Genomic DNA, 47,326 nt, shown 5'->3' with positions numbered 1-47,326 from the left:
TGATCAACGCCGCCACCGAGGACGACGCTGTTGAGGTCGGGCGTTCCATCGCCCGTAACAACCTCCTCAAGTGCGCTCTCCACGGTGAGGATCCCAACTGGGGCCGGGTGCTCTCCGCGATCGGTACCACGTCCGCCGCCTTCGACCCCGACAAGCTCAACGTCGCCATCAACGACGTCTGGGTCTGCCGGAACGGCTCCGTCGGCGACGACCGCGACCTCGTCGACATGCGCTACCGGGAGGTCCGCATCACCGCCGATCTGGCCGAGGGCGGCGAGTCCGCCGTCATCTGGGCCAACGACCTCACCGCCGACTACGTCCACGAGAACAGCGCGTACTCCTCATGACGACCACGGACAGCGCGGGCACGACCCGCAAGCACACCGCCCTCCCCAAGGCGCGCATCCTCGTCGAGGCGCTGCCCTGGCTGACGCGGCATCACGGCAAGACCGTCGTCATCAAGTTCGGCGGCAACGCCATGGTCGACGAGGACCTGAAGGCAGCCTTCGCCCAGGACGTCGTCTTCCTCCACCACGCCGGGCTGCGCCCGGTCGTCGTGCACGGCGGCGGCCCGCAGATCAGTGCGCAGCTCGACCGGCTCGGCCTGGAGTCGGAGTTCAAGGCCGGCCTGCGGGTGACCACCCCGGAGGCCATGGACGTCGTCCGCATGGTGCTCGCCGGCCAGGTGCAGCGCGAACTCGTCGGCCTGCTCAACGAGCACGGCCCGCTCGCCGTGGGCCTGACGGGCGAGGACGCCCACACCATGACCGCCACCAAGCACTACGCCGACATCGACGGCGAACGCGTCGACATCGGCCGCGTGGGCGAGATCACCGCCATGGACACCGGCGCCGTCCAGGCCCTGCTCGACAACGGGCGCATCCCCGTAGTCTCCTCCATCGCCCGCAGCGCCGACGACGGCCACGTCTACAACGTCAACGCCGACACCGCGGCGGCGGCGCTCGCCGCGGCCCTCGGCGCGGAGACGCTGATGGTCCTCACCGACGTCGAGGGCCTCTACGAGGACTGGCCGCACAGCGACGAGGTCATCAGCCGGCTCACGGCGAGCGAGCTGGAGGCCCTGCTGCCCGAGCTGGCCAGCGGGATGGTCCCCAAGATGGAGGGGTGCCTGCACGCCGTGCGCAACGGCGTCACCACGGCCCGCGTCATAGACGGCCGGGTCCAGCACTCGATCCTGCTGGAGATCTTCACGGACGAGGGCATCGGCACGATGGTCGTGCCCGACGAAGCGGCGAACGAGGGGAAGCAGCAGTGAGCAACGCCGGACTCACCCAGCGCTGGCAGGGCGCCCTGATGGACAACTACGGCACCCCGCGCATCCCCCTCGTCCGCGGGGAGGGCAGCACCGTCTGGGACGCCGACGGCAAGCCGTACCTCGACCTCGTCGGCGGGATCGCCGTCAACGCCCTCGGCCACGCCCACCCGGCGGTCGTCCGGGCGGTCTCGGACCAGATCGCCACGCTCGGCCACGTCTCCAACCTCTTCACCGCCGAGCCGACGGTCGCCCTGGCCGAGCGGCTGCTCGCCCTCGCGGGCCGGCCGGGCCGCGTGTACTTCGCCAACTCGGGGGCGGAGGCGGTCGAGGCCGCGTTCAAGATCGGGCGCCGGACGGGCCGGACGCACATGGTCGCCGCCACCGGCGGCTTCCACGGCCGCACGATGGGAGCCCTGGCGCTCACCGGCCAGCCCGCCAAGCAGGACCCGTTCCTGCCGCTGCCCGCGGGCGTCACCCACGTCCCGTACGGCGACGCCGAGGCGCTGCGCGCCGCCGTGACCACCGACACCGCGCTCGTGGTGCTGGAGCCGGTCCAGGGCGAGGCCGGCGTCGTCGTGCCGCCCCCCGGCTACCTCGCCGCCGCCCGGGAGATCACCCGCGCCACCGGCACCCTCCTCGTCCTGGACGAGATTCAGACAGGTATCGGCCGCACCGGCCACTGGTTCGAGCACCGGGCGCAGGGCGTCGAGCCCGACATCGTCACGCTCGCCAAGGGCCTCGGCGGCGGCCTGCCGATCGGGGCGACGCTCGCCTTCGGCGCGGCCGCCGATCTGCTGACGCCCGGTCAGCACGGCTCCACCTTCGGCGGGAACCCCGTCGCATGTGCCGCCGCCCTGGCGGTCCTCGACACGCTGGAGGACGAAGGAATTCTCCCCCGCGTGGCGGTGACGGGGCAGCGGCTGCGTGACGGGATCGCTGCGCTCGGCCACCCGCTGGTCGACCGCGTCCGTGGCGCGGGCCTGCTGCTGGGTATTGTCCTTTCCGAGCCCCTTGCACCGAAGGTGCAGCAGGCAGCACAGGACGCCGGCCTCCTGGTGAACGCGGTCGCACCCGACGTGGTGCGGCTGGCCCCGCCGCTGATCATCACCGAAGATGAGGTGGAAACGTTCCTCCAGACGCTGCCGGGTGTCCTGGACGCTGCTGCTGCCGCCGTCGGCCCGGGGGTGTGAGCGGCCGGAGCGGCCGACGAGGCGGACGGGGCCGGCGGGGCGACACGGCCCCTGCGGACCCCCGGGGAACGACGAAGCGGAGACTGACGAGACGATGACCCAGGCGCAGGAGCCGGAGCCGTTCCACGGCGGACAGGCCGTACCGCAGACCCGTACCGCCCGCCACCGCCGGATCGTGGACATCCTCGGCCGGCAGGCGGTCCGGTCGCAGAGCCAGCTCGCCAAGCTGCTCGCCGACGACGGCCTGTCCGTCACCCAGGCGACGCTCTCCCGCGACCTCGACGAACTGGGCGCGGTCAAGATCCGCAACACCGGTGGCGAGCTGATCTACGCGGTCCCGTCGGAGGGCGGCGACCGCACCCCCCGGGCCCCGCTCGGCGAATCCGCGACCGAGGCCCGCATGGGCCGCCTGGCGGGCGAACTGCTGATCTCGGCGGAGGCCTCCGCCAACCTGGTCGTCCTGCGCACGCCGCCGGGCGCCGCGCAGTTCTTCGCCTCCGCGATCGACCAGGCGGGGGTGCACGAGATCATCGGCACCATCGCCGGCGACGACACGGTGATGCTCATCAGCCGCGACCCCAAGGGCGGCCAGGCCCTCGCGGACCACCTGCTCAGACTGGCCCAGAAGGAGCGCTGAAAGCGCGGGCGCACCCGGGGGATCCCGGCCGCGCCCCCGCCCGGACCGAACGTGCCGATGGCGTCCCGCACTTGCGGGGCGCCATCGGTCGTACCGGCCGCGCTCCCCCGCTCCGCCCCGTCCCCCTCCCGCCCGGGAAATCATGCCGGGGAGCGGCCTCCCGCGGCGCCGGAGTGGGCAGGATGAGAAGGGCCCAGGGCGTCGGCGCCGTGAACACCGGCCCAACAGCAGCCATTGGGCAAGGGAGGACACATGCTCGCGATCCGCGCGGCGAAGCTCTTCGACGGGATAGGACCGGGGCTCGTCGAACGGCCCGTGGTGCTGGCCGAGGGCGGGCGGGTCGTCGCCGTGCACCCCTGCGGGAGCGTGCCCGCGGGCGCCGAACTGCTGGACCTGGGGGACGTGACGCTGCTCCCCGGCTTCGTGGACACCCACGTCCACCTCGCCTTCGACGCGAGCGACGACGCCGTGGGACGCCTGCGGCGCGCGGACGACGAGGAACTGCTGGACCGGATGCGCGAAGCGGGCCGGGCGGCGCTCGCCGCGGGCGTGACGACCGTACGGGACCTGGGGGACCGGGGGTACCTCGCGCTGCGGGTGCGCGAGGAGACCGCCGAGGACCCCACGGCCGGTCCCACCGTGCTCGCCTCCGGGCCGCCGATCACCACCGCGCGGGGCCACTGCTGGTTCCTCGGCGGGCAGGCCGAGGGCGCCGACGCGATCCGGGCGGCCGTGCGCGAGCGTGCCGGGCGGGGCGTCGACGTGGTGAAGGTGATGGTGACCGGCGGCGACCTGACCCCCGGCTCGGACCCGTTCCACCTGCAGTACAGCCACGCCGAGCTGCTCGCCGCCGTGCGCGAGGCCCACCGGCACGGGCTGCCGGTCACCGCGCACGCGCACTCGGCGGCCGGCATCGCCGCCGCCGTGGCCGCCGGGTTCGACATGGTCGAGCACTGCTTCTTCGTCACCGAGGTCACCGACGGGAGCGACGGGACCGGCACCGGCGTGGACTACGACCGGCGCATCCTCGACGACATGGTCCGCCTCGGCGTGGTCGCCTCCCTCACCCTGGGGGCCCTGCCCGGCGGTCCGCCGCCCCCGCCGCGGATCGCCCGCCGCCTGCCCGGGATGGTCGCCGGGATGGCCGCGATGCGGGAGGCCGGCGTGGGCGTGGTCTGCGGCAGCGACTCGGGGATCTTCCCGGTCAAGGCCCACGGCAGCCATCCGTACAGCGTCGTCGCCATGGCGGAGATGGGCTTCGGCCCGCTGGAGGCGCTGCGCGCGGCGACCTCGGCCGCGGCCCGCGCGTGCGGCGTCGCCTGCCGCAAGGGGTGCATCGCGCCGGGCTTCGACGCGGACATCGTGGCGGTGGCGGGGGACCCCCTCGCCGACATCACGGCCGTCCACGCGGTGACGGCGGTCCTGCGGGAGGGGCGGCGGGCCGGCCAGGAGAAGCCGCTGTAGGGCCCGGTCGGCAGCGGGGCCGGAAAACGGAGAAGGCCGCTTCCTCTTACGAGGAAACGGCCTCCGACCTGCGATGTTCGCTGGTCGGGACGGCGGGATTTGAACCCACGACCCCTTGACCCCCAGTCAAGTGCGCTACCAAGCTGCGCCACGTCCCGGTGCCCGTCCCTCCCGGGTTTCTTCCCGGTCGGGCGTGCAGAAAGAAAATATCCTGTTTGGCTGCGTGATCCAAATTCGGGGTCCGGGGCTCCGTCTGCGTCATGATCCGATCACGTACCGCTACCGGTGTCGCCCATTGACGAAACATACGGTGCAGTGCATACTTATACCCATCAGCGTATGCATCGTAAGGAGAAACCCGTGACCGAGCGCGTCGTACTCGCCTACTCCGGCGGCCTGGACACCTCCGTCGCCATCGGCTGGATCGCCGAGGAGACGGGCGCCGAGGTCATCGCCGTTGCCGTGGACGTCGGCCAGGGCGGCGAGGACCTGGACGTCATCCGCAAGCGCGCGCTCGCCTGCGGTGCGGTGGAGGCGGAGGTCGCCGACGCCAAGGACGAGTTCGCCGAGGAGTACTGCCTCCCGGCGATCAAGGCCAACGCCCTCTACATGGACCGGTACCCGCTGGTCTCCGCCCTCTCCCGGCCCACGATCGTCAAGCACCTCGTCGCCGCCGCGAAGAAGCACGGCGCGACCACCGTCGCCCACGGCTGCACCGGCAAGGGCAACGACCAGGTGCGGTTCGAGGCCGGCATCTCCTCCCTCGCCCCCGAGCTCAAGTGCATCGCCCCCGTCCGGGACTACGCGATGACGCGGGACAAGGCCATCGCCTTCTGCGAGGCCAAGGGCCTGCCGATCGCCACGACCAAGAAGTCCCCGTACTCCATCGACCAGAACGTCTTCGGCCGGGCCGTCGAGACGGGCTTCCTCGAGGACATCTGGAACGCCCCGATCGAGGACGTCTACGACTACACCGCCAACCCGGCCACCCCCCGGGAGGCCGACGAGGTGATCATCACCTTCGAGCAGGGCGTCCCGGTCGCGATCGACGGCAAGCCCGTCAGCGTCCTGCAGGCCATCCAGCAGCTCAACGAGCGGGCCGGTGCCCAGGGCGTCGGCCGGCTGGACATGGTCGAGGACCGGCTGGTCGGCATCAAGTCCCGGGAGATCTACGAGGCGCCCGGCGCCATCGCGCTGATCACCGCCCACCAGGAGCTGGAGGCCGTCACGGTCGAGCGCGAGCTCGCCCGGTACAAGCGGCAGGTCGAGCAGCGGTGGACCGAGCTCGTCTACGACGGCCTGTGGTTCTCCCCGCTCAAGCGGGCCCTGGACGGCTTCATCGCCGAGGCCAACGAGCACGTCTCCGGCGACATCCGGATGACGCTGCACGGCGGCCGGGCCGTCGTCACGGGCCGGAAGTCCGAGAAGTCCCTCTACGACTTCAACCTCGCCACGTACGACACGGGCGACACGTTCGACCAGTCCATGTCGAAGGGCTTCATCGAGATCTTCGGCCTGTCCTCGAAGATCGCCGCGAAGCGCGACCTGGCCTGACCGGCCGGCTGCCGCTGCGGCCACCCGTGCCGTAAGGGCACGGGTGGCCGCAGCGGCGCCCGCCCACGGCGACGGCCGCCTCCCCTCCCCACCACCCACGAGGAGCACGCAAGTGAGCAACGGCACCACCGACGACGTCCGGCTCTGGGGCGGCCGTTTCGCCGACGGCCCGGCCGAAGCGCTGGCCAAGCTGTCCGCCTCGGTCCACTTCGACTGGCGGCTCGCCCCCTACGACATCGCCGGTTCCCGTGCCCACGCCCGCGTGCTCCACACGGCCGGCCTGCTGACGGCCGACGAGCTGGAGCGGATGCTCGACGGCCTCGACCGGCTGGAGAAGGACGTCGCCGCAGGTACCTTCACCGGCACCGTCGCCGACGAGGACGTGCACACCGCGCTGGAGCGGGGCCTGCTGGAGCGGCTCGGCCCGGACCTCGGCGGCAAGCTGCGCGCCGGGCGGTCCCGCAACGACCAGGTCGCCACGCTCTTCCGGATGTACCTGCGCGACCACGCCCGGATCATCGGCGGGCTCGTCACCGATCTGCAGGAGGCGCTCGTGGGCCTCGCCGAGGCCCATGCCGACGTCGCCATGCCGGGGCGGACGCACCTGCAGCACGCCCAGCCCGTCCTGTTCGCCCACCACGTGCTCGCGCACGTCCAGTCGCTCTCCCGGGACGCCGAGCGGCTGCGGCAGTGGGACGAGCGCACGGCGGTCTCGCCCTACGGGTCGGGGGCCCTCGCCGGGTCCTCCCTCGGGCTCGACCCGGAGGCGGTCGCGGCCGACCTCGGCTTCGAGCGCGGCTCGGCGGGCAACTCCATCGACGGCACGGCCTCGCGCGACTTCGTCGCCGAGTTCGCCTTCATCACGGCGATGATCGGCATCGACCTCTCGCGGATCGCCGAGGAGGTCATCATCTGGAACACGAAGGAGTTCTCCTTCGTGACCCTCCACGACGCCTTCTCCACCGGCTCGTCGATCATGCCGCAGAAGAAGAACCCGGACATCGCCGAGCTCGCGCGCGGCAAGTCCGGGCGGCTCATCGGCAACCTCACCGGCCTGCTCGCCACCCTCAAGGCCCTGCCGCTCGCCTACAACCGGGACCTGCAGGAGGACAAGGAGCCCGTCTTCGACTCCTGCGACCAGCTGGAGGTCCTCCTGCCGGCCTTCACCGGGATGATGGCCACCCTCACCGTCAACCGCGCCCGGATGGAGGAGCTGGCCCCCGCCGGATTCTCCCTGGCCACCGACATCGCCGAGTGGCTCGTCAAGCAGGGCGTGCCGTTCCGCGTGGCGCATGAGGTGGCGGGGGAGTGCGTCAAGGAGTGCGAGGCGCGCGGCATCGAGCTGGACGGCCTGACCGACGAGCAGTTCGCCGCCATCTCGCCGCACCTGACGCCCGAGGTCCGGTCGGTCCTGAGCGTCCCCGGCGCGCTCGCCTCGCGCAGCGGGCGGGGCGGCACCGCGCCGTCCGCGGTCGCGGTCCAGCTCGGCGAGGTCAAGGCGGACCTGGCGGTCCAGCGGGAGTGGGCGGACGCCAAGCGCGGCTGAGACGGCCACGCCCTTCCTGAGACGGCCACGCCTTCTCTGAGACGATGGAAACCCGGATGAGACATTCGCGTCTCATCCGGGTTATCGTCGTCTCATGAGTGTTGACCGAGACCATGTGCTGAAGGAGGCCGCCGCCCTGCTCACCCGCAGGGCGACCGCCTCCATGGACGAGATCGCCAAGGCCGCCGGGATCGGTCGCGCCACCCTCCACCGCCACTTCGCCGGGCGCGACGCGCTCGTCCGCGCCCTGGAGGACCTGGGCATCCAGCAGTTCGGGCAGGCCCTGGACGCGGCCCGGATCGAGGAGGGCGACGCGGCCGGCGCCGTGCGCCGCCTGATCGACGAGGCCGAGCCCGTCGCCGGCATGCTCGCCTTCCTCTTCGCCGAGAACCAGCTCTACGAGAACGGCACCAACGAGGGCTGGAACCGCCTCGACGCCCGCGTCCAGGAGCTCTTCCGCCGCGGGCAGGAGGAGGGCGCCTTCCGGCTCGACCTGACGCCCGCGTGGCTCACCGAGGCCCTCTACGGCCTGATCGGCACCGGCGCCTGGGCCGTCCAGGACCGGCGCGTGGCCGCCAAGGACATGCCCCGGATGGTCGCCGAGCTGCTGCTCGGCGGCGCCGAGCGAAGGACGGACACCGAGCGGAGGATGAAACGGTGACCGGAACCGCCGGCGGCCCGCAGACCCTCGCGGCCCCCGCCGAGACCCCCCGCCCCGGGCGCTGGCTCGCCCTCGCCGTCCTCGCCCTGGCCGTGCTCCTCGTCGCCGTCGACGCCACCGTCCTCGGCCTGGCCACGCCCTTCCTCAGCGAGGACCTGCAGCCGTCGGGCACCCAGCTGCTGTGGATCGGCGACGTCTACTCGTTCGTCATCGCCGGACTCCTGGTCTCCATGGGCAGCCTCGGCGACCGCATCGGCCGCAAGAAGCTCCTGCTGTGCGGCGCCGTGGCCTTCGGCGCGGTGTCGGTGCTGAACGCCTACGCCACCACGCCCGAGATGATGATCGCCGCCCGGGCCCTGCTGGGCGTCGCGGGCGCGACGCTGATGCCGTCCACGCTGGCGCTCATCCGCAACATCTTCCACGACCCCAAGGAACGCAGCCTGGCCATCGGCATCTGGGGTGCCATGGCCTCCGCGGGCGCCGCCGTCGGGCCCGTGGTGGGCGGATTCCTGCTGGGGCACTTCTGGTGGGGCTCGGTCTTCCTGATCAACCTGCCGGTGATGGCCGTGCTGGTGCTCGTCGGCGCCAAGCTGCTGCCCGAGTCGCGCGACCCCTCGCCCGGCCCGTGGGACCTGCTCAGCGTCGCGCTGTCGATGACCGGCGTCATCGCCGTCGTCTACGCGATCAAGGAGGGCGCGACGCACGGCCTGGGCTGGGACGTCGCCGCGGCTGCGGCCGTGGGTGCGGCGGCGCTCGTGTGGTTCGTCCGCCGGCAGCTCACGCTGCCCTCGCCGCTGCTGAACATGCGGCTGTTCCACAACCGGGGCTTCTCGGGCGCGGTGCTGGCCGACCTGCTGACCGTCCTCGGCCTGTCCGGCATGGTCTTCTTCCTGTCGCAGTTCCTCCAGCTCGTCCAGGGGCGCAGCCCGCTGGAGGCGGGCCTGGCCGAGCTGCCGGCCGCGATCGGCGCGGTCACCGCGGGTCTGCTCGCGGGACGGGCCGCCCGGCGGTTCTCGGTGCGGTCGGTGGTGACGGGCGGGCTCGCGGCCATCGGCGTGGCCCTCGCGGTGCTCGTCTGGCTGGAGTCCGACACCGCCTACCCGGTGCTCGGCGCGACGCTGCTGGTCGTGGGGGTCGGTGCGGGCTTCTCCTTCACCGTCACGGCCGACGTCATCCTCTCCAGCGTGCCCAAGGAGCAGGCGGGTGCCGCCTCGGCGGTCTCGGAGACGGCCTACGAGCTGGGCGCCGCGCTCGGCATCGCGCTGCTCGGCTCGATCGTCACCGGCGTCTACCGGGACTTCACCGTTCCCGCGGGCGTGCCGGAGGCGACCGCCGCGCAGTCCCGCGAGTCCCTCGGCGGCGCCGTGGAGGCGACCTCCGCCCTGCCGGCCGACCAGGCCACGGGCCTGCTCACCTCCGCGCAGGACGCCTTCGTCGACGGACTGCAGATCGCCTCGGGCGTCGGCGCGGTGGTGCTGCTGGCCACGGCCGTTGCGGCCTGGTTCCTGCTGCGCGGGCAGAAGCTGGAGGAGGGGTACGGCGGCTGAACCGCCGCGCGGGTACGGCAAACGGAACCGCATTCACCGGTTTGAGCCGGGTAAGGCTCACATGAGCAAAGCGCACCACGGGCCGGGGCGGCAAGCCCCGGCCCGTGTGACATATGCCGGAAACAATTCCTCTTGACGCGATGCTTACGCGCGGGCAACGATCACGACCACTGGTCGACATTGTCGAACACGGTTCGGTTCCGACGGTGGTCCCCCACCGTCCCGTTGCCAAAGGAAACCCCCTCCCTCATGCGTCTCCGCAGAACGGTCAGACTGCTGCTCGCCGCCGCGGCCACCGCGGCCCTGGGCCTCACGGGCCTGGCCGCGTCCCCGGCCTCCGCGTCCGTCCTCGACATCCCGCCGCGCGGGGCCAACGACTGGTCCTGCAAGCCGGATTCGGCCCACCCCGAGCCCGTCGTGCTCGTCAACGGCACCTTCAAGCTCATGGGCGAGAACTGGTCCGCGCTCTCCCCGAAGCTGAAGGAGGCGGGCTACTGCGTCTTCGCCTTCAACTACGGCAACATGGAGACCGCCCCGATCCCGCAGGCGGCCGAGGAGCTGCGCGACTTCGTGGAGGCCGTGCGCGGCGCCACGGGCGCCAAGAAGGTCGACCTCGTCGGCCACAGCCAGGGCGGCATGATGCCGCGCTACTACGTGAAGTTCCTGGGCGGCGCGGACAAGGTCGACGACCTCGTCGGCATCGTCCCGTCCAACCACGGCACGAAGAACCCCCTGGCCATCCCGGCCGGCTGGACGTTCTGCCCGTCCTGCGCCGACCAGCGCTGGGGCTCGCCCTTCATGCAGAAGCTCAACGAGGGCGAGGAGACGCCGGCCGGTCCCGACTACACCGTCGTCGCCACGCGCTACGACGAGGTCGTCATCCCCTACACCAGCTCCCTGCTCAACGGCCCGGCCGAGCGCGTCACCAACGTCGTGCTGCAGGACAAGTGCAAGCTCGACTTCTTCATGCACGACCAGTCCACCAAGGACCCGGTCGTCGCCCAGTGGGTCCTCAACGCGCTGGGGCGCAAGGGTCCGGCCGACCCGTCCTTCCACCCCCAGTGCATCGGTCTGGGCTAGTCGCCGTCAGGTGACGTGGCGTCAGGCGGCCTTCGAGGCCCTGGCCTTGGTCGCGTAGACGTCCACGTACTCCTGGCCCGACAGGCTCATGACCTCGCTCATCACCTCGTCGGTGACGGCGCGCAGGATGTAGCGGTCGCGGTCCATGCCCTCGTAGCGCGAGAAGTCCAGCGGCTCGCCGAAGCGCACCGTCACCGGGGCGAGGTGCAGCATGCCCTTGCCGCCCGGCTGGACCTTGTCCATGCCGATCATCGCGAACGGCACCACCGGCGCGCCCGTCATCAGCGCGAGGCGGGCGATGCCGGTGCGGCCGCGGTAGAGGCGGCCGTCGGGGGAGCGGGTGCCCTCGGGGTAGATGCCGAAGACCTTGCCCTCGTCGAGGATGCGGCGGCCGGTCATCAGCGCCGCGACGCCGCCGCGCCCGCCGTCGCGGTCCACCGGGATCATGCCGGAGCTGCGGAAGAACCAGGCCATGAGCCGGCCCTTGATCCCCTTGCCCGTGACGTACTCGTCCTTGCCGATGAAGAAGACCTGCCGCTTGACCACCAGCGCGAGGAACAGCGAGTCGACGAACGTCACGTGGCTGCCCGCCAGGATGACCGGCCCGCTGCCGGGGATGTGCTCCGTGCCCTCCACCTTGGGGCGGTACAGGACGCGCATGAGCAATCCGAGGAACGCCTTGAGCAAGATGCGGGACAACGGAGGCCCTCCGGTCGTGATGGTCGGTGCGGCGCACGTCTGCGCAGGGGAGTGACCATACTCGCCGGTATGGGCCTTGCGCACCCCGGGTAGGGGGACGCGATACGGAGTGTTGACAGGAGTTTGCACGTCGTTTGACCTTCGTCTTCACAGACGGAAGTCGTACATGTTTACGATCGGCGCGTCCGACGGGTGCCGGAACGGTGCCGGGACGCGCAAGCAAGGAGCGTTCATGGATCAGGAGCAGCGGCCGGGCAGGCGCACCCTTCTGGGGGCCGCGGCGGCCCTCGGCGCGGGAGCGGTCGTCCTCGGCGGCGGAGCGGGCACGGCCTCGGCCGCGCAGCGCGGGCAGGCCGCGGAGCGCGCCCACGGCGGCGGCACCGGCGGTTCGTACAAGGACCTGCCCAGGCCGACCGTCATCGGCCACCGCGGCGGCAGCGGCTACCGCCCCGAGCACACCCTCGGCTCCTACCAGTTCGCCCTCGACAACGGCGCGGACGTCATCGAGCAGGACCTCGTCCCCACCAAGGACGGGCACCTCGTGTGCCGGCACGAGAACGACATCACGGGCACCACCGACGTCGCCTCCCGCCCGGAGTTCGCCTCCCGCAGGACGACGAAGACCGTCGACGGCGAGGCCCACACCGGCTGGTTCACCGAGGACTTCACGCTCGCCGAGCTGAAGACGCTGCACGCCAAGGAGCGCATCCCCGGCACCCGGCAGCACAACACTCTCTACGACGGCGTCTGGCAGGTGCCCACCTTCGAAGAGGTCCTGAAGTGGGCCGACGAGCAGGGCCGCAAGCGCGGCCGGCGCATCTGGCTGCACATCGAGACCAAGCACCCCACCTACTTCCGCAAGGCCGGCCTCGGCCTGGAGGAGCGGCTCGCCAAGCTGCTGCGCCGCTACAACCGCTCGGGCCGCAACGCCCACACCTTCCTGCAGTCCTTCGAGCCGAGCAGCCTCCAGCGGCTGAACCGGCTCGGCGTCGACTGCCCCAAGGTGCTCCTGCTGGACGACCTCACGACGCAGCCGTGGGACTTCGTCGAGGCCAAGGACCCGCGCACGGTCGCCGACCTGATCACGCCCAAGGGCCTGAAGTGGGTCTCCGGCTTCGCCCAGGGCATCGGCCCGTGGCTGAACCTGATCATCCCGCGGGACAAGAACGAGAAGCTGACCAAGCCCACCACGCTGGTGCGCGACGCGCACGCGGCCGGGCTGCTCCTGCACCCGTACACCATGCGCAACGAGAACAGCTTCCTGCCGGCGGACTTCCGGCGGGGCACCGACCCCAACGGGTACGGCGACGCGCTCGCGGCGTTCAAGACGTACTTCGCGACCGGGATCGACGGCATCTTCTCGGACAACTGCGACACCGCGGCGATCGCTCGGGACGCGTTTCTGAAGGGGTAACCCGCAAGGGTGATCGTCCGGCGGTCCGGAACCGCCGGAGCCGGGTCCCACGTCACGCCTCGCATGACGCAGAGCGATCTCCTGACCCGGCTGAGCCCCCTGCTCAAAGCGGAGTGCGCCGCCGAGGCGGCCGCGGTCGCCGGGACCGACGCCGCCGACCTCGAACAGGGCGTCTGGGTGCGGCTGCTCAGTGACAGCCGCACCATCGTCTCGGCGGCCCGGCTGCGGGCGACCGTCCGGGCCGAGGCCCGCGCCGCGCGCCGCCGCGCCCGGCGCGAGGTGCTCTACGACCCCACCCACTCCGAGCCGCCGGGCGGCCACGACGCGGGCGTCGAACAGCAGGTGCTCGCCGCCGAGGAGCGCCGGGCGCTGCGCGCCGCGGTGCGCCGGCTGCCCGGCCGGTGCCCGCGGCTGCTGGCCGCCCTCCTCTCCCGGAAGGACCCGACCTACCGAGAAATCGCAGGCGAGTTGGGAATGTCACAAGGATCTTTGGGGCCGGTACGTTCCCGTTGCCTGGGATGCCTGCGCAGAATGCTGACGGCGGAGGTTGCCGCTCCTGAACCCTGGGGAAAGGAGCGATAGACAACCGGCGCCACGGAGGCGACGTGCACCCACGACGGCTCCTGTCAGGGCGGACCGAACCGGAAAGGGGAGGCGCGGGCACATGGGCATGAGCGTGACCATCTCTGCGGCGACCGATCTCGACGCCGAACAGATCCTCAAACTCCAGTACCTCTGCTATCAGGGCGAGGCCGAGCTCTACGGCGACTACTCCATCGCGCCGCTCACCCAGACCCTCGCCGAGCTGCGCGCCGAACTGGGCGCAGGCTGCGTCCTGGTGGCCCGGCTCGGCGACGAGGTCGTGGGCTCGGTGCGCGGCGCGGCCGGCCCCGGCGGCGCGGCGGTGATCTCCGGGATGATCGTCCATCCCCGGATGCAGCGGCACGGCCTGGGCGGGCGGCTGCTCGCCGCGGTCGAGGCCCGGCTGGCGGCGGAGGGGGCCACCCGCTACCGCCTGGCCACCGGCCACCGCAACGAGGGGAACCTGCGGCTGTACCGCAAGTGGGGGTACGTACAGGTGGCCAGCGAGCAGGTCACGCGCAAGCTCACGCTGGTGACGATGGAGAAGGAACGCCGGGAGCAGGACGCGGAGTCCGCGCAGGGCGCCGCCGGGGCGGCGCTCGCGACGACGAGCCGCTAGCCGGCCTGTGGCTGTGCCGCCCGGCGCAGCCACACCATCGCGGTGACGGGCAGGATCACCGGGATGAAGAGATAGCCCATGCCGTAGTCCGACCAGACCGTGGCGTCGGGGAAGGCGGACGGCTCGGCGAGCGTCCACGTCCCGACGACGAGGACGCCGGCCAGCTCGGCGGCGCAGCACACGAGCGCCGCCCGGCGGGCCGCGGGGCCGCCGCGGACGAGGGAGTACGTGATGAAGGCGTACACCACGGCGGCGATCGCCGACAGGACGTAGGCCAGCGGGGCCCGCCCGAAGTCCAGGATCATCTGGACGATCGAGCGGGAGGCCGCGGCGACGGTGAAGACGCCGTAGAGCCACACCAGCAGCCGGCCCGGCCCCTCGCCGAGGTTGAAGCCCGGCTTGGCGGGGGTGGTCGGTTCGGTCACGGTCAGCCTCCCCAGATGTCGTAGAGCCGCACTTCGAGCACGGCCAGGATCACGGCGCCCGCCGACACGGTGGCCGAACCCCATCGGGTGCGCTCCGCGAGCGACATGAAGCCCGCGGCGGGAACGGCCGCGGCCGAGCCGATCAGATAGGCCAGGAAGATGGCGGTGCCCTGCTCGGGCTTGTCCCCTCCCGCCAGCCGCACGACGCCGACCACGAGCTGGGCGACCGCCAGGACGGTCACCACGGCCATGCCGATGAAGTGCCAGTCCTTGGTGGACTGGTCGCGGGAGAAGGCGATGCCGCACCAGGCGGCCAGCGCGAGGGCGGTCAGTCCGACCGCGAGCGTCAGCGCGCCGATCACCGTGGCCACCGGGCTGCGGGCGCGTGCGGAGGGGGCTGGACAAGCATGGGACGACTTTAATGGCCTGCCCGGAATGCGCCGCGCCCGGCCCCGCACCGGGCCCCGTCGGCCCGTGGCCTTGACCACAGGGCGCCCCCGGCTGCCCCGGCCGAGCGGCGCGGGCGCAGGGTTCGCAGCCCGCGTCCCCGCAGGTCAAGCGGCGGGGGCCGATGGCTTGAAGATCGCTTAGGGGGAGCGGGGTGTGTCCACGAACCGGCCATGCGCGTCCGCTATTCGGACAGCCTTGGCCGACTCGCACATCCGTCTGTTTTACTTTCCCGCATGACCACGACGAGCAGCCGCACCTGTGCGACCGAGGCGATGACGACGCCCGGCGCTGCTCGTTGCATGTGTCGAATGTGTGACCGCTGAGGGCCCCCGTTCCGTGCCTCGCGCCCCGAAGCGAGACCCGTAGAGCCCGCGTCCCGCGTCCCACCCGGACCGGACCGGAAAAGCTCCGCCCCGCGTCACCAGGACCCCCCGAAGCCGCGACCCTCGTTCGCGCCCGCCGGGGCACCTAGGCCGCGCTCCGCAATGAATGCCCGTGCCCGGCGCCCTCACCGCCGCGCACTCGACAGTGACGGAAACCCCTGTGATCACCACTACGGGCCTGACAAAGGTCTACCGCTCACGCGGCCGCGAGGTCACCGCCCTCGACGGCGTCGACCTCCACGTGCGGGAGGGCGAGGTGTACGGCGTCGTCGGTCAGAGCGGCGCCGGCAAGTCGACCCTCATCCGCTGCGTGAACCTCCTGGAGCGCCCCAGCTCCGGAACGGTCACCGTCGCGGGCCAGGACCTCACCGCCCTCGCCGGGCGCGGCAACCGCGCCGGAGCCGAGCTGCGCAAGGCGCGCAGCCGCATCGGGATGGTCTTCCAGCACTTCAACCTGCTGTCCTCGCGGACCGTGCAGTCCAACATCGAGCTGCCGCTGGAGATCCTCGGCGTCTCCGGCAAGGAGCGCGAGCGCAAGGCCCTCGAACTCCTCGACCTCGTCGGCCTCGCCGACAAGGCCAAGGCCTACCCCGGCCAGCTCTCCGGCGGCCAGAAGCAGCGCGTCGGCATCGCGCGCGCCCTGGCCGGCGACCCCAAGGTGCTGCTCTCCGACGAGTCGACCTCCGCGCTCGACCCGGAGACCACCCGCTCCATCCTGCAGCTGCTGCGCGACCTCAACCAGCAGCTCGGCCTGACCGTCCTCCTCATCACCCACGAGATGGAGGTCGTCAAGACCATCTGCGACTCCGCGGCCCTGATGAAGGGCGGGCGCGTGGTGGAGTCCGGCACCGTCTCCGAGCTCCTCGCCACCCCCGGCTCGGAGCTCGCGGCCGAGCTCTTCCCGGTCGGCGGCGAGCCGTCCGGCCCGGACCGCACCGTCGTGGACGTCACCTTCCACGGCGACGCCGCGACCCAGCCGGTCATCTCCCAGCTCTCCCGTACGTACAACATCGACATCTCGATCCTGGGCGCCGCGATGGACACCGTCTGCGGCAAGCAGGTCGGCCGGATGCGCATCGAGCTGCCCGGCCGCTTCGAGGAGAACGTCGTACCCATCGGCTTCCTGCGCGAGCAGGGGCTCCAGGTCGACGTCGCCGACGTGCGGAACGCCCACGACGCAGCCCCGGCCGACGCGCTCCTGAAGGATGGTGCCAAGTGACCTGGACCGAGATGCAGCCCCTGCTGCAGAACGCGTGTCTGGACACCCTCTTCATGGTGTGGTGGTCCACCGTCTACACCATCCTCGGCGGCCTGCCGCTGGGCATCCTGCTGGTCCTCACCGACCGCGGCGGCCTCCTGCAGAACGTCGTGGTCAACAAGGTCGTCGGGGTGGTCGTCAACCTCGGCCGCTCGCTGCCCTTCATCGTCCTCATGGTGTGGCTGATCCCCTTCAGCCGCTTCGTGGTCGGCACCTCCATCGGGCCCAGCGCGGCCGTCGTGGCCCTGGCCATCGGCGCGATCCCGTTCTTCGCCCGGCTGGTGGAGACCGCGCTCCGCGAGGTCGACCACGGCCTCGTCGAAGCCGTCCAGTCCATGGGCGGCGGCACCTGGACCGTGATCTTCAAGGTGCTGCTCCCGCAGGCCCTGCCCTCGGTCATCGCGGGCCTGACCACGACCGTCATCGCCCTCATCGGCTACTCCGCGATGGCCGGCGCGGTCGGCGGCGGCGGCCTCGGAAACCTGGCCATCGTCTACGGCTACCAGCGCTCCGAGACCGGCCTGATGAACATCACCATCGTGCTGCTCATCGTCATCGTCACCATCGTCCAGCTCGCAGGAGACCTCGCCGTACGGGCCCTCGCCCGGCGCGGCGGGCGGCAGGCGGCCCCCGTGGGCCTGCGCCGCCTGTGGGCCCCCGCCCGCGTGGCCCCCAAGCCCGTGGCGACCGTCCCGGCCCAGGCCGAGGCGCCGGAGGCCTCCAAGGCCTCCTGACCGCAAAAACTTCCTGATCGGAGCTGATCAGGCCTGGCACGAGGGGCATTTCGCCCCTCACCGCAGATCCACGAGCCCGGACCCTTTGCCGGGCGGCAACACCTCGTGAACCCAGGAAATCCAGAAAGAGGGGCACTCTTCGTGCGTACCACCGTCAAGCTCACCGCCGCCGTCGCGGCCGCCGCCGCACTCACCCTCGGCCTGAGCGCGTGCAGCGCTCCGTCCGACACCTCCTCGTCCGGCAGCTCGAAGAAGGGCAAGGACGCCGACCCGGCCGCCAAGCTCGTCGTCGCCGCCAGCCCGACCCCGCACGGCGACATCCTCAACTTCGTCCGCGACAACCTCGCGGAGAAGGCCGGCCTGAAGCTGGAGGTGAAGGAGTTCAACGACTACGTGCTCCCGAACACCGCCACGCAGAACGGCGAGGTCGACGCCAACTTCTTCCAGCACAAGCCGTACCTCGACGACTTCAACAAGAAGCAGAAGACCGACATCGTCCCGGTCGTCAACGTCGAGCTCGAGCCGCTCGGCCTGTACTCCGAAAAGGTAAAGAAGGCCGGCGACCTCGGCAGCGGCGCGACCATCGCCGTGCCCAACGACGCCACCAACGAGGGCCGCGCCCTGAAGCTGCTGGCCGACAACGGCGTCATCGTCCTGAAGGACGGCGTCGGCTCCGCGGCGAAGCTCTCGGACATCAAGGACGACAAGGGCATCAAGTTCACCGAGCTCGAGGCCGCCCAGATCCCCTCCCGCCTCGCCGACGTCGACGCCGCCGTCATCAACGGCAACTTCGCCATCGGCCACAAGCTCAACCCGGCCAAGGACGCCATCGCCCTGGAGAAGGCCGACGGCAACCCCTACGCCAACTTCCTCGCCGTGAAGAAGGGCAACGAGTCCGACCCGCGCGTCCAGAAGCTCGCCAAGCTCCTCAACTCCGACGAGGTGAAGAAGTTCATCGAGCAGAAGTTCAGCAACGGTGCCGTCCTCCCCGCCTTCGGCGCGGTGAAGGGCTGACCCCGCCTGTCGCTTCCGTAACCACAGACGCCCCTGTGGCCCCAGGCCCCGCGCACCCGTCGGCGTGCGCGGGGCCGACGCGCTTGGCGCACCCACGCATCGATGCTGCATGCTGGTGCACTCAAGCCCGGAGCGCCCCGTCCCGAGCCCACTTCCCCGGCGTTGGAGCAGCACATGACATCCACCTTCCCGGACATCTCCATCAGTACGGACCGGCTGGTGCTGCGCCCGTTCGAAGCCGAGGACGTGCCGGCGCTCGCGGAGATGATGAGCGACGAACTCGTCACCGCCTGGACCTCGGTGCCCCACCCCTACACCACCGCCCACGCCCGTGACTGGGCCCTGCGCGAGGCCCCCGCCGAGCGCACCGAAGGGCGCGGAATCGTCTTTGCGGTCACCGAGTTCCTCACCCACCGCCTCGTCGGCTGCGTCCACCTCCACCACACCGACTGGCGCGCCCTCTCCGCCGAGGTCGGCTACGTCGTCGCCCCCTGGGCCCGCGGCGAGGGCTACGCCTGCGAATCCGTGCTCGCCGTCGCCGAGTGGCTCTTCCGCGACCAGAAGTTCGAGCGCCTGGAGCTGCGCACCGCCGCCGACAACACTGCCTCCCAGCAGGTCGCCCAGAAGATCGGCTGCATCAGCGAGGGCGTGCTGCGCAACGCCTGGATAGGACGCGGCCGCACCCGGGACGGCGGCTGGACCGAGCTCCGCACCGACCTCATCATCTGGAGCCTCCTCCCCGAGGACCTCGACGAAATGCGCGAGCAGCCCGCGGGGGACCCCGGCTACGCTGCGGCCTTCCACGACTGGTCCTGACACCTGCCGCTCCCGGAGCGGCTCCGGCCGCGGGCCGGGCGGTCCCGGACACCGCATCCGGACCGGGGAAGGTCCGGACCAATTGGGGGTACGCTCGCCCTGCCCCGCCGCCCCCGTCCCCGCACTCCCCCCTCACAGACCCGCCCGCAGACGCGCCGACAAGCCCAGGAGAATGACGACGATGGCCGACCGGGTCACGGTGATCGGGTGGGACGGCTCACCACTCACGGACGCGGCCCGCTCCGCCCTGGCCGCCGCCACCCTCGTGGCCGGCGCCGCCCACCACCTCGACCTGCCCGAAGTCCCGCCCGCCGCCGAGCGCATCCGCCTCGGCAGCGTCGACCTCGCCGCCCGCCGCATCGCCGGCCACCGCGGCTCCGCCGTCGTCCTCGCCGACGGCGACCCCGGCTTCTTCGGCGTCGTCCGCACCCTGCGCGCCCCCCAGCACGGCCTCGAGGTCGAGGTCGTGCCCGCCGTCTCCTCCGTCGCCACCGCCTTCGCCCGCGCCGGCATGCCCTGGGACGACGCCCAGATCGTCGTCGCCCACAGCCGCGACCTGCGCCGCGCCGTCAACGTCTGCCGCGCCCACACCAAGGTCGCCGTCCTCACCTCGCCCGGCGCCGGCCCCGCGGAACTCGCCCTCCTCCTCGGCGACGTCCACCGCACCTTCGTCATCTGCGAGGAGCTCGGCACCGAGCGCGAACAGGTCACCGTCCTCACCTCCGACAAGGCCCCCGACCACTACTGGCGCGACCCCAACGTCGTCATCGTCATCGGCGGCGCCGGCGCCACTCCCGCCACCGTCCCCGGCTGGGGAGCGACCCGGCCCCGCGCCGGCGGCGGCTGGATCGCCGGCCGCGACCCCGGCTACCCCCCGGCCGTCCGCGGCTGGGCCCTGCCCGCCGACGCCTACGGCAGCGACCTCGGCGAGGGCGAGGCCACCGAACTGCGCGCCGCCCAACTCGCCCGCCTCGGCCCCCGCGTCGGCGACCTCGTCTGGGACATCGGCTCCGGCAGCGGCGCCGCCGCCGTCGAGGCCGCCCGCTTCGGCGCCGCCGTCATCGCCGTCGACCGCGACGCCGACGCCTGCGCCCGCACCACCGCCGTCGCCCGCCGCTACGGCGTCCAGCTCCAGGTCGTCCACGGAGCCGCCCCCCAGGTCCTGGAGGACCTCCCCGAACCCGACGTCGTCCGCGTCGGCGGCGGAGGCGCCCCCGTCGTCGCCGCCTGCGCCGCCCGCCGCCCCGAGCGCATCGTCGCCCACGCCGCCACCCGCGACGAGGCCGAGGCCGTCGGCCGCGCCCTTGCCGAGGGCGGCTACGCCGTCGAATGCACCCTGCTCCAGGCCGTGGAGCTCGACCCCGCCGCCTGGGCCGAGCGTGAACGGTCCGTCGCCTTCCTGCTGAGCGGGCGCCGTACCCACCTGTGACCCCGCCCCGCCGGGCGGAGGGTAGGCTGGCGGATCGTTGTACCGCCCCTCGGTGTCCGACACCACAGTCGTCAATGTCCCGAACGCACCCTCCTTTTGGCGGGGGCACGGCAAGGTAGGGGCGGGCGACGTTCAACGTGCCGCGAGGCACGGACGCTCGTTCTTGACTATGGGCGTGAGCGGTTGGAAGGAGCACTACCGATGGGCGAGGGGTACGCATGACCGACACCGGCCAGTTCCCGGGCGAGGGACAGCCGGAGAACGCAGGCGCGCTGCCCGGCCACCCGTTCCCCGCGGACGCCGTAGCCCCTGCCGACCCCGGAGCCCCGGCCCCTCCGGCCCCTCCGGCCCCTCCGGCCACGTTTACCTTCCTCGACCACGGGGACGGCACGGAGCCGGACGGCGCCGACGAGGACGACCTCCTGCTGATGCCGGGCGCCCAGGGCGCCTGGAGCGAGCAGCCGGCCGTCCAGGGCGGTACGCACGAGAGCGGCGGACGCGACACCGGCTCCGTCGACTACGGCGACGTCCGCATCCCCCCGGCCGCCGCCGCGGGCCAGCCGCCCGCCGCCCCCGCAGCGCCCCGCCGCCCCCTGCACATGGGCCCGCCCGTCCCGGACCCCACCAGCGGAGTCGTCCGCTCCCTGGCCGACCGCGGCCCCGCCGCGCCGGCCCCCGCCCCGGTCCGCCCGCCCGCTCCGCCGGCGGCGCCCGCACCGGGCCCCGAATACCTCGACGGCACCACCGACGAGACGGGCACTCAGCAGACCCCGCGCCTCGGCGAGGTGCCGCAGCAGCAGCCGGGCACGTGGGACGCCCAGCCGCAGCCGCCCGCCGCGGCCTTCGTACCGTCCCAGGCGGCCGGTCCGGCCGCCCCCGCCGTTGACGTGCCGTCAGCCGCCCCGGAGCAGCCGGCCGGGCACCCCGTCGCCGCCGAGCCCGCCGCTGGTGCGGCGCCCTCGACCGGTCTCAGCGCCATCGACGCCGTGGTCGCCGCGGCCACCGGGCAGGTCCACGTACCCCCGAGCGTCGCGGCCGAACCGGCCCCCCAGGCCGCTGTTGTGACGGACCCCGCCATGACGGACCCCGCCATGGCTCCGGCGCCTGCCGCCGAGGCCGAGCCGGTGGCCGCGCCCGCCGACGCTCCGCAGGCCGAAGCGCCTGCGGCGCCCGCCGTCGCGGCCGAGCCCGCCGAACCGGCTGCCGCGACCGAAGCGCAGGCGGCTCCCGCCGTGGGCGCCGAGCCCGCGCTCGCCTCCGTGCCGGACCCGCACCCGGTCGCGGAGGCCGCCCCGGCCGACCAGGCCGTGGTGGCGTCCCAGCCTGCTGCGGCCGCCGAGCCGGTCGCGGTCGAGCCGGTCGTGACCGAGGTTCCCGCCGCCGATGCCGGGCAGCCCGGGCAGGTCGCCGAAGCCGCCGCGGCCGCCGGTGCCCCGGCCGGTGCGGCCGAGCCGGAGCAGACCGCCGTCCAGGCCGACCAGGGGCAGGCTCCGGCCGAGGTCCCGCAGACGCCGGCCGCCGAGGCCGCCGCCCCCGCCGACGTTCCGCAGGCCCCGGCCGACCAGGCCGCCGCCCCCGCTGACGCCCCGTCGGCAGAGGCCGCCGCGGCGGTCGCTCCCGCCGACGAGCCCCTGGCGCAGACCGCCCCGGCCGATGCGGCCGCTGACGGCACGCCGGAGCAGCTTGCGGCTCCCGAGACGCCGGACGGGGCCCGGCCCGCGCCGGAGGCGGCTGCCGTGGCCGATCCCGCGGTGGACGCCCGGGCCGCCGTCCCGGCCGAGGCTGTGCAGGCTGCCGGTTCCGTACCGGTGGAGGATGCCCCCGCCGCCGCTCCGCAGGCAGAGCCGGTTGCCGAAGCCGCAGCTCCCGCCGTTGCCGAACCTGCGGTGGACGCGCAGGCCGCCGCCCCGGTCGTTGCCGAGGTTGCGGCGGAGGCGCAGGTCACGGCCGTGCAGCCCGAGCAGGCGGCCGGTCCGGTGCCCGTGGCGGATGCTTCCGCCGCTGCTCCTGCCGCTGACGCTGCTGCCGAGTCCGTTCCGGACGCCCAGGCTGCTGTCCCGGACGACGCGCAGGCCGACGCCGCCGCCGCTCCGGCTGCGGCCGAGACTGTCGTGGACGTACAGGCGGGTGTCCCGCAGCCCGAGCAGTCCGAGCAGCCCGCCGGTGCCGAGTCCGCGGAGGGCGCTTCCGCCGTCGCTCCGCAGGCCGAGCAGGCTGCCGACGCCGTTGCTGAGCCCGTAGCTGATGCGGGTGCGGGTGCGGATGCCCAGGCCGTGCCGCAGGCCGGTCCGGCTGCCGAGCCCGCCGTGGAGACTGCCGCCTCCGCGCCGGAGGCCGCGCAGGCCGCACAGGCCGCGCCGGTCGACGCTTCCGCTGCCGCGCCGGTCGAGGCGGTGAGCGAATCCGGTTCCGCCCCGGCCGCGCAGCCCGCCGACGGCCCGCAGCCCGAGCAGGCCGCCGTCCCCGGCACGCCTGCCGCCGAGCCCGTCGTCCCCGCCGGTGAACCGTCCGCGCCGGCCGACGCGACCGCTGCCGCTCCGCAGCCCGAGCAGGCCGCCACCGTTGCCCAGGCCGAGGTGGGAACCGAGTCCGGCCCCGCTCCGGCCGCGCAGCCGCTCGACGCTCCGCAGCCCGAGCAGGCCGCCGTTGCCGGTGTGGAAGCCGCCGATCCGGTCGCTCCCGCCGGTGAACCGTCCGCGCCGGTCGACGCTCCCGCCGCTGCCCCGCAGCCTGAGCAGGCTGCCGCCACGACCCCGGCCGAGGCGGAGACCGAGCCCGGTCCCGCCCCGGCGGCCGCCACCGCAGCCCCGGCCGAGGCCGAGTCCGGGACCGAGTCCGGCCCCGCCGCGGCCGCGCAGCCGCTCGACGCCCCGCAGCCCGAGCAGGCCGCCGTCCCCGGCACGCCCGCCGCCGAGCCCGCCGCTCCCGCCGGCGAACCGTCCGCCCCGTCCGACCCGCACGCCGTCGCCGGCGTACCGCAGACCGAGCAGGCCACCATCTCCGAACCGCAGGCACCCGCGACCGAGGACGCAGCGCAGACTCCGGCGCCGGAGCAGTCCGCAGCCGACCTGCCCGAGCCGGCCGCCGAGGACGACGCTCGGCCGGCCGCCCCCGCGGGCCCCCGGGTCATCACCCCGGCCACCGCGCCCGAGGCCCCCGCCGCCGAGCCGTCCGAGGCCCCGGAACCGGTCGTTCCCGCGCCCCGCGCGGCCGAGCCCGCCCCGGCGGAGGAGGGCGCCCCGGCCGCGGAGGCCGAGGCCGCGGCCGAGCCCCGGCCCGAGGTGCCCGCCGCCGTCGGGTACGGCGACGCCGAGCGCGAGGCCGTGCACCGCGTGATGCGCGAGCGGCGCGACATCCGCAACGGATTCCGCACCGACCCCATCCCGCACGAGGTGCTGCTGCGCGTCCTGGAGGCCGCCCACACCGCCCCCAGCGTCGGCCACTCCCAGCCCTGGGACTTCGTCGTCATCCGCTCCGCGGAGACCCGGCAGGCCATGCACGAACTGGCCCAGCGCCAGCGCGACGCCTACGCCAAGTCGCTGCCGAAGGGCCGGGCCAAGCAGTTCAAGGAACTGAAGATCGAGGCGATCCTCGAGACGCCCGTCAACATCGTCGTCACCGCCGACCCCACCCGCGGCGGCCGCCACACCCTGGGCCGCCACACCCAGCCGCAGATGGCCCCGTACTCCTCCGCGCTGGCCGTCGAGAACCTCTGGCTCGCCGCCCGCGCCGAGGGCCTCGGCGTCGGCTGGGTCAGCTTCTTCGACGAGCGCGAGATGGTCCGCACCCTGGGCCTGCCCGAGCACCTGGAGGTCGTCGCGTACCTGTGCGTCGGGTACGTCGACGAGTTCCCGGACGAGCCCGAGCTGATGCAGGCCGGCTGGTCCAAGCGCCGGCCGCTGTCCTGGGTGGTGCACGAGGAGGAGTACGGCCGCCGCGCCCTGCCCGGCGAGGAGCCGCACGACCTGCTCGCCGAGACCCTGCGCGGCATCCGCCCACTGGACGCCAAGGCGCTCGGCGAGGCGTGGGAGCGGCAGAAGCGCATGACCAAGCCGTCCGGCGCGCTCGGCATGCTGGAGATCATCTCCGCGCAGCTGTGCGGCCTGTCGCGCAAGTGCCCGCCGCCGATCCCCGAGCCCGCCGCCGTCGCGATCTTCGCCGGTGACCACGGGGTGCACGCCCAGGGCGTCACGGCGTGGCCGCAGGAGGTCACCTCCCAGATGGTGGCCAACTTCCTGGGCGGCGGCGCCGTGTGCAACGCGTTCGCCAACCAGGTCGGCGCCGAGGTCTGCGTCGTGGACGTCGGCGTCGCGGGGGAGCTGCCCAGCACCCCCGGCCTCCTGCCGCGCAAGGTCCGCGCCGGCACCGCCGACATCACCACCGGCCCCGCCATGACCCGCGAGGAGGCGATGCACGCCCTGGAGGTGGGCATCGAGACCGCCCGCGACCTGGTCGCGGCCGGCAACAAGGCGCTCCTCACCGGCGAGATGGGCATCGCCAACACCACGGTGTCGGCCGCCCTCATCTCCGTCTACACCGAGGCCGACCCGGCCGAGATCACCGGCCGCGGCACCGGCATCAACGACGAGATGCACGCCCGCAAGGTCGACGTGGTCCGGCGCGCCCTCGAACTGCACCAGCCGGACCCGAAGGACCCCATCGGCGTCCTCGCCGCGATCGGCGGCCTGGAGCACGCGGCCCTCGTCGGCCTGATCCTCGGCGGCGCGTCCCTGCGCACGCCGGTGATCCTGGACGGCGTGAGCGCCGGGGCCGCGGCCCTCGTGGCCCGCGCCATCGCCCCCGAGGCGCTCGCCGCCTGCATCGCCGGTCACCGCAGCGCGGAGCCGGGCCACGTCGCCGCGCTGACCAAGCTCGGCCTGCGCCCCTTGGTGGACCTCGACCTCCGCCTCGGCGAGGGCACGGGCGCCCTGCTGGCCCTGCCGATCGTGCAGAGCGCCGCCCGCGCCATGCACGAGGTGGCCACGTTCGACGCGGCGGGCGTCACCGAAAAGGGCTGACGTTCCGGCATGGAAGCCCCACGTGCCGCCGGCACGTGGGGCTTTCGCCACTTGCCGCCGGCGGGAGCGCCCGTCCCACCCCGCCCCCGACCCCCCGTCGCACCGTAGGGTGTCCCCACCAGCGCATTCGCCCGCCCACGAGGAGACCCGCACGCCCATGGCCGAGCACAACGAAGCCGTCGCCTACCCCGTCGGACTGCGCCTCTCCGGCCGCCGCGTCGTCGTCCTCGGCGGCGGGCAGGTCGCCCAGCGCCGGCTGCCCGCCCTGCTCGCCGCGGGCGCGGACGTCCTCCTCGTCTCCCCCTCCGCCACCCCCTCCGTCGAAGCGATGGCCGACACCGGCGAACTGCGCTGGGAGCGCCGCCGCTACCGGGACGGCGACCTCGACGGCGCCTGGTACGCCCTGATCTCCACCGACGACCCGGAGGCCAACCGGGCCGCCTCCGCCGAGGCCGAGGCCCGCCGCGTGTGGGCCGTGCGCAGCGACGACGCGGACGCCGCCTCCGCCTGGACGCCCGCCACCGGCCGCAGCGAGGGCGTCACCGTCGCCGTGCTCACCGGCCGCGACCCCCGCCGCTCCGCCGCCGTCCGCGACGCGATCATCGAGGGCCTGCGCGACGGCTCCCTGACCGCCCCGCACTTCCGCACCCACACCGCGGGCGCCGGTGACGGCCACGGCACCGCCACCGGCCCCGGGCACGTCGCCCTCGTCGGCGGTGGCCCCGGCGACCCCGACCTCATCACCGTGCGCGGCCGCCGCCTCCTCGCCCAGGCCGACGTCGTCATCGCCGACCGCCTCGGCCCGCGCGACCTCCTCGACGAGCTCCCCCCGCACGTCGAGGTCATCGACGCCGCGAAGATCCCGTACGGCCGCTTCATGGCCCAGGAGGCCATCAACAACGCCCTGATCGAGCACGCCAGGGCCGGCAAGTCGGTCGTGCGCCTCAAGGGCGGCGACCCCTTCGTCTTCGGCCGTGGCATGGAAGAGGCCCAGGCGCTCGCCGAGCACGGCATCCCGTGCACCGTCGTCCCCGGCATCTCCAGCACCATCAGCGTCCCCGGCGCCGCCGGCATCCCCGTCACCCACCGCGGCGTCGCGCACGAGTTCACGGTCGTCAGCGGCCACGTCGCGCCCGACGACCCGCGGTCCCTGGTGGACTGGGAGGCCGTCGCCAGGCTCCGCGGCACCCTCGTCCTGCTGATGTCCGTCGAGAACATCGGGGCCATCGCCGAGGTCCTCGTCCGGCACGGCCGCCCCGCCGCCACGCCCGTCGCCGTCGTGCAGGAGGGCACCACCGCCGCCCAGCGGCGCGTCGACGCGACGCTGGCGACCGTCGGCGAGCGCGTCGCGGCGGAAGGCATACGGCCCCCCGCGGTCATCGTCATCGGCGACGTGGTGACGATCGGCACCGGAACCGGCCGCTAGAGCCCACCGCACCGCACCGCCCCGCGACGACCGAGCACCCCGCACCGAGGACCGAGAACATGGCCGACATCATCACCATCGACGAACCCGACGACCCGCGCCTGCACGACTACACGGGCCTGACCGACGTCGAGCTGCGCCGCCGCCGCGAACCCGCCGAGGGGCTCTTCATCGCCGAGGGCGAGAAGGTCATCCGGCGCGCCCGCCACGCCGGGTACGAGATGCGCTCGATGCTGCTGTCGGCCAAGTGGGTCGACGTCATGCGCGACGTCATCGACGAGGCGCCGGCCCCCGTGTACGCCGTGAGCCCCGACCTCGCCGAGCGGGTGACGGGCTATCACGTCCACCGCGGGGCCCTCGCCTCCATGCAGCGCAAGCCCCTGCCGTCGGCCGCGGAGCTGCTGCGGAGCACGCGCCGCGTCGCCGTCATGGAGGCGGTCAACGACCACACGAACATCGGGGCCATCTTCCGCAGCGCGGCGGCCCTCGGCATGGACGCGGTCCTGCTCTCCCCGGACTGCGCGGACCCGCTCTACCGGCGTTCGGTGAAGGTCTCCATGGGCGCCGTCTTCTCCGTGCCCTACGCGCGCCTGGAGACCTGGCCGCGCGACCTGGAGACCGTGCGCGAGGCGGGCTTCCGGATCCTGGCCCTCACCCCGGACGAGAAGGCCACGTCCATCGACGCGGCGGCCCCGCACCGGCTGGAGCGGGTCGCCCTCATGCTGGGCGCCGAGGGCGAGGGCCTGTCCACGCGCGCGTTGATGGCGGCGGACGAGTGGGTGCGCATCCCCATGGCCCACGGCATCGACTCGCTCAACGTGGGCGCGGCGGCGGCCGTGTCGTTCTACGCGGTGACGGCGGGCCGCCCGCAGGGCTGAGGACCGCAGGACCGGGGGTCGCAGGGCTGAGGGCCCGTCCGGCGGACCGGGCAGTACGCGCCTGCGCGAGCCCTGCCGGCGGCCGGCGGTCAGTGCCCGCCCGGCGCCCCGAAGAAGCCCTGCTGCCCGGGCTGTCCCTGTTGTCCTTGCCGTCCCTGCTGTTCCTGCTGTCCCTGTTGTCCAGGCTGGTCGCTCCTGGATACCGAAGGCACCCGCTGCAGCCCGTCCGTGTTCCGCTCGGGACCCTGGCAGCCCTGCGCGACGGCGATGCCCAGCGCGACCAGCAGCGTCACCACCACGAAGACGGTCAGCCGCTGCCGCAGCAGCCGCGGGTCCCGCGCCGGCCGCCGGTTGCCGGAGCCCGTACGGGCCGCGGGCTGCCCGCCGCGCCGGGACGCGGCCCCGGCGGCGCCCCGGCCGGACTGCCCGGGCCCGGGCGCCCCGTTGGCCCGGCCCGGCCGCGCAGCCGGGCGGCGGCCGGGTTCGGGCCGGCCCTGCGGGACGTGCGGGTGCGGCGCGGGCGCCTTGACCGTGGGCCGCTCGGTGCGCTGCTCCGCATAGTCCGAGGCCCGGCGGCCCGACGGCCGGTCGGGCTCGCGCCGCGCCAGGGGGTGCCGGCCCTCGGAGAGGCCCTGCGCCTCGCGGGCGGCGATCTCCTTCAGCCGCAGCGACAGCTGCAGCGTGCTCGGCCGCTCCTCGGGGTCCTTGGCCAGGCATGCGTGGATCAGCGGCGCCAGGGCGTCCGGTACGGCCATGAGCTGCGGCTCCTCGTGGACGACCCGGTAGAGCATGACCTCCGAACTGCCCTGGCCGAAGGGTGAGTCCGCGGTGGAGGCGTAGGCGAGGGTCGCGCCGAGGGCGAAGACGTCCGTGGCGGGGGTGACGGCGGCGCCGCGCACCTGTTCGGGGGCGAGGAAGCCGGGCGAGCCCACCGCCGTGCCCACGTGGGTCAGGGTGCTCGCGCCGGTCGCCCACGCGATGCCGAAGTCGATGATGCGGGGGCCCTTGGGGGACAGCAGGATGTTCGAGGGCTTGAGGTCCCGGTGGACCACGCCCGCGTCGTGCACGGCGAGCAGACCCTCGGCCAACGCCGCCCCGATGGAGGCGGTCTGAGCCGCCGACAGCGGCCCCTCCTCGTTCACCTTGTCGTGCAGGGAGGGCCCCGGCACGTACTGCGTCGCGAACCACGGGCGGTCCGCGTCCAGGTCGGCGGCCACCAGCCGCGCCGTACAGCCGCCGCGGATGCGCCGGGCCGCCTGCACCTCGCGCGCGAACCGCGAGCGGAACTCCTGGTCCTCGGCGAGGTCCGGCCGGATCACCTTCAGCGCCACGCGCTGCCCGCGCCGGTCGGAGCCGAGGTACACCACGCCCATGCCGCCCGCGCCGAGCCGGCGGTGAAGCCGGAACGAGCCGACGACACGCGGGTCCTCGCGCCGGAGCCGCATCATCGCCATCTTCATCCCCGCTGCCCGGTCCGTCTGACGTGGCACAGCTTACGGATTGACGGGCGGGCGCGCTGATAGGCCGCGCATGCGTCGGCGAGTGGATTGCCCGCACCCGGCGCGGGCGGCGGGCCGCGGGCCCGGGGCGGCGGTCGCGCACCCCCGGCGCGGGGGAGCGGCGCCAAGGGGCCGCCGCCGAGGGGGGATTGGGGCCGCGCCCGGCCCGGAGCCCCCCGTTCCGGCCGAGGCGGGAGGGGCGGCTGGGGCGTGTGCGGCGGGCAGGGGAGGGGCCGCCGGGACCGTGAAGATCGTTAAGGCCGGGGGCGGGCCGGAAGTGACCGAAGTCACTCCGGCCTGGCGGATTCCCGGCCGCCTCCGGGTGCCCCCTCCGGGAAGACCCCAAGGGCGGGGGACACCCGTGTCCAACCAGGGGAGTAGCCGCCCGGCGTCCGCTCATCCTCCCGGATGCCCGCCAATCGATACGAGGGCATGACGCCCGGCCGGGCCCGCGCCCCTAGTGTTGAGGTCGAGCGGCGGGTGCAGCACTCGTCCCCCGAGGTCAGACGCCCGCCGCTCGTGCGACTTCACACGGCAGGGGACGGGCCCACCACACACCAGGAGCGGAACCATGGCGGACACGGCGGGACGTACGGTCATCCGGTCGCGCGGTCACCGGGCCGCCGACCTGGTCACGGGCCTCTTCGCCCCCAGGCCCTCCGGCACCCGGCACCCGGCGGTGGCCGTGGCCATGGTGGTGCCCCTGGCGGCGTTCCTCGCCGTCCTCTTCGGCGGCTGGGACGCCGTCGTCACACAAGCGTCGTCCGTCGCCGGAATGCTGGGGCGCTGAGCGCCCCGGGCCCGGGAGAGCGGCCCGGGCCGGGGACAAGCCGGCGGATCAACCCCGTGGGGACGGGGGTACGGCGGACGGCACGAAGGGCCGGGCACCTGGGGAGGCGCCCGGCCCTTCGTATTGCCACCTGTTTCTCATCGGCCTTGCCGCCTGCGGAAACGGCCGGAGGCCGGAGCCCTTGAGCCCCGGCCTCCGGCCGATCGGTGTGCGCGATACTGGGATTGAACCAGTGACCTCTTCCGTGTCAGGGAAGCGCTCTCCCGCTGAGCTAATCGCGCGGGAGGGTCCGTGAAGACCCTGGTGGACGATACTGGGATTGAACCAGTGACCTCTTCCGTGTCAGGGAAGCGCTCTCCCGCTGAGCTAATCGTCCGGGATGCACTGCGTTTCCGCAGGTAGCGTGCGCGATACTGGGATTGAACCAGTGACCTCTTCCGTGTCAGGGAAGCGCTCTCCCGCTGAGCTAATCGCGCGGGAAGGTCGGTGAAGACCCTGGTGGACGATACTGGGATTGAACCAGTGACCTCTTCCGTGTCAGGGAAGCGCTCTCCCGCTGAGCTAATCGTCCTTGGAGGTGGAGACGGGATTTGAACCCGTGTAGACGGCTTTGCAGGCCGTTGCCTCGCCTCTCGGCCACTCCACCAGGAGTGCGGGGGTTCGGGAAGATCCCCCAACTCGAGCGGACGACGAGACTCGAACTCGCGACATCCACCTTGGCAAGGTGGTGCTCTACCAACTGAGCTACGTCCGCAGTGTCTGTCCGGTCCGCTTCCGCGTCCCGGCGACGTGTTGAACTCTAGCGGATTCCAGCGCCAGCTCAAATTCCGTTTCCGCAGCGTGCTGCCCTGATTGTTCGCCCGGGCCGCTCCGGACGCCCCCGCCATAGACTCGATGACGTGCACAGCTTCCCCCCGAGCCTCCCTCCGATGGCCCGCTTCGGCGGCCTCCTCGCCACCGATCTGCGCGATGTCACCCGCGACCCGGCAGCCCTGGAGTCCACGGGCTGGTGGGCGGTGGTCGCGGACTTCGAGGGGCGGCTGACCTGCGCGCGCTTCGGCGACGTGCGGCCCGCCCCGCCCCGTCCCGCGGCCTCCGTCCAGTGGCGCGGCCCGGCCGCCGGGGACTGGACCAGCTCCCTGGACCGCGCCGCCTACACCGCGGGCGTCCGCCGCATCCGCGAGCACATCGCGGCCGGCGAGGTCTACCAGGCGAACCTCTGCCGCGTCCTGAGCGCGCCGCTGCCCGACCCCGCCGCGGCCGACGTGGACGCCCTCACCTCCCTCCTCGCGCGCGACAACCCCGCCCCCTACGCGGGCTGCGTCCGCCTGCCCGCCCACGGCGTCGAGGTCGCCACCGCTTCCCCCGAGCTCTATCTGCGCCGCACCGGCCGCACCGTCGAGTCCGGCCCGATCAAGGGCACCGGCCGCACCGCCGCGGACCTGCTGGAGAAGGACCACGCCGAGAACGTGATGATCGTGGACCTCGTCCGCAACGACCTCGGGCGCGTGTGCGCCACCGGCTCCGTGACCGTTCCCGCGCTCTGCGCGGTCGAGCCCCACCCCGGGCTGGTCCACCTCGTCTCCACCGTGCGCGGCAGGATCGCCGACGGCGCCGGGTGGGCCGAACTGTTCTCGGCCACCTTCCCGCCCGGCTCGGTCACCGGCGCCCCCAAGGAGAGCGCCCTGCAGATCATCCGGGCCCTGGAGACGGCCCCCCGCGGCCCCTACTGCGGCGGGGTCGGCTGGGTCGACGCCGACCGCGGCACCGGCCAGCTCGCCGTCGGCATCCGCACCTTCTGGATCGACCGCACCGCCGCCCCCGGCCCCGTCCTCCGCTTCGGCACCGGCGCCGGCATCACCTGGGGCTCCGACCCCGAGCGCGAGTGGGCCGAGACGGAGCTCAAGGCTTCGCGGCTGCTCGCGATAGCGTCGGGCACCGGCACCCATCAGCCGCTCGGAGGGACGATACGGTGACGATCTGGCTCAATGGTTCGCTGCAGGACGCCGACGGCGCGCGCGTCTCGGTCCTCGACCACGGTCTGACCGTCGGCGACGGCGTCTTCGAGACGCTCAAGGCCGTCCAGGGCCGTCCCTTCGCCCTCACCCGCCACCTCGCCAGGCTGACCGCCTCCGCCCGCGCCCTGGGCCTTCCCGAGCCCGACCTCGACGAGATCCGGCACGCCTGCGCGGCCGTCCTCGACGCCAACCCCATGCCGCTCGGCCGGCTGCGCATCACCTACACCGGCGGCCTCGCCCCCCTCGGCTCCGAGCGCGGTGAAGCCCGCCCCACCCTCGTCGTAGCCGTCGCCGGGACGCCGCGGCGCCCCGACACCACCGCCGTCGTGACCGTGCCCTGGACCCGCAACGAACGCGGCGCGCTCGCCGGCATCAAGTCCACCTCCTACGGCGAGAACGTCGTCGCCCTCGCCCGCGCCAAGGAGCACGGCGCCGGCGAGGCGCTGCTCGCCAACACCGCCGGGGCGCTGTGCGAGGGCACCGCCTCCAACGTCTTCGTCGTCCTCGACGGCGAGCTGCACACCCCGCCCCTCGCCTCCGGGTGCCTCGCCGGCATCACCCGCGCCCTCGTCCTGGAGTGGACCGGGGCCAAGGAGACCGACCTGCCCTACGACGTCCTGGAGCGCGCCGAGGAGGTCTTCCTGACCTCCACCCTCCGCGACGTCCAGGCCGTGCGCGCCGTCGACGGCCGGGAACTGCCCGCCGTCCCCGGCCCGGTGACGGCCAAGGCCGCCCGGACCTTCGACGAGCAGGCGGCGGCGGACCTCGACCCGTAAGGGCGGCAACGGCTGCAAGGACCGGTAGGGCTGCGCGGGCGCACACCGCTCCCCGTAAACCCCGTGACGCGCGGCCGCCGGACCGGTACAACACCAAGGTGACCACCACCCTGCGGCCCACCGCACCCGAGCAGCGCGGCCCCGGCGGCGCCCGGTCCCGCTCGTACGAGGTCTGCGTCAACAGCAGGCCCGTGGGCGCCGTCGACCTCGCCACCGACCACCGCTTCGGCCCGGCCGCCGGCCGCATCGTCCGGCTCTCCATCGACGAGCGCGACCGGCACCGCGGCCGCGGCACGGTCGCCGCGCTCGCCGCCGAGGAGGTGCTGCGCGGCTGGGGCTGCACCCGCATCGAGGTGTCCGTCGACGCCGGCGCCGAGGTCGGTCTCGGGCTCGCCGGCGCCCTCGGCTACGTCGAACGCAGCCGCAACATGGTCAAAACGCTGACCGCCGCCCCACGGCTGCCCGAGGGCAGCGAGGGACGGCCGATGGCCGACGCCGAGTACGCGGGCTGGCGGGAGGAGTCCCGCGCCGGTTACGTGCAGGAGTGGGTCGACCGCGGCGTCCCGGCCGAGCAGGCCCACGCCAAGGCCGAGGCGGACGAGCGCGCGCTGCTGCCCGACGGCCCCGCCACCGCCGGCACCGTGCTGCGCGTCCTCACGCACGAGGGCACCGCTGTCGGCACCCTCTGGGTGGCACTGCGCGACGAGGACCCGGACACACCGGACGCCTACGTCTTCGACGTCGCGGTCGTGCCCGCGCACCGGGGCCGCGGCCACGGCAGGTCCCTGATGCTGCTGGCGGAGGCCGAGGTCCTCGCGCACGGCGCGCGGACCCTCGGCCTCAACGTCTTCGCCGGCAACACCCCGGCGCTGCGGCTGTACGAGTCGCTGGGCTACCTGCCCACCACGCACCACCTGTACAAGCCGCTGCTCTAGCGGCGGCCTCCCGGCGGGCCGCTACGCCCCCTACGGCCCCCACGGCCCCCTACGATTCGCTGCGCTCCGCCAGCAGCCGGTCGGCGATCTCCTCGATGCGCTCCCGCAGCCCGTCCTGGTTCTTGCTGCCGTCCAGCAGCTCGCCGCCGATGGCGTATGTGGGGGTGCCGGTCACGCCGATGGCCTTGCCCTCGGCCTGGTCCGCGTCGACGATCAGCATGTGCCGGCCGTCCACCAGGGCCGTGTCCACCTCCCCGGCGTCCAGCCCGAGCCCGCCGGCCGCCTCGACCAGCAGCTTCTCGCCGCGCTCGGCCAGCTCCTCGGCCCGCGCGAGCACCGCCTCGGCGTACGGCCAGCCCTGCCCCTGCTCGGCCGCCTCCTCGGCGGCCTGCGCGGCGGCGTAGGAGTGCTTGTGCTTCTCCAGGGGGAAGTGCCGCAGCCGCACGTCCAGACGGTCGCCGTAGCGTGCGCGCAGCGCCCGCAGGTCGTCCAGGGCCGTACGGCAGTCGGTGCACTGCAGCTCGCACCACACGTCGAGGACGACGGGGGCGGTGTTGGTCTCGCTCATGCGGCCAGTCTTCCAGGCGGCGGGGGCGGCGGCCCTCCGGGTCTCCCCGGGCCTCCTCGCCCCTCCTCGGCCTTTTCCCGGCCTTCCCGGGCTCTTCCCGGGCCCGCCCGGATCTCCTGCCGTCTTCCCGGGCCGTCAGGGATGACCCCGAGATCTCCCTGAGCCGGCCGTCCGGCCATGGCCCGGCCGGCGGCGGGAGGTGCACGATGGAAGGGCGAGCCCGCAAGCCAAGTCCAGGAGGAGACCGATGCTGATCTCGACCATCTGCGCCGCGGTGTCCGCGGCGGGCCTCGGCATCGCCGCGCTGACGGCCTACCGCCGGCGCTTCCTCGCGGCGACGCGGATCGCGGCCTTCTCCCTCGTCCCCATCGGGCTGGTCCTGACCGGGGTCGTGGAGTGGCTCACCGACGTCGTCTTCAAACCGAGCGTCTGGGCCGGCTTCGGGATCCTCGCGCTCTCGGCCCTGCTGTTCGTGGTGAGCAGGGCGGCCGAGCGCCGCGGTGCCGGGGGCGGCCGCAAGGAGCGCAAGGCCGCGGCGGCCGCTGCGCAGCGCGATGCCATGGCCCCCGCCGCTTCCGCTCCGTCACTGCGCCCGGGCCGCGCCGCGGGCAGTCCGCAGGGCGGGGCGAAGAAATCGGGCGACGGCGAGGACTTCTCGGATATCGAGGCGATTCTCAAGAAGCACGGAATATGACGGACCATCCGATCAGTACACCGGGACGCCGGTGTCGGCGGCGTACCCGGCGACTGTTTTCCGGGTAATTCACCGGGTGCGTATTCGCCCGCCCGTATTTTCCCCGTGCATCCGGCGGAGAAGCGGGATCCCGCTCCGATTCCGCCCCGATTCCACCCTGATACCGAGCTCGTTCTGCCCGGAATCAGACCGACGCGCCGGAGTCCGCGGACTCGGCGCCCCGGCGCCGCGCCCGGTAGGCCGCGACGTGCAGCCGGTTCCCGCACGTGCGGCCGTCGCAGTAGCGCCGCGAGCGGTTGCGGGACAGGTCCACGAAGGCGTGCCCGCAGTCCGGCGCGTTGCACCGCCGCAGCCGGTCGCGCTCGCCGGCGACCAGCAGGAACGCCAGCGCCATGGCGCCGTCCGCGGCGAGGTTCTCGGCCACCGCCGCGCCGGGCGCGAAGTAGTGCACGTGCCAGTCGTAGCCGTCGTGCTCGCTCAGCTGCGGTGTGGTGCCGGCCTCGGCCACCAGCTCGTTGATCAGCCGGGCCGCCTCCCCCGTGCTCGCGGCGTCGAAGATCCGTCCGAACCGCTCGCGTATCGACCGCACCGCCGCGACATCGCGGTCCCGCAGCGCCTCGACCGTGATGATGCCGTGCCGCTCCGTGAAGGCCCGCAGCTCCGCCAGGTCCTGCGGACCCGTGTTGAGGAGGTCGACGACGGAGTCGAGCGCAGCCTTGGTGTCGTGGTTGATCTGCACGTTCGTACGCTCCCTGGCCGGACGGAGGCGGCAAGTGTTCGACCGCGGCCCACGACCTTACTGGCTGGGCGGCATCTGTGCGGCCCCCGGTCGCGACGGCGCCGTCGTCCGCGGAGCGGTCCGCGGACGACGGCGCCGTGCCGTGCCCTGTGTGCGAGATGTGGCGCGCAGCCTCCCCGAGTGGGCTGGCGCGCTCCGGGTCAGCCCCGGCCCGGACTCAGCTCTCCGCCAGGATGTGGGAGAGCTCGGTGTCCAGGTCGAAGTGACGGTGCTCGGTGCCCGGCGGCACCGCGGCGTCCGTCCGCTTGAGGAAGGACTCCAGGGCCCGCGCAGGGGCCTCCAGCAGCGCCTCGCCCTCGGGAGAGCTCAGCGCGATGCACACGACGCCCTGACCGTGGCTGCGGGACGGCCAGACGCGGACGTCGCCGGTGCCTGTGGGCCGGTGCAAGCCTTCGGCGAGGAGGTCGCGGGCGAAGACCCATTCGACCGTCTCTTCGGCTCCGGTGTGGAACGTGGCGTGCACGGCATACGGATCGGCCGTGTCGTACCGCAGGCCTGCGGGGACAGGCAGTGAGGATTCGCTCGACACGACGAGGCGCAAGTGCAGCTCGCAGCTGACCGTGGTGTTCATAAGCGCCAGGGCCTTTCGCTCAGTGTGCGCTCGGGGATTCGCACGTCGGCGAAATCGACATGCCACCTACGGTGCCGTTGTAAACCCCTCTGACCGTTTTGAGGCTGTTCGGATACCTCGGACGGCCCAGTCGCCCGACGGGGAATACGGCCATTCCGGTGAGTTCGGGATCGGTCCGGTAGGTTGGGGCTCATGAATGCGGAGAGTGACCGGCGGCAGGACGCCGCGACGGGGGACGGGACGAAGGACGGGGGCGCGGGAGAGCCCGCCCTCGGATCGCGCGCGCCCCACTTCATCAAGCGCTCGCGGCCCCTGCACGTGAGCTGGCAGGTGGGCGTCTTCATCGTCGGCCTGGCCGTCGTCGTCGCGGGCATCATCATGCTGCCCCTGCCCGGCCCGGGCTGGCTCGTGATCTTCGGAGGCATGGCCATCTGGGCGACGGAGTTCGTCTGGGCCCAGCTCGTGCTGCGCTGGACCAAGCGGAAGGTCACCGAGGCGGCCCAGCGCGCCCTCGACCCCCGGGTCCGGCGGCGCAACATCATCCTCACCGTGACGGGCCTGGTGATCGCCGGCGCCCTCCTCGGGATCTACCTCTGGAAGTTCGGCATGGTCATGCCGTGGAAGGTGGGCGGCTGACCGGCCCGCCGCCGGTTCAAAGCACCGTCTGACATGCGGTAATGTTTGCGGTGCGCCCGGGCGATTAGCTCAGCGGGAGAGCGCTTCGTTCACACCGAAGAGGTCACTGGTTCGATCCCAGTATCGCCCACACGACAGGACCGAGGGTCCGCAAGGCTCACCCCTTGCGGACCCTCGGTCTTTGGGTGTCCGCTGGCCCCATGCCCTTCCTGGCCGCGGCCCTGGCCCCCTCCCACCGCTACCGCTTCCACGGCGCATGGGCCCTGGCCGCCCCGCCCGACGCCGTCTACGCCCGCCTCGAAGCCGTGGACGGCTATCCCGCCTGGTGGCCGCAGATCCGCGAGGTCAACCGGGCCGACGCCGCCACCGGCACCGCCCGCGTGCGCTCCTTCCTCCCCTACGACCTGACCGTGGCCGTCCGCGCCCGCCGCCACGACCCCGTCGCCCGCGTCCTCGAGATCGCCATGACCGGCGACATCGAGGGCTGGGCCCGCTGGACCGTCCTCCCGCACGGCACCGCCGGCTGCACCGCCCGCTTCGAGCAGGACGTGGAGGCCCGCAAGCCCCTGCTCAGACGGCTCGCCCTGCCCGCCAGGCCCCTCTTCGTGGCCAACCACGCGTGGATGATGCGCGCCGGCCGGCGCGGCCTGCGGGCCCTGCTGGCCGGCGCCACCCGGGGGATTTGATGGAGAGCCGCCGCGACCTGTATTGTTCAGTGCGTTGCCGGGGGAAACCCCGCACGAATCCCGGGCGATTAGCTCAGCGGGAGAGCGCTTCGTTCACACCGAAGAGGTCACTGGTTCGATCCCAGTATCGCCCACACGCAGGCAAGGCCGGTCCGTCAAGAGACGGACCGGCCTTGTGCGTTGCCCGTCCGCACGCCCGTGTTCCGCACGCCCGTGCGCGCGGCTCTCGTGACGCCCGGAGCGCCGCTCACGCGGCGGCCGGCAGCGACGGCCGCAACGGCCAGGCCGGGTCGCACGCCTCCTCCGTCCCGTTCCGCGCGAACCACGCCTGCAGACCGCGCGCCTGTGCCGCGTGCCACACCGCCTGCCGGGCGTGCAGCTCCGCCGGGCTCAGCCGCTCCAGCCGGGCCGCGAACCGGCGGCCCACCGCCCGCACCACCTGCAGCGCCGCGAGCGCGTCCGACGCCGCGTCGTGCGCGCCCGTCAGCTCCACCCCGTACTGTGCGCACAGATCCGTCAGCGTCCGCCGCCCCTTGCGGTAGCGGTCCAGGTGCTTGTCCAGCACCCACGGGTCCATCACGCACAGCGGTGCGGCCCCCAGGTAGTCCGCCAGAGACGAGGCGCGGTGGCGCCGCAACTCGCGGTCCAGCAGCGTCAGGTCGAACGGGGCGTTCATCACCACCAGCGGCGTCCCGCGCGCCGACTGCACCGCCAGCGCCCGCGCCACCTCCTCCACCACCGGCGCCGGCCACCGGCCGTTCCGCTGCAGGTAGGCGTCCGTCAGCCCGTGTATCGCAGTGGCCCCTTCGGGCACCGGGACCCCCGGGTCGACCAGCCAGCGCGTCACGACCGGTGCGGCCTCGGCCGCGGACTGCACCACGAGGGCCGCCGACACGATCCGGTCGTGCTCGACATCCACTCCGGTGGTCTCGGTGTCGAACGCGGCGAGTGGTCCCTCGAACCAGCACATGTTCCAACTCCTCGCACTTGCCCGGCGAATGGCGTGTTTCACCCTCCCCGCCAGGTGATACCCGGCCACGAACCACTGCGAACCGCCGTTGTTTGCAAGGGAGTTGCGAAGGAAACAACACGGTTGTACGGATCGAACGCCCGAAGACGCCCGGAAGGATTCGGACATGGCGTTCCCGCGGCCCGAACCGGGCGGGCTGCTGTCTGAGCTTCCCGAGCCCGCCGCACCCGCCCTCGTACGCGGCTCGCTCGCCACCACCGCCTGCATGGAGACGCTCCAGATCGGCTACCTGCACGCCGTCGCCGCGGCCGCGGGCTGCTCACTGGCCCAGCCCTTCCCCGACCACGGCATCGACTGGCACATCAGCCACACCGCCCCCGGCCACGCCGTCGACGACGAGGTCACCATCAAGGTGCAGCTCAAGTGCACCTACCAGCTCGGCCCCCGCCCGGCCGTGCGGCCGCCGCCCCGGGCCCCCGCCGCGGAGCTCCCGGCCGTCCCCGTCGTCCCGGCGCCCACCTTCGCCTTCACCCTCGACAACGACCACCTGGCCAAGCTCGCCCGCACCCCCGTCGCCGTCCACAAGATCCTCGTCGTGATGATCGTGCCGAGATCGCGCGACGACTGGCTGCGCGCCGGCCACGACAGCCTCCACCTGAGGCACTGCTGCTACTGGACCAACCTCGCCGGCCACCCCGTGACCGGCAGACGCCGGACCACCGTGCGGATCCCGGCCACACGCGTCTTCGACGACCGCGCACTCTGCGAGATCATGACGCGGGTCGGGGCGGGAGGGAGACCCTGATGCACCGGCCGACCGAGCCCTCGCGCCACCCCCGGCACACCCCGCCCGGCGGCCCCCCGCCCGAAACCGCCGACCCCGCCGTCCTCGCGGCCCTCCTCGCCCGCCACGGCTGGCGCCGCCGCGGCGCGGCAGCCGGCCCGTACAGCCGCTGGACGCCGCCCGACGCCGCCGGCGCCCGCGGGCGCACCAGCCTGCTCGTCCCCGACAGCCGCGCCTACCCCGACAGCGCCGACCTCGTCGCCGAGGCGCTCGCCGCGCTGCGCCACAGCCCCGCACCCTCGGCGCGCGACGTCCTCATCGCCCTGCACACCCCCGTCGACGAGATCCACTGGCAGCGGGACGCCCCCGAGCCCGAGGCGCCCGCGGCCGCCTGGGCCGCCCAGGAACAGCTGCGCGCCGGCGCCCGCGCCCTGCTCCTCGCCGCCGCCCTGGCCGCGCGCGGCACGGCCGGCTACCACGGCGCGCGCCACCGCCGGCAGGCCGAGACCGCCCTCGGCCGCCTGCTGACCGGCACCGCCGCCGGCGGCCGGGAGCTGACCGCCTTCCTGCCCGTCGGCCCGGGCGCGGCTCCCGGCCCCGACGGCAGGCCGGTCACCACCGCACTCCTGCGCGCCCTCTACGCGGCCCGCGACGCCACCGACCGCCAGCGGGCCACCGGCGCGCCCGACGCCTTCGAACCGGCCGTCGAGGCGGGCGTCTGCCAGGAGCTGACCGAAGCCATCGCCGAACTCGTCCGCGGCTCCGAAGGCATCCGCATCACCCTGCACTGGGCACCCGCGGCCGGCCCGCCCGACGGCTTCGCCGCCCGCCCCGAGCCGGTCGCGTTCGGCCCCGGCGACCTCCCCGTGCTCCGCGAGGCCGGGGCCCGCTACATCCGGGACGAGCCGCCCGTCGCCGTGCAGCTCACCGGAGCCGTCGTCCGCATGCGCCGCGAGGACCGGGGCGGCCCCGGAACCGTACGGCTGAGGATCCTCGCCGGCGTGGACGTGCCCCAGGTCCGCGCCACCCTCGACGAGGACGACTACCGGATCGCCGGCCACGCCCACCTCCTCGGCATGCCCGTCCGCATGAGCGGCCGCCTGGAGAGCACGGGCGGCTTCCGGCGCCTGACCGACGCCCGCGACGTCATGCCCGTACGGGTCGACGACGGCGAGCGGGACCGCCTGCTGAAGTCGCTGCACGAGAACATCGACTTCTTCGAGGAGGCGTGCGGCGGCGAGTGAGACCGGCCCCTCCCCGGCCGCCCGGTAAACCGTTTCGCGACCAGGCTGCCGCTCTCGGTACGATTCAGGCGCGCAGTGACCGCTGCCGCGACCCATACGTCAGGAGAGACCGGTGTCAGACGTCCGTGTGATCATCCAACGCGATTCCGAGCGGGAAGAGCGCGTGGTGACGACGGGCACGACGGCCGCCGAGCTCTTCGCCGGTGAGCGCACCGTCGTCGCCGCGCGCGTCGCGGGCGAGCTCAAGGACCTCGCGTACGTCGTCGCCGACGGCGAGGAGATCGAGGCCGTCGAGATCTCCTCCAAGGACGGCCTCGACATCCTGCGCCACTCGACCGCGCACGTCATGGCCCAGGCCGTGCAGGAGCTCTTCCCCGAGGCCAAGCTGGGCATCGGCCCGCCGGTCAAGGACGGCTTCTACTACGACTTCGACGTCGAGAGGCCGTTCACGCCTGAGGATCTCAAGGCGATCGAGAAGCGCATGCAGGAGATCCAGAAGCGCGGGCAGAAGTTCTCCCGCCGCGTCGTCACCGACGAGGAGGCCCGCGACGAGCTTGCGGCCGAGCCGTACAAGCTGGAGCTGATCGGCCTCAAGGGCTCCGCCTCGCACGACGACGGCGCGGACGTCGAGGTCGGCGCCGGCGAGCTGACGATCTACGACAACCTGGACCCGAAGACCGGCGAGCTGTGCTGGCGTGACCTGTGCCGGGGCCCGCACCTGCCCACCACCCGTGTCATCCCGGCGTTCAAGCTCATGCGCAACGCCGCCGCGTACTGGCGCGGCAGCGAGAAGAACCCCATGCTCCAGCGCATCTACGGCACCGCGTGGCCGTCGAAGGACGAGCTGAAGGCACACCTGGACTTCCTGGCGGAGGCCGAGAAGCGCGACCACCGCCGCCTCGGCTCGGAGCTGGACCTCTTCTCGATCCCGGAGCAGATCGGCTCGGGCCTGGCCGTCTTCCACCCCAAGGGCGGCATCATCCGCCGGGTCATGGAGGACTACTCCCGCAAGCGGCACGAGGAAGAGGGGTACGAGTTCGTCTACACCCCCCACGCCACCAAGGGGAAGCTCTTCGAGACCTCGGGCCACCTGGACTGGTACGCCGACGGCATGTACCCGCCCATGCAGCTCGACGAGGGCGTGGACTACTACCTCAAGCCCATGAACTGCCCGATGCACAACCTGATCTTCGACGCCCGGGGACGCTCGTACCGCGAGCTGCCCTTGAGGCTGTTCGAGTTCGGGACCGTGTACCGGTACGAGAAGTCGGGCGTCGTGCACGGCCTCACCCGCGCCCGCGGCTTCACGCAGGACGACGCGCACATCTACTGCACCCGCGAGCAGATGGGCGAGGAGCTCGACCGCACCCTCACCTTCGTCCTGGACCTGCTGCGCGACTACGGTCTGAACGACTTCTACCTGGAGCTGTCCACCAAGGACCCGGAGAAGTTCGTCGGCTCGGACGAGGCCTGGGAGGAGGCCACCGAGACGCTGCGCAAGGTGGCCGAGAAGCAGGGCCTGGAGCTCGTCGCCGACCCGGGCGGCGCGGCCTTCTACGGCCCGAAGATCTCCGTCCAGGCCAAGGACGCGATCGGCCGCACCTGGCAGATGTCGACCATCCAGCTCGACTTCAACCTGCCCGAGCGCTTCGACCTGCAGTACACCTCGGCGGACGGCTCGCGCCAGCAGCCCGTCATGATCCACCGCGCGCTGTTCGGCTCGATCGAGCGCTTCTTCGCGGTGCTCCTGGAGCACTACGCGGGTGCGTTCCCGGCGTGGCTGGCTCCGGTGCAGGCGGTCGGCATCCCGATCGGCGACGCCCACGTCGAGTACCTGCAGGAGTTCGCCGCCGAGGCGAAGAAGAAGGGCCTGCGGGTCGAGGTGGACGCCTCCTCGGACCGCATGCAGAAGAAGATCCGCAACCACCAGAAGCTCAAGGTTCCGTTCATGATCATCGTCGGTGACGACGACATGAACGCGGGCACGGTCTCCTTCCGCTACCGCGACGGCTCGCAGAAGAACGGCATCCCGCGCGCCGAGGCGCTGGCCGAGATCCTCAAGGCCGTCGAGGACCGCGTCCAGGTCTGACCCGGGAATCAGGGACGAACGGGCCCCGGAGCGTCGACGGCGCTCCGGGGCCCATATGCTGCACAGCATGACGAGTGAGCCGGAGCAGCAGATCGGAGTCGGGGCGCCGGACGCGTTCCAGCGACTGTGGACGCCCCACCGGATGGCCTACATCCAAGGCGAGAACAAGCCGACCGGGCCGGGGTCCGGTGACGGCTGCCCGTTCTGCTCGATCCCGGAGAAGAGCGACGAGGACGGGCTGGTCATCGCCCGGGGCGAGCGCGTCTACGCCGTCCTGAACCTCTACCCGTACAACGGCGGCCACCTCATGGTCGTGCCCTTCCGGCACGTCGCCGACTACACCGAGCTCGACGTCGCCGAGACCGCCGAGCTCGCGGCCTTCACCAAGCGGGCCATGACCGCGCTGCGCACCGCCTCCGGCGCGCACGGGTTCAACATCGGCATGAACCAGGGCGCCACCGCCGGTGCCGGCATCGCCGCTCATCTGCACCAGCACGTGGTCCCCCGCTGGGGCGGCGACACGAATTTCATGCCGGTGATCGGCCACACCAAGGTGCTGCCCCAACTGCTGGCGGACACCCGCAAGATGCTCGCGGACGCCTGGCCGGACGCCTGAGGACACGCGTCAGAGAAAAACGGGCAAATGTCCCAAAGTCTTAATTAAAAGAAGTTCTAATGGTGCGGTGACCTTCCTTCACCGCCGCACCGTGCTGCGCGCGGCCGCCGGCGGAGCCCTCGCCGGGGCCGCCGGCGCGGGCTGCGGCCGGTCGGACGGCGAGTCGGGGGCCCGGGCGGCGGATCCGTCCGTAGGGGCCGGCGCGTCGGCCGGGCGGTCCGCCGGGCCGGGTGCGTCGGCCAAGCCCGGTGCGTCCACCAAGCCGGGCGCGTCCCGTAAGCCGGGCGCCTCGAAGAAGCCTGCGGCGTCCGGGGCGCCGTCGGTGTCGAAGCCCCCCGCGCTCACCCTCGCCCCGCTCCCGCCGGGGCTCCCCGCCCAGATCGAGCACGGCCCCCGCACCGGCAAGGACGTGGCGCTGACCTTCCACGGCCAGGGCGATCCGAAGCCCATCACCGGGCTGCTGGGGGAGGCCGAGCGGGCCGGGGCGCGGGTGACCGTGCTCGCCGTGGGCACCTGGCTGGACGCCTATCCGCAGCTCGCACGGCGGATCCTCGACGGCGGCCACGAGCTGGGCAACCACACGATGCACCACCTCGACATCTGCACGATGCCCGCGGCCGCGGCCTCCGCGGAGATCACCGAGTGCGCGGAGCGGCTGCGGCGGCTGACGGGCGGGATCGGCCGCTGGTTCCGGCCCTCGCGGGCGCGGCTCGCCACCGAGCAGGTGGCCCGGCTGGCCCGTCAGGCCGGCTATCCGCACGTTCTCTCCTACGACGTGGACTCCCTGGACTTCACCGATCCCGGGCCGGAGGCGGTCCGGCGCACCGTGCTGAAGGCGGTGCGGCCCGGGTCGGTGGTGAGCCTGCACTTCGGGCACGCGGGCACCGTGGCCGCGCTGCCCGCGATCCTCGACGGCCTGCACCGCCGCGGTCTGCGCGCGGTGACGACAACGGAGCTGCTGACCTGATGAACCAGTTCTCCTCGTTCCCGAGCTCTCTGCGCCGGCCGCGTCTGCGCGGGGTGCACCGTGCCGTGCTGTTCGCCGCCGCCTGCGCCCTGCTGGCCTCCGGCTGCGGCGGGGATTCCGGTACGGAGGCCGCCGACCGCGCGCCCCACAAGGAGGGGCAGCAGCAGGAGCGCCGGGGCGCCGCCCCGGCCGCGGGGCTGCCCGGTATGCCGCCGCTGCTGGATCCGAACGACCTGTACGCGGCGGACCGGCCCAATCAGCTGTCGCCGGTGGTGAAGGACTTCCCGTCGCGGGTGTACGTGCCCAACACGGAGTCGAACACGGTGAGCGTGATCGACCCGAAGACGTACAAGGTGATCGAGACGATCCCGGTGGGGAACCAGCCGCAGCACGTGGTGCCGTCGTGGGACATGAAGACGCTGTGGGTGAACAACGACCGCGGTCACACGCTGACGGCGATCGACCCGGCCACGGGGAAGAAGGGGCGGACGGTCGACGTCCACGACCCGTACAACCTCTACTTCACGCCGGACGGCAAGTACGCGGTGGTGATGGCGTCGATGGACCGGGAGCTGGTGTTCCGGGACGCCCAGACCATGAAGCGGAAGAAGACGGAGCCGGTGTCGTGCAAGGGGGTGAACCACGCGGACTTCTCGCCGGACGGGAAGTACTTCATCGTCTCGTGCGAGTTCTCGGGCGAGCTGCTGAAGGTCGACACGGCGAAGATGAAGGTGATCGGCCAGCAGAAGCTGCCGTTCGAGGGCGCGATGCCGCAGGACGTGAAGATCGCTTCCGACGGCAAGACCTGGTACGTCGCCGACATGATGGCGGACGGGGTGTGGGTGCTGGACGGTGACAAGTTCACCGAGCCGTGGCTGATGCCGACGGGCAAGGGCGCGCACGGGCTGTACGTGAGCCGGGACTCGAAGTCGATGTACATCTCCAACCGGGGCGAGGGTTCGGTCTCGGTGCTGGACCTGCCGAGCCGCAAGCTGGTGAAGAAGTGGGAGCTGCCGGAGGGCGGGAGCCCGGACATGGGCGGGGTGTCGGCGGACGGCAACGTGCTGTGGCTGTCGGGGCGTTACGACTCGGAGGTGTACGCCATCGACACCCGGGACGGGCACCAGATCGCCAAGATCCCGGTCGGTGCGGGGCCGCACGGCCTCGCCGTCTATCCGCAGCCGGGCCGGTACTCGCTGGGCCACACCGGAATCTTCCGGTGAGACCCGGCGAGTGACGGCCGGTCAGGCGCGGCGGGCGGGCGCCGGTCAGGCGTTGTAGACGTCCGCTGCGCCCGGCTTGGCGTCCTGGACGGCGCCGCTGAGGGACATGGCGCGGCTGTTGAAGCGGTCGGTGTTGACGCCGTGCTCCTTGAGTACGCGCAGGGCGGCCTCGTGCACCACGCGCAGGACGGGGGTGGTGGCGCGCAGGGCGTCGTCGGCCATGAAGCGGTGCCGCCAGGGCTTCTCGGCCCAGGCGTGCCGCAGGCCGAACGGCTCGGGCAGGACGAGCTTTCCGCCCCAGTACTCCAGGAGCGGGGGGTACCAGGTGAGGGGGGCGCGGGCGGCGAGGCGGACGATCTCGCGGGGCGGGACGACGGAGAGGGTCCTGGTCCGGTTCTCCCAGAACTTGATGGTCTTGGGGGTGGTCTTGGTGCGGGCGGCGGGCTTGCCCATGAAGACGCCGCTGACGGGGCCGAGGGCGTGCCCGGTGACCTCGATGCGCAGGGTCTTGTGGAGGACGGTGACGGTGATCAGGAGGGTGATGACGAGCTGGCCGTCCCAGAGGACGAACTGGACGCCGAGGTAGTGCCGGCTGCCAGCGCCGAACTGCTGCTCGTTGCAGATCTTCTGGAGCTCGGCGCCCCTTATCTGGAAGCCGTCGGTGCCTTCGGGGCGGGAGACGGCGCCGGCGCCCTCGCCGACGTCCGAGACGACCCAGTGCTCGACGGAGGGGGCGGGGAAGCCGCCGGTGTGCAGGGGGCTGCGCTCCAGGAGGTGCAGCTGGTCGTGGATGGCGCGGACGACGTCCCAGCTGCGGAAGGGGTTGATCTCCTTGCCGGGGTCGAGCGGGACGAGCTCCTCGGCGAGGTGCCAGCTGCCCCAGCGGGTGCCCATGCCGAGGATGCCCTTGGTGCCGGCGTAGAAGGCGACGTTGCTCTGCTGCTCGGCGGCGAGGCGCTCCAGGGACTGGCGGAGCCGCTCGGCGGCGGTCTCGCCGGGGTTCTTGGGGACGGCTTCGGGGATCTTGGCGCCGACGCCACCGCCGGAGAGCAGGCCCGTCCAGCGGTCGCGGAGGTCCTTGGCGGTGCGCTCGCAGACGGTCTTCGCCCAGAAGCCGCCGACGAGCGGGGCGATGATCATGGCGCGCAGGTAGAAGGCCCAGAAGCCGTGGAAGGGCAGCTTCACCAGGAGGATGGCGGCGAGGATGCCGAGGGCCACGAGGAGGGCCGTGCCGAGGGCTCCGGCGCGCTTGTTCTGGGCGCCGGCGATGGTGCGGCGGAGCTGGAAGACGCCGAGCCAGAGCAGGACGCCGGGGAGGAAGAGCAGCCCGCAGACGCCCATGATGAGGGTGAGTTTGGCGT

The 47,326-nt window shown here is 73.1% G+C and carries 43 protein-coding genes and 9 tRNA genes (1 of these 52 running past the window's edge); 36 read left to right on the top strand and 16 right to left on the bottom strand.

Annotated features, from left to right (window positions below; genetic code table 11):
* The 5 genes from ACFPP6_RS32335 to ACFPP6_RS32315 all read left to right on the top strand — a co-directional run.
* Positions 1-347, top strand: a 347-nt coding sequence (locus ACFPP6_RS32335; protein WP_382049878.1) for a bifunctional ornithine acetyltransferase/N-acetylglutamate synthase, incomplete at its 5' end; no start/stop codon positions are given.
* Positions 344-1,276: an acetylglutamate kinase gene (gene argB / locus ACFPP6_RS32330; protein WP_382049876.1), complete on the top strand. Its 933-nt coding sequence runs from the start codon at positions 344-346 to the stop codon at positions 1,274-1,276. The genes ACFPP6_RS32335 and argB, both read left to right, overlap by 4 nt.
* Positions 1,273-2,466, top strand: coding sequence for an acetylornithine transaminase (locus tag ACFPP6_RS32325; RefSeq protein WP_382049874.1), 1,194 nt, complete (start codon positions 1,273-1,275; stop codon positions 2,464-2,466). Before argB ends, ACFPP6_RS32325 begins: the two co-directional genes overlap by 4 nt.
* A 94-nt stretch (positions 2,467-2,560) precedes the next feature.
* Complete coding sequence (locus tag ACFPP6_RS32320; protein WP_058045220.1) at positions 2,561-3,103, top strand: arginine repressor; 543 nt, start codon at positions 2,561-2,563, stop codon at positions 3,101-3,103.
* A 252-nt stretch (positions 3,104-3,355) separates the two neighbouring features.
* Positions 3,356-4,567, top strand: a complete 1,212-nt coding sequence (locus ACFPP6_RS32315) for an amidohydrolase family protein (protein WP_382049872.1) — start codon at positions 3,356-3,358, stop codon at positions 4,565-4,567.
* A gap of 81 nt (positions 4,568-4,648) precedes the next feature.
* Here the strand turns inward: ACFPP6_RS32315 and ACFPP6_RS32310 are convergent.
* A tRNA-Pro gene (locus ACFPP6_RS32310) sits at positions 4,649-4,725 on the bottom strand.
* Positions 4,726-4,927: 202 nt separating this feature from the next.
* Between ACFPP6_RS32310 and ACFPP6_RS32305 the strand changes: the two genes are divergently transcribed.
* From ACFPP6_RS32305 to ACFPP6_RS32285, 5 genes are all read left to right on the top strand, one after another.
* Positions 4,928-6,121 (top strand): argininosuccinate synthase, encoded by a 1,194-nt coding sequence (locus tag ACFPP6_RS32305; RefSeq protein WP_058045222.1) that lies wholly within the window; start codon positions 4,928-4,930, stop codon positions 6,119-6,121.
* Positions 6,122-6,233: 112 nt separating this feature from the next.
* Positions 6,234-7,667, top strand: a complete 1,434-nt coding sequence (argH, locus tag ACFPP6_RS32300; protein WP_382049869.1) for an argininosuccinate lyase — start codon at positions 6,234-6,236, stop codon at positions 7,665-7,667.
* Between the two features lie 94 nt (positions 7,668-7,761).
* Positions 7,762-8,328 (top strand): TetR/AcrR family transcriptional regulator, encoded by a 567-nt coding sequence (locus ACFPP6_RS32295; RefSeq protein ID WP_382049867.1) that lies wholly within the window; start codon positions 7,762-7,764, stop codon positions 8,326-8,328.
* The gene (locus ACFPP6_RS32290; protein ID WP_382049865.1) at positions 8,325-9,875 is read left to right on the top strand and encodes an MFS transporter; all 1,551 of its coding nucleotides are present in this window, start codon (positions 8,325-8,327) and stop codon (positions 9,873-9,875) included. Before ACFPP6_RS32295 ends, ACFPP6_RS32290 begins: the two co-directional genes overlap by 4 nt.
* A 249-nt stretch (positions 9,876-10,124) precedes the next feature.
* The gene (locus ACFPP6_RS32285; protein ID WP_382049863.1) at positions 10,125-10,955 is read left to right on the top strand and encodes an alpha/beta fold hydrolase; all 831 of its coding nucleotides are present in this window, start codon (positions 10,125-10,127) and stop codon (positions 10,953-10,955) included.
* A 21-nt stretch (positions 10,956-10,976) separates the two neighbouring features.
* On the opposite strand, the gene ACFPP6_RS32280 is transcribed toward ACFPP6_RS32285, so the two are convergent.
* A complete protein-coding gene (locus ACFPP6_RS32280; protein WP_168095169.1) occupies positions 10,977-11,654 on the bottom strand; it encodes a lysophospholipid acyltransferase family protein in 678 nt (225 codons plus the stop codon).
* A 232-nt stretch (positions 11,655-11,886) separates the two neighbouring features.
* Between ACFPP6_RS32280 and ACFPP6_RS32275 the strand changes: the two genes are divergently transcribed.
* The 3 genes from ACFPP6_RS32275 to ACFPP6_RS32265 all read left to right on the top strand — a co-directional run bounded on the left by ACFPP6_RS32275 (position 11,887) and on the right by ACFPP6_RS32265 (position 14,269).
* Entirely contained in the window at positions 11,887-13,068 is a 1,182-nt protein-coding gene (locus ACFPP6_RS32275; RefSeq protein WP_382049861.1) for a glycerophosphodiester phosphodiesterase, read from the top strand.
* 63 nt (positions 13,069-13,131) lie between these two features.
* Positions 13,132-13,650, top strand: a complete 519-nt coding sequence (locus tag ACFPP6_RS32270) for a sigma-70 family RNA polymerase sigma factor (protein WP_382049859.1) — start codon at positions 13,132-13,134, stop codon at positions 13,648-13,650.
* 82 nt (positions 13,651-13,732) lie between these two features.
* Positions 13,733-14,269, top strand: coding sequence for a GNAT family N-acetyltransferase (locus ACFPP6_RS32265; RefSeq protein WP_382049858.1), 537 nt, complete (start codon positions 13,733-13,735; stop codon positions 14,267-14,269).
* Here the strand turns inward: ACFPP6_RS32265 and ACFPP6_RS32260 are convergent.
* Positions 14,266-14,694: a hypothetical protein gene (locus ACFPP6_RS32260; RefSeq protein ID WP_382049857.1), complete on the bottom strand. Its 429-nt coding sequence runs from the start codon at positions 14,692-14,694 to the stop codon at positions 14,266-14,268. The two genes, ACFPP6_RS32265 and ACFPP6_RS32260, sit on opposite strands and share 4 nt — an antisense overlap.
* Positions 14,695-14,696: 2 nt before the next feature.
* Positions 14,697-15,056, bottom strand: a complete 360-nt coding sequence (locus tag ACFPP6_RS32255; protein ID WP_382049855.1) for a hypothetical protein — start codon at positions 15,054-15,056, stop codon at positions 14,697-14,699.
* Positions 15,057-15,639: 583 nt separating this feature from the next.
* On the opposite strand from ACFPP6_RS32255, the gene ACFPP6_RS32250 reads away from it, so the two are divergent.
* The 8 genes from ACFPP6_RS32250 (at position 15,640) to ACFPP6_RS32215 (ending at position 28,100) form a co-directional block, all read left to right on the top strand.
* Positions 15,640-16,746: a methionine ABC transporter ATP-binding protein gene (locus ACFPP6_RS32250; RefSeq protein WP_107105649.1), complete on the top strand. Its 1,107-nt coding sequence runs from the start codon at positions 15,640-15,642 to the stop codon at positions 16,744-16,746.
* Complete coding sequence (locus tag ACFPP6_RS32245) at positions 16,743-17,519, top strand: methionine ABC transporter permease (RefSeq protein WP_058045233.1); 777 nt, start codon at positions 16,743-16,745, stop codon at positions 17,517-17,519. Before ACFPP6_RS32250 ends, ACFPP6_RS32245 begins: the two co-directional genes overlap by 4 nt.
* A 141-nt stretch (positions 17,520-17,660) precedes the next feature.
* On the top strand, positions 17,661-18,533 hold the full coding sequence (locus ACFPP6_RS32240) for a MetQ/NlpA family ABC transporter substrate-binding protein (RefSeq protein WP_382049852.1): 873 nt from the start codon (positions 17,661-17,663) through the stop codon (positions 18,531-18,533).
* A 174-nt stretch (positions 18,534-18,707) separates the two neighbouring features.
* On the top strand, positions 18,708-19,349 hold the full coding sequence (locus ACFPP6_RS32235; RefSeq protein ID WP_382049850.1) for a GNAT family N-acetyltransferase: 642 nt from the start codon (positions 18,708-18,710) through the stop codon (positions 19,347-19,349).
* 181 nt (positions 19,350-19,530) lie between these two features.
* On the top strand, positions 19,531-20,778 hold the full coding sequence (gene cbiE / locus ACFPP6_RS32230) for a precorrin-6y C5,15-methyltransferase (decarboxylating) subunit CbiE (protein WP_058045236.1): 1,248 nt from the start codon (positions 19,531-19,533) through the stop codon (positions 20,776-20,778).
* A 218-nt stretch (positions 20,779-20,996) separates the two neighbouring features.
* Positions 20,997-25,796: a nicotinate-nucleotide--dimethylbenzimidazole phosphoribosyltransferase gene (gene cobT, locus ACFPP6_RS32225; RefSeq protein WP_382049848.1), complete on the top strand. Its 4,800-nt coding sequence runs from the start codon at positions 20,997-20,999 to the stop codon at positions 25,794-25,796.
* 157 nt (positions 25,797-25,953) lie between these two features.
* A complete protein-coding gene (cobA, locus tag ACFPP6_RS32220) occupies positions 25,954-27,222 on the top strand; it encodes a uroporphyrinogen-III C-methyltransferase (protein ID WP_382049846.1) in 1,269 nt (422 codons plus the stop codon).
* A 59-nt stretch (positions 27,223-27,281) separates the two neighbouring features.
* Positions 27,282-28,100 (top strand): TrmH family RNA methyltransferase, encoded by an 819-nt coding sequence (locus ACFPP6_RS32215; protein WP_382049844.1) that lies wholly within the window; start codon positions 27,282-27,284, stop codon positions 28,098-28,100.
* An 89-nt stretch (positions 28,101-28,189) separates the two neighbouring features.
* Here the strand turns inward: ACFPP6_RS32215 and ACFPP6_RS32210 are convergent, their stop codons facing one another.
* Positions 28,190-29,554, bottom strand: a complete 1,365-nt coding sequence (locus tag ACFPP6_RS32210; protein WP_382049882.1) for a serine/threonine-protein kinase — start codon at positions 29,552-29,554, stop codon at positions 28,190-28,192.
* A gap of 616 nt (positions 29,555-30,170) precedes the next feature.
* Between ACFPP6_RS32210 and ACFPP6_RS32205 the strand changes: the two genes are divergently transcribed.
* A complete protein-coding gene (locus ACFPP6_RS32205) occupies positions 30,171-30,389 on the top strand; it encodes a hypothetical protein (protein ID WP_179080133.1) in 219 nt (72 codons plus the stop codon).
* Positions 30,390-30,598: 209 nt separating this feature from the next.
* Here the strand turns inward: ACFPP6_RS32205 and ACFPP6_RS32200 are convergent.
* The 6 genes from ACFPP6_RS32200 to ACFPP6_RS32175 all read right to left on the bottom strand — a co-directional run bounded on the left by ACFPP6_RS32200 (position 30,599) and on the right by ACFPP6_RS32175 (position 31,143).
* Positions 30,599-30,670: transfer RNA gene (locus ACFPP6_RS32200), tRNA-Val, on the bottom strand.
* A 20-nt stretch (positions 30,671-30,690) separates the two neighbouring features.
* A tRNA-Val gene (locus ACFPP6_RS32195) sits at positions 30,691-30,765 on the bottom strand.
* Positions 30,766-30,793: 28 nt separating this feature from the next.
* Positions 30,794-30,865 (bottom strand) — tRNA-Val (locus ACFPP6_RS32190).
* A 20-nt stretch (positions 30,866-30,885) separates the two neighbouring features.
* Positions 30,886-30,960 (bottom strand) — tRNA-Val (locus ACFPP6_RS32185).
* Position 30,961: 1 nt separating this feature from the next.
* Positions 30,962-31,035 (bottom strand) — tRNA-Cys (locus ACFPP6_RS32180).
* A 35-nt stretch (positions 31,036-31,070) separates the two neighbouring features.
* Positions 31,071-31,143 (bottom strand) — tRNA-Gly (locus ACFPP6_RS32175).
* A gap of 175 nt (positions 31,144-31,318) precedes the next feature.
* Between ACFPP6_RS32175 and ACFPP6_RS32170 the strand changes: the two genes are divergently transcribed.
* From ACFPP6_RS32170 to ACFPP6_RS32160, 3 genes are all read left to right on the top strand, one after another.
* Positions 31,319-32,365, top strand: a complete 1,047-nt coding sequence (locus tag ACFPP6_RS32170; RefSeq protein ID WP_382049880.1) for a chorismate-binding protein — start codon at positions 31,319-31,321, stop codon at positions 32,363-32,365.
* Positions 32,362-33,183, top strand: coding sequence for an aminotransferase class IV (locus tag ACFPP6_RS32165; RefSeq protein WP_382049841.1), 822 nt, complete (start codon positions 32,362-32,364; stop codon positions 33,181-33,183). Before ACFPP6_RS32170 ends, ACFPP6_RS32165 begins: the two co-directional genes overlap by 4 nt.
* 98 nt (positions 33,184-33,281) lie before the next feature.
* Positions 33,282-34,118 (top strand): GNAT family N-acetyltransferase, encoded by an 837-nt coding sequence (locus tag ACFPP6_RS32160; protein ID WP_382049839.1) that lies wholly within the window; start codon positions 33,282-33,284, stop codon positions 34,116-34,118.
* A gap of 49 nt (positions 34,119-34,167) precedes the next feature.
* Here the strand turns inward: ACFPP6_RS32160 and ACFPP6_RS32155 are convergent, their stop codons facing one another.
* Positions 34,168-34,686, bottom strand: a complete 519-nt coding sequence (locus ACFPP6_RS32155; protein WP_382049837.1) for a DsbA family protein — start codon at positions 34,684-34,686, stop codon at positions 34,168-34,170.
* A gap of 247 nt (positions 34,687-34,933) precedes the next feature.
* On the opposite strand from ACFPP6_RS32155, the gene ACFPP6_RS32150 reads away from it, so the two are divergent.
* Entirely contained in the window at positions 34,934-35,380 is a 447-nt protein-coding gene (locus ACFPP6_RS32150; protein ID WP_382049835.1) for a hypothetical protein, read from the top strand.
* 184 nt (positions 35,381-35,564) lie between these two features.
* On the opposite strand, the gene ACFPP6_RS32145 is transcribed toward ACFPP6_RS32150, so the two are convergent.
* Positions 35,565-36,119: a CGNR zinc finger domain-containing protein gene (locus ACFPP6_RS32145; RefSeq protein ID WP_382049833.1), complete on the bottom strand. Its 555-nt coding sequence runs from the start codon at positions 36,117-36,119 to the stop codon at positions 35,565-35,567.
* A gap of 217 nt (positions 36,120-36,336) precedes the next feature.
* A complete protein-coding gene (locus ACFPP6_RS32140) occupies positions 36,337-36,750 on the bottom strand; it encodes an SsgA family sporulation/cell division regulator (RefSeq protein ID WP_003959770.1) in 414 nt (137 codons plus the stop codon).
* A 192-nt stretch (positions 36,751-36,942) separates the two neighbouring features.
* On the opposite strand from ACFPP6_RS32140, the gene ACFPP6_RS32135 reads away from it, so the two are divergent.
* From ACFPP6_RS32135 to ACFPP6_RS32120, 4 genes are all read left to right on the top strand, one after another.
* Entirely contained in the window at positions 36,943-37,386 is a 444-nt protein-coding gene (locus ACFPP6_RS32135) for a TIGR02611 family protein (protein WP_382049831.1), read from the top strand.
* 58 nt (positions 37,387-37,444) lie between these two features.
* Positions 37,445-37,516 (top strand) — tRNA-Val (locus tag ACFPP6_RS32130).
* A 70-nt stretch (positions 37,517-37,586) separates the two neighbouring features.
* Positions 37,587-38,072 carry an SRPBCC family protein gene (locus ACFPP6_RS32125; protein WP_382049829.1) on the top strand — a complete coding sequence of 162 codons (486 nt, stop codon included), beginning with the start codon at positions 37,587-37,589 and terminating at the stop codon, positions 38,070-38,072.
* A 62-nt stretch (positions 38,073-38,134) separates the two neighbouring features.
* Positions 38,135-38,206, top strand: a tRNA-Val gene (locus ACFPP6_RS32120).
* 113 nt (positions 38,207-38,319) lie between these two features.
* On the opposite strand, the gene ACFPP6_RS32115 is transcribed toward ACFPP6_RS32120, so the two are convergent.
* On the bottom strand, positions 38,320-39,042 hold the full coding sequence (locus tag ACFPP6_RS32115) for a 3'-5' exonuclease (protein WP_382049827.1): 723 nt from the start codon (positions 39,040-39,042) through the stop codon (positions 38,320-38,322).
* A gap of 166 nt (positions 39,043-39,208) precedes the next feature.
* Here ACFPP6_RS32115 and ACFPP6_RS32110 point away from each other — a divergent pair, with 166 nt between their 5' ends.
* The 6 genes from ACFPP6_RS32110 (at position 39,209) to ACFPP6_RS32085 (ending at position 45,965) form a co-directional block, all read left to right on the top strand.
* The gene (locus ACFPP6_RS32110) at positions 39,209-39,847 is read left to right on the top strand and encodes a DUF4365 domain-containing protein (protein ID WP_382049825.1); all 639 of its coding nucleotides are present in this window, start codon (positions 39,209-39,211) and stop codon (positions 39,845-39,847) included.
* Positions 39,847-41,070 carry a serine/threonine-protein kinase gene (locus ACFPP6_RS32105; RefSeq protein WP_382049823.1) on the top strand — a complete coding sequence of 408 codons (1,224 nt, stop codon included), beginning with the start codon at positions 39,847-39,849 and terminating at the stop codon, positions 41,068-41,070. The genes ACFPP6_RS32110 and ACFPP6_RS32105 overlap by 1 nt, the downstream gene beginning before the upstream one ends.
* A 112-nt stretch (positions 41,071-41,182) precedes the next feature.
* Positions 41,183-43,159, top strand: a complete 1,977-nt coding sequence (gene thrS / locus ACFPP6_RS32100; RefSeq protein WP_382049821.1) for a threonine--tRNA ligase — start codon at positions 41,183-41,185, stop codon at positions 43,157-43,159.
* 55 nt (positions 43,160-43,214) lie between these two features.
* A complete protein-coding gene (locus ACFPP6_RS32095; RefSeq protein ID WP_382049819.1) occupies positions 43,215-43,775 on the top strand; it encodes an HIT family protein in 561 nt (186 codons plus the stop codon).
* A 67-nt stretch (positions 43,776-43,842) separates the two neighbouring features.
* Positions 43,843-44,742, top strand: coding sequence for a polysaccharide deacetylase family protein (locus ACFPP6_RS32090; protein WP_382049817.1), 900 nt, complete (start codon positions 43,843-43,845; stop codon positions 44,740-44,742).
* The gene (locus ACFPP6_RS32085; RefSeq protein WP_382049816.1) at positions 44,742-45,965 is read left to right on the top strand and encodes a YVTN family beta-propeller repeat protein; all 1,224 of its coding nucleotides are present in this window, start codon (positions 44,742-44,744) and stop codon (positions 45,963-45,965) included. The genes ACFPP6_RS32090 and ACFPP6_RS32085 overlap by 1 nt, the downstream gene beginning before the upstream one ends.
* A 45-nt stretch (positions 45,966-46,010) precedes the next feature.
* On the opposite strand, the gene ACFPP6_RS32080 is transcribed toward ACFPP6_RS32085, so the two are convergent.
* Positions 46,011-47,326, bottom strand: the 3' portion of a protein-coding gene (locus ACFPP6_RS32080; protein ID WP_382049814.1) for a hypothetical protein. It continues 406 nt past the right edge of the window; only the last 1,316 of its 1,722 coding nucleotides appear in the window; its start codon lies off the right edge, out of view; the stop codon is at positions 46,011-46,013.

It is taken from the genome of Streptomyces aureoversilis (assembly GCF_042657885.1).
GTDB lineage: Bacteria > Actinomycetota > Actinomycetes > Streptomycetales > Streptomycetaceae > Streptomyces > Streptomyces aureoversilis.
The sequence above is the reverse complement of the archived record's forward strand: the minus strand, read 5'-3'. Positions and strand labels throughout refer to the sequence as shown.

Bases quoted from the DNA above. Each gene is read 5' to 3' on its own strand.
- argB (WP_382049876.1), top strand. From the start codon at position 344: ATGACGACCACGGACAGCGCGGGCACGACCCGCAAGCACACCGCCCTC.
- ACFPP6_RS32320 (WP_058045220.1), top strand. From the start codon at position 2,561: ATGACCCAGGCGCAGGAGCCGGAGCCGTTCCACGGCGGACAGGCCGTA.
- ACFPP6_RS32315 (WP_382049872.1), top strand. From the start codon at position 3,356: ATGCTCGCGATCCGCGCGGCGAAGCTCTTCGACGGGATAGGACCGGGG.
- ACFPP6_RS32295 (WP_382049867.1), top strand. From the start codon at position 7,762: ATGAGTGTTGACCGAGACCATGTGCTGAAGGAGGCCGCCGCCCTGCTC.
- ACFPP6_RS32285 (WP_382049863.1), top strand. From the start codon at position 10,125: ATGCGTCTCCGCAGAACGGTCAGACTGCTGCTCGCCGCCGCGGCCACC.
- ACFPP6_RS32275 (WP_382049861.1), top strand. From the start codon at position 11,887: ATGGATCAGGAGCAGCGGCCGGGCAGGCGCACCCTTCTGGGGGCCGCG.
- ACFPP6_RS32270 (WP_382049859.1), top strand. From the start codon at position 13,132: ATGACGCAGAGCGATCTCCTGACCCGGCTGAGCCCCCTGCTCAAAGCG.
- ACFPP6_RS32265 (WP_382049858.1), top strand. From the start codon at position 13,733: ATGGGCATGAGCGTGACCATCTCTGCGGCGACCGATCTCGACGCCGAA.
- ACFPP6_RS32235 (WP_382049850.1), top strand. From the start codon at position 18,708: ATGACATCCACCTTCCCGGACATCTCCATCAGTACGGACCGGCTGGTG.
- cbiE (WP_058045236.1), top strand. From the start codon at position 19,531: ATGGCCGACCGGGTCACGGTGATCGGGTGGGACGGCTCACCACTCACG.
- cobT (WP_382049848.1), top strand. From the start codon at position 20,997: ATGACCGACACCGGCCAGTTCCCGGGCGAGGGACAGCCGGAGAACGCA.
- cobA (WP_382049846.1), top strand. From the start codon at position 25,954: ATGGCCGAGCACAACGAAGCCGTCGCCTACCCCGTCGGACTGCGCCTC.
- ACFPP6_RS32215 (WP_382049844.1), top strand. From the start codon at position 27,282: ATGGCCGACATCATCACCATCGACGAACCCGACGACCCGCGCCTGCAC.
- ACFPP6_RS32210 (WP_382049882.1), bottom strand. From the start codon at position 29,554: ATGGCGATGATGCGGCTCCGGCGCGAGGACCCGCGTGTCGTCGGCTCG.
- ACFPP6_RS32205 (WP_179080133.1), top strand. From the start codon at position 30,171: ATGGCGGACACGGCGGGACGTACGGTCATCCGGTCGCGCGGTCACCGG.
- ACFPP6_RS32170 (WP_382049880.1), top strand. From the start codon at position 31,319: ATGGCCCGCTTCGGCGGCCTCCTCGCCACCGATCTGCGCGATGTCACC.
- ACFPP6_RS32155 (WP_382049837.1), bottom strand. From the start codon at position 34,686: ATGAGCGAGACCAACACCGCCCCCGTCGTCCTCGACGTGTGGTGCGAG.
- ACFPP6_RS32150 (WP_382049835.1), top strand. From the start codon at position 34,934: ATGCTGATCTCGACCATCTGCGCCGCGGTGTCCGCGGCGGGCCTCGGC.
- ACFPP6_RS32140 (WP_003959770.1), bottom strand. From the start codon at position 36,750: ATGAACACCACGGTCAGCTGCGAGCTGCACTTGCGCCTCGTCGTGTCG.
- ACFPP6_RS32135 (WP_382049831.1), top strand. From the start codon at position 36,943: ATGAATGCGGAGAGTGACCGGCGGCAGGACGCCGCGACGGGGGACGGG.
- ACFPP6_RS32125 (WP_382049829.1), top strand. From the start codon at position 37,587: ATGCCCTTCCTGGCCGCGGCCCTGGCCCCCTCCCACCGCTACCGCTTC.
- ACFPP6_RS32115 (WP_382049827.1), bottom strand. From the start codon at position 39,042: ATGTGCTGGTTCGAGGGACCACTCGCCGCGTTCGACACCGAGACCACC.
- ACFPP6_RS32110 (WP_382049825.1), top strand. From the start codon at position 39,209: ATGGCGTTCCCGCGGCCCGAACCGGGCGGGCTGCTGTCTGAGCTTCCC.
- ACFPP6_RS32105 (WP_382049823.1), top strand. From the start codon at position 39,847: ATGCACCGGCCGACCGAGCCCTCGCGCCACCCCCGGCACACCCCGCCC.
- ACFPP6_RS32095 (WP_382049819.1), top strand. From the start codon at position 43,215: ATGCTGCACAGCATGACGAGTGAGCCGGAGCAGCAGATCGGAGTCGGG.
- ACFPP6_RS32085 (WP_382049816.1), top strand. From the start codon at position 44,742: ATGAACCAGTTCTCCTCGTTCCCGAGCTCTCTGCGCCGGCCGCGTCTG.